Origin of the sequence: Amycolatopsis tolypomycina (assembly GCF_900105945.1) — a bacterium.
GTDB lineage: Bacteria > Actinomycetota > Actinomycetes > Mycobacteriales > Pseudonocardiaceae > Amycolatopsis > Amycolatopsis tolypomycina.
Map to the genome: position 1 here is coordinate 396472 of NZ_FNSO01000004.1, position 55955 is coordinate 452426.

At 71.7% G+C, this 55955-nt stretch carries 57 protein-coding genes and 1 riboswitch (2 of these 58 only partly in view); of the genes, 38 read left to right on the forward strand and 19 right to left on the reverse strand.

Going from position 1 to position 55955, the window contains the following annotated elements:
- The 4 genes from mutM to BLW76_RS12480 all read left to right on the forward strand — a co-directional run.
- Positions 1-376, forward strand: the 3' end of a protein-coding gene (gene mutM, locus BLW76_RS12465) for a bifunctional DNA-formamidopyrimidine glycosylase/DNA-(apurinic or apyrimidinic site) lyase (protein ID WP_091306438.1). The gene continues 518 nt to the left of window position 1, outside the view; the window shows 376 of its 894 coding nt (coding positions 519-894); its start codon lies beyond the left edge, outside the window; its stop codon occupies positions 374-376.
- A 32-nt stretch (positions 377-408) separates the two neighbouring features.
- Positions 409-840 carry a helix-turn-helix domain-containing protein gene (locus BLW76_RS12470; RefSeq protein WP_091306441.1) on the forward strand — a complete coding sequence of 144 codons (432 nt, stop codon included), beginning with the start codon at positions 409-411 and terminating at the stop codon, positions 838-840.
- Positions 841-1108: 268 nt separating this feature from the next.
- Complete coding sequence (locus tag BLW76_RS12475) at positions 1109-1678, forward strand: hypothetical protein (protein WP_208613279.1); 570 nt, start codon at positions 1109-1111, stop codon at positions 1676-1678.
- Positions 1675-2844: an MAB_1171c family putative transporter gene (locus BLW76_RS12480; protein ID WP_091306442.1), complete on the forward strand. Its 1170-nt coding sequence runs from the start codon at positions 1675-1677 to the stop codon at positions 2842-2844. The genes BLW76_RS12475 and BLW76_RS12480 overlap by 4 nt, the downstream gene beginning before the upstream one ends.
- 28 nt (positions 2845-2872) lie before the next feature.
- Here the strand turns inward: BLW76_RS12480 and BLW76_RS12485 are convergent, their stop codons facing one another.
- A complete protein-coding gene (locus BLW76_RS12485) occupies positions 2873-3775 on the reverse strand; it encodes an SMP-30/gluconolactonase/LRE family protein (RefSeq protein ID WP_091306445.1) in 903 nt (300 codons plus the stop codon).
- Positions 3776-3836: 61 nt separating this feature from the next.
- Here BLW76_RS12485 and BLW76_RS12490 point away from each other — a divergent pair, with 61 nt between their 5' ends.
- The 4 genes from BLW76_RS12490 (at position 3837) to BLW76_RS12505 (ending at position 6965) form a co-directional block, all read left to right on the forward strand.
- A complete protein-coding gene (locus tag BLW76_RS12490) occupies positions 3837-4283 on the forward strand; it encodes an Lrp/AsnC family transcriptional regulator (RefSeq protein ID WP_091306448.1) in 447 nt (148 codons plus the stop codon).
- Positions 4284-4368: 85 nt separating this feature from the next.
- Complete coding sequence (locus tag BLW76_RS12495) at positions 4369-4692, forward strand: PadR family transcriptional regulator (RefSeq protein WP_086843254.1); 324 nt, start codon at positions 4369-4371, stop codon at positions 4690-4692.
- Positions 4689-5918: a DUF1700 domain-containing protein gene (locus tag BLW76_RS12500; RefSeq protein ID WP_091306450.1), complete on the forward strand. Its 1230-nt coding sequence runs from the start codon at positions 4689-4691 to the stop codon at positions 5916-5918. Before BLW76_RS12495 ends, BLW76_RS12500 begins: the two co-directional genes overlap by 4 nt.
- 165 nt (positions 5919-6083) lie before the next feature.
- Positions 6084-6965: an alpha/beta fold hydrolase gene (locus BLW76_RS12505; protein WP_244170650.1), complete on the forward strand. Its 882-nt coding sequence runs from the start codon at positions 6084-6086 to the stop codon at positions 6963-6965.
- Between the two features lie 612 nt (positions 6966-7577).
- On the opposite strand, the gene BLW76_RS12510 is transcribed toward BLW76_RS12505, so the two are convergent.
- Complete coding sequence (locus BLW76_RS12510) at positions 7578-8102, reverse strand: YflT domain-containing protein (protein WP_091306456.1); 525 nt, start codon at positions 8100-8102, stop codon at positions 7578-7580.
- Between the two features lie 211 nt (positions 8103-8313).
- Here BLW76_RS12510 and BLW76_RS12515 point away from each other — a divergent pair, with 211 nt between their 5' ends.
- From BLW76_RS12515 to BLW76_RS12535, 5 genes are read left to right on the forward strand one after another with little or no spacing between them, the layout of a single operon-like run.
- The gene (locus BLW76_RS12515; protein WP_208613280.1) at positions 8314-9678 is read left to right on the forward strand and encodes a glutamine synthetase family protein; all 1365 of its coding nucleotides are present in this window, start codon (positions 8314-8316) and stop codon (positions 9676-9678) included.
- Positions 9659-10369, forward strand: coding sequence for a gamma-glutamyl-gamma-aminobutyrate hydrolase family protein (locus BLW76_RS12520; protein WP_091306460.1), 711 nt, complete (start codon positions 9659-9661; stop codon positions 10367-10369). The genes BLW76_RS12515 and BLW76_RS12520 overlap by 20 nt, the downstream gene beginning before the upstream one ends.
- Positions 10366-11733, forward strand: coding sequence for an aldehyde dehydrogenase family protein (locus tag BLW76_RS12525; protein WP_091306462.1), 1368 nt, complete (start codon positions 10366-10368; stop codon positions 11731-11733). Before BLW76_RS12520 ends, BLW76_RS12525 begins: the two co-directional genes overlap by 4 nt.
- Positions 11733-12500, forward strand: coding sequence for a 3-oxoacyl-ACP reductase (locus BLW76_RS12530; RefSeq protein ID WP_091306464.1), 768 nt, complete (start codon positions 11733-11735; stop codon positions 12498-12500). Before BLW76_RS12525 ends, BLW76_RS12530 begins: the two co-directional genes overlap by 1 nt.
- A gap of 12 nt (positions 12501-12512) precedes the next feature.
- Positions 12513-13463: a cyclase family protein gene (locus BLW76_RS12535; RefSeq protein WP_091306467.1), complete on the forward strand. Its 951-nt coding sequence runs from the start codon at positions 12513-12515 to the stop codon at positions 13461-13463.
- Here BLW76_RS12535 and BLW76_RS12540 read toward each other — a convergent pair.
- Positions 13460-13657 (reverse strand): hypothetical protein, encoded by a 198-nt coding sequence (locus BLW76_RS12540; RefSeq protein ID WP_091306469.1) that lies wholly within the window; start codon positions 13655-13657, stop codon positions 13460-13462. The two genes, BLW76_RS12535 and BLW76_RS12540, sit on opposite strands and share 4 nt — an antisense overlap.
- Positions 13658-13729: 72 nt before the next feature.
- Between BLW76_RS12540 and BLW76_RS12545 the strand changes: the two genes are divergently transcribed.
- The 7 genes from BLW76_RS12545 (at position 13730) to BLW76_RS12575 (ending at position 23386) form a co-directional block, all read left to right on the forward strand.
- Positions 13730-15022, forward strand: coding sequence for a helix-turn-helix domain-containing protein (locus tag BLW76_RS12545; protein ID WP_091306471.1), 1293 nt, complete (start codon positions 13730-13732; stop codon positions 15020-15022).
- Between the two features lie 160 nt (positions 15023-15182).
- Positions 15183-15276: riboswitch (glycine riboswitch) on the forward strand.
- 139 nt (positions 15277-15415) lie between these two features.
- Complete coding sequence (gcvP, locus tag BLW76_RS12550; RefSeq protein WP_091319328.1) at positions 15416-18247, forward strand: aminomethyl-transferring glycine dehydrogenase; 2832 nt, start codon at positions 15416-15418, stop codon at positions 18245-18247.
- A 1-nt stretch (position 18248) separates the two neighbouring features.
- On the forward strand, positions 18249-19340 hold the full coding sequence (gene gcvT / locus BLW76_RS12555) for a glycine cleavage system aminomethyltransferase GcvT (RefSeq protein WP_091306474.1): 1092 nt from the start codon (positions 18249-18251) through the stop codon (positions 19338-19340).
- A gap of 13 nt (positions 19341-19353) precedes the next feature.
- Entirely contained in the window at positions 19354-19731 is a 378-nt protein-coding gene (gcvH, locus tag BLW76_RS12560; protein WP_091306476.1) for a glycine cleavage system protein GcvH, read from the forward strand.
- Positions 19731-21005 (forward strand): serine hydroxymethyltransferase, encoded by a 1275-nt coding sequence (glyA, locus tag BLW76_RS12565; RefSeq protein WP_091306478.1) that lies wholly within the window; start codon positions 19731-19733, stop codon positions 21003-21005. The genes gcvH and glyA overlap by 1 nt, the downstream gene beginning before the upstream one ends.
- On the forward strand, positions 21002-22003 hold the full coding sequence (gene lipA, locus BLW76_RS12570; RefSeq protein ID WP_091306481.1) for a lipoyl synthase: 1002 nt from the start codon (positions 21002-21004) through the stop codon (positions 22001-22003). Before glyA ends, lipA begins: the two co-directional genes overlap by 4 nt.
- A gap of 15 nt (positions 22004-22018) precedes the next feature.
- Complete coding sequence (locus BLW76_RS12575; protein WP_091306482.1) at positions 22019-23386, forward strand: L-serine ammonia-lyase; 1368 nt, start codon at positions 22019-22021, stop codon at positions 23384-23386.
- A 21-nt stretch (positions 23387-23407) separates the two neighbouring features.
- On the opposite strand, the gene BLW76_RS12580 is transcribed toward BLW76_RS12575, so the two are convergent.
- The gene (locus BLW76_RS12580; protein ID WP_091306485.1) at positions 23408-23665 is read right to left on the reverse strand and encodes a hypothetical protein; all 258 of its coding nucleotides are present in this window, start codon (positions 23663-23665) and stop codon (positions 23408-23410) included.
- A 114-nt stretch (positions 23666-23779) separates the two neighbouring features.
- Between BLW76_RS12580 and BLW76_RS12585 the strand changes: the two genes are divergently transcribed.
- Positions 23780-24499: a FadR/GntR family transcriptional regulator gene (locus BLW76_RS12585; RefSeq protein WP_167384586.1), complete on the forward strand. Its 720-nt coding sequence runs from the start codon at positions 23780-23782 to the stop codon at positions 24497-24499.
- A 7-nt stretch (positions 24500-24506) separates the two neighbouring features.
- Here the strand turns inward: BLW76_RS12585 and BLW76_RS12590 are convergent, their stop codons facing one another.
- On the reverse strand, positions 24507-24791 hold the full coding sequence (locus tag BLW76_RS12590; protein WP_341866485.1) for a winged helix-turn-helix transcriptional regulator: 285 nt from the start codon (positions 24789-24791) through the stop codon (positions 24507-24509).
- Positions 24792-24824: 33 nt separating this feature from the next.
- On the opposite strand from BLW76_RS12590, the gene BLW76_RS12600 reads away from it, so the two are divergent.
- A complete protein-coding gene (locus tag BLW76_RS12600) occupies positions 24825-27446 on the forward strand; it encodes an SDR family NAD(P)-dependent oxidoreductase (protein ID WP_425266004.1) in 2622 nt (873 codons plus the stop codon).
- Between the two features lie 7 nt (positions 27447-27453).
- Here the strand turns inward: BLW76_RS12600 and BLW76_RS12605 are convergent, their stop codons facing one another.
- Positions 27454-28110, reverse strand: a complete 657-nt coding sequence (locus BLW76_RS12605) for an O-methyltransferase (protein ID WP_091306487.1) — start codon at positions 28108-28110, stop codon at positions 27454-27456.
- A 71-nt stretch (positions 28111-28181) separates the two neighbouring features.
- Between BLW76_RS12605 and BLW76_RS12610 the strand changes: the two genes are divergently transcribed.
- Positions 28182-29504 carry an aminotransferase-like domain-containing protein gene (locus BLW76_RS12610; RefSeq protein WP_091306490.1) on the forward strand — a complete coding sequence of 441 codons (1323 nt, stop codon included), beginning with the start codon at positions 28182-28184 and terminating at the stop codon, positions 29502-29504.
- A gap of 96 nt (positions 29505-29600) precedes the next feature.
- Positions 29601-30746 carry an FAD-dependent oxidoreductase gene (locus BLW76_RS12615; RefSeq protein WP_091306492.1) on the forward strand — a complete coding sequence of 382 codons (1146 nt, stop codon included), beginning with the start codon at positions 29601-29603 and terminating at the stop codon, positions 30744-30746.
- Here BLW76_RS12615 and BLW76_RS12620 read toward each other — a convergent pair.
- The 3 genes from BLW76_RS12620 to BLW76_RS12630 form a co-directional block, all read right to left on the reverse strand.
- Complete coding sequence (locus BLW76_RS12620) at positions 30743-32521, reverse strand: hypothetical protein (RefSeq protein ID WP_091306494.1); 1779 nt, start codon at positions 32519-32521, stop codon at positions 30743-30745. The two genes, BLW76_RS12615 and BLW76_RS12620, sit on opposite strands and share 4 nt — an antisense overlap.
- 379 nt (positions 32522-32900) lie before the next feature.
- On the reverse strand, positions 32901-34880 hold the full coding sequence (locus BLW76_RS12625; RefSeq protein WP_091306497.1) for an SDR family oxidoreductase: 1980 nt from the start codon (positions 34878-34880) through the stop codon (positions 32901-32903).
- A gap of 58 nt (positions 34881-34938) precedes the next feature.
- On the reverse strand, positions 34939-35139 hold the full coding sequence (locus tag BLW76_RS12630; protein ID WP_091306499.1) for a hypothetical protein: 201 nt from the start codon (positions 35137-35139) through the stop codon (positions 34939-34941).
- A gap of 207 nt (positions 35140-35346) precedes the next feature.
- On the opposite strand from BLW76_RS12630, the gene BLW76_RS12635 reads away from it, so the two are divergent.
- Positions 35347-36570 (forward strand): NAD(P)/FAD-dependent oxidoreductase, encoded by a 1224-nt coding sequence (locus BLW76_RS12635; protein ID WP_091306502.1) that lies wholly within the window; start codon positions 35347-35349, stop codon positions 36568-36570.
- Here the strand turns inward: BLW76_RS12635 and BLW76_RS12640 are convergent.
- A complete protein-coding gene (locus tag BLW76_RS12640) occupies positions 36563-37282 on the reverse strand; it encodes a MerR family transcriptional regulator (protein WP_091306504.1) in 720 nt (239 codons plus the stop codon). The two genes, BLW76_RS12635 and BLW76_RS12640, sit on opposite strands and share 8 nt — an antisense overlap.
- 54 nt (positions 37283-37336) lie before the next feature.
- On the opposite strand from BLW76_RS12640, the gene BLW76_RS12645 reads away from it, so the two are divergent.
- The gene (locus tag BLW76_RS12645) at positions 37337-37591 is read left to right on the forward strand and encodes a hypothetical protein (protein WP_091306506.1); all 255 of its coding nucleotides are present in this window, start codon (positions 37337-37339) and stop codon (positions 37589-37591) included.
- Between the two features lie 46 nt (positions 37592-37637).
- Here BLW76_RS12645 and BLW76_RS12650 read toward each other — a convergent pair whose 3' ends face one another.
- On the reverse strand, positions 37638-38507 hold the full coding sequence (locus BLW76_RS12650; protein ID WP_091306508.1) for a phosphotransferase family protein: 870 nt from the start codon (positions 38505-38507) through the stop codon (positions 37638-37640).
- The gene (locus BLW76_RS12655; protein WP_244170147.1) at positions 38507-39034 is read right to left on the reverse strand and encodes a glycine-rich domain-containing protein; all 528 of its coding nucleotides are present in this window, start codon (positions 39032-39034) and stop codon (positions 38507-38509) included. The genes BLW76_RS12650 and BLW76_RS12655 overlap by 1 nt, the downstream gene beginning before the upstream one ends.
- A 140-nt stretch (positions 39035-39174) precedes the next feature.
- Here BLW76_RS12655 and BLW76_RS12660 point away from each other — a divergent pair, with 140 nt between their 5' ends.
- Together BLW76_RS12660 and BLW76_RS12665 are read left to right on the forward strand one after the other, a co-directional pair.
- On the forward strand, positions 39175-40500 hold the full coding sequence (locus BLW76_RS12660) for an NsdA family TPR-like regulatory protein (protein ID WP_208613281.1): 1326 nt from the start codon (positions 39175-39177) through the stop codon (positions 40498-40500).
- A 13-nt stretch (positions 40501-40513) separates the two neighbouring features.
- Positions 40514-41401 (forward strand): phosphotransferase enzyme family protein, encoded by an 888-nt coding sequence (locus BLW76_RS12665; protein WP_091306512.1) that lies wholly within the window; start codon positions 40514-40516, stop codon positions 41399-41401.
- Here BLW76_RS12665 and BLW76_RS12670 read toward each other — a convergent pair.
- The gene (locus BLW76_RS12670) at positions 41398-42609 is read right to left on the reverse strand and encodes a multidrug effflux MFS transporter (RefSeq protein ID WP_091306515.1); all 1212 of its coding nucleotides are present in this window, start codon (positions 42607-42609) and stop codon (positions 41398-41400) included. The genes BLW76_RS12665 and BLW76_RS12670 overlap by 4 nt on opposite strands.
- Before the next feature lie 207 nt (positions 42610-42816).
- On the opposite strand from BLW76_RS12670, the gene BLW76_RS12675 reads away from it, so the two are divergent.
- Genes BLW76_RS12675 through BLW76_RS12700 form a run of 6 tightly spaced genes read left to right on the forward strand, consistent with a single transcriptional unit; the run spans position 42817 to position 49306 of the window.
- Positions 42817-43668 carry a fumarylacetoacetate hydrolase family protein gene (locus BLW76_RS12675; RefSeq protein ID WP_091306517.1) on the forward strand — a complete coding sequence of 284 codons (852 nt, stop codon included), beginning with the start codon at positions 42817-42819 and terminating at the stop codon, positions 43666-43668.
- A gap of 2 nt (positions 43669-43670) precedes the next feature.
- Complete coding sequence (locus BLW76_RS12680) at positions 43671-44975, forward strand: enolase C-terminal domain-like protein (RefSeq protein WP_091306519.1); 1305 nt, start codon at positions 43671-43673, stop codon at positions 44973-44975.
- Entirely contained in the window at positions 44968-45714 is a 747-nt protein-coding gene (locus tag BLW76_RS12685) for an SDR family NAD(P)-dependent oxidoreductase (RefSeq protein ID WP_091306521.1), read from the forward strand. The genes BLW76_RS12680 and BLW76_RS12685 overlap by 8 nt, the downstream gene beginning before the upstream one ends.
- A gap of 33 nt (positions 45715-45747) precedes the next feature.
- Positions 45748-46788, forward strand: coding sequence for a sugar ABC transporter substrate-binding protein (locus BLW76_RS12690; RefSeq protein WP_167384587.1), 1041 nt, complete (start codon positions 45748-45750; stop codon positions 46786-46788).
- A complete protein-coding gene (locus BLW76_RS12695; protein ID WP_091306524.1) occupies positions 46785-48296 on the forward strand; it encodes a sugar ABC transporter ATP-binding protein in 1512 nt (503 codons plus the stop codon). The genes BLW76_RS12690 and BLW76_RS12695 overlap by 4 nt, the downstream gene beginning before the upstream one ends.
- Entirely contained in the window at positions 48293-49306 is a 1014-nt protein-coding gene (locus BLW76_RS12700; RefSeq protein WP_091306527.1) for an ABC transporter permease, read from the forward strand. The genes BLW76_RS12695 and BLW76_RS12700 overlap by 4 nt, the downstream gene beginning before the upstream one ends.
- Positions 49307-49349: 43 nt before the next feature.
- Here the strand turns inward: BLW76_RS12700 and BLW76_RS12705 are convergent, their stop codons facing one another.
- A complete protein-coding gene (locus tag BLW76_RS12705) occupies positions 49350-50081 on the reverse strand; it encodes a FadR/GntR family transcriptional regulator (RefSeq protein WP_091306530.1) in 732 nt (243 codons plus the stop codon).
- Between the two features lie 206 nt (positions 50082-50287).
- On the opposite strand from BLW76_RS12705, the gene BLW76_RS12710 reads away from it, so the two are divergent.
- Both BLW76_RS12710 and BLW76_RS12715 read left to right on the forward strand, forming a co-directional pair.
- A complete protein-coding gene (locus BLW76_RS12710; RefSeq protein ID WP_091306533.1) occupies positions 50288-51256 on the forward strand; it encodes an aldo/keto reductase in 969 nt (322 codons plus the stop codon).
- Positions 51253-52104, forward strand: coding sequence for an amidohydrolase family protein (locus tag BLW76_RS12715; protein WP_091306536.1), 852 nt, complete (start codon positions 51253-51255; stop codon positions 52102-52104). The genes BLW76_RS12710 and BLW76_RS12715 overlap by 4 nt, the downstream gene beginning before the upstream one ends.
- Before the next feature lie 35 nt (positions 52105-52139).
- On the opposite strand, the gene shbA is transcribed toward BLW76_RS12715, so the two are convergent.
- The 4 genes from shbA to BLW76_RS12735 form a co-directional block, all read right to left on the reverse strand.
- Positions 52140-52727, reverse strand: a complete 588-nt coding sequence (gene shbA / locus BLW76_RS12720; RefSeq protein WP_091306537.1) for an RNA polymerase sigma factor ShbA — start codon at positions 52725-52727, stop codon at positions 52140-52142.
- A 322-nt stretch (positions 52728-53049) separates the two neighbouring features.
- Complete coding sequence (locus BLW76_RS12725) at positions 53050-53346, reverse strand: DUF202 domain-containing protein (RefSeq protein WP_091306540.1); 297 nt, start codon at positions 53344-53346, stop codon at positions 53050-53052.
- A 171-nt stretch (positions 53347-53517) separates the two neighbouring features.
- Positions 53518-53886, reverse strand: a complete 369-nt coding sequence (locus BLW76_RS12730; protein ID WP_091306541.1) for a YidH family protein — start codon at positions 53884-53886, stop codon at positions 53518-53520.
- 11 nt (positions 53887-53897) lie between these two features.
- Positions 53898-54377: a GtrA family protein gene (locus tag BLW76_RS12735; RefSeq protein ID WP_091306544.1), complete on the reverse strand. Its 480-nt coding sequence runs from the start codon at positions 54375-54377 to the stop codon at positions 53898-53900.
- 141 nt (positions 54378-54518) lie between these two features.
- Here BLW76_RS12735 and BLW76_RS12740 point away from each other — a divergent pair, with 141 nt between their 5' ends.
- Together BLW76_RS12740 and BLW76_RS12745 are read left to right on the forward strand one after the other, a co-directional pair.
- Positions 54519-54929 carry a hypothetical protein gene (locus BLW76_RS12740; RefSeq protein ID WP_091306546.1) on the forward strand — a complete coding sequence of 137 codons (411 nt, stop codon included), beginning with the start codon at positions 54519-54521 and terminating at the stop codon, positions 54927-54929.
- Positions 54930-55007: 78 nt separating this feature from the next.
- Positions 55008-55301, forward strand: a complete 294-nt coding sequence (locus tag BLW76_RS12745; RefSeq protein WP_003070074.1) for an iron-sulfur cluster biosynthesis family protein — start codon at positions 55008-55010, stop codon at positions 55299-55301.
- Between the two features lie 172 nt (positions 55302-55473).
- Here the strand turns inward: BLW76_RS12745 and BLW76_RS12750 are convergent, their stop codons facing one another.
- A protein-coding gene (locus tag BLW76_RS12750; protein WP_091306549.1) for a glycerate kinase crosses the window boundary here: on the reverse strand, positions 55474-55955 show its 3' portion. It continues 637 nt past the right edge of the window; only the last 482 of its 1119 coding nucleotides appear in the window; the start codon falls outside the window, past its right edge; the stop codon is at positions 55474-55476.

Below are 55955 nucleotides of genomic sequence, written 5' to 3' on the forward strand. Positions count from 1 at the left end.
GACGCTCGTGTCGGGCATCGGCAACATCTACGCGGACGAGGCGTTGTGGCGCGCCCGCCTGCACGGCACCCGGCCGACGGAAAAGCTCACCATGGCCAAGGGTCGCGAGCTGCTGTCGGCGGCGTCCGACGTGATGAACGCGGCGCTGGCGGCGGGCGGCACGTCGTTCGACGCGCTGTACGTGAACGTCAACGGGCAGTCGGGCTACTTCGACCGGTCGCTCGACGCGTACGGCCAGGAGGGCATGCCGTGCCACCGGTGCGGCACGGCGATCCGGCGGGAGCCGTTCATGAACCGGTCGTCGTTCTCGTGCCCGCGGTGCCAGCCGCGGCCGAGGCGAACTCGGGTTGATATTGGGGGTGCGCCTTTCAGCTAGGATGAATGTGCCTGGTAGCTGAGGAGTGCATCGTGGTCAAGGAGCCCGGAAAGTCGACGCTGGCCGACAAGATCGACCGGCTGTTCCACGTGGTGCGCCGGCCCGATCGGGAGCCGTACAGCAACGAAGAGGTCGCCAAGGCCTGCCGCGAAGCGACGGGCGAGAGCTTTTCGACGACGTACCTGTGGCAGCTGCGCACGGGCCGCCGCGACAACCCGACCAAGCGCCACCTCGAAGCACTCGCGCAGTTCTTCGGCGTCCCGCCGGCGTACTTCTTCGACGACGAGCAGAGCCGGAAGATCGCGGAGGAGCTGGCCCTGCTGGGCGCCCTGCGCGACGCGGGGGTGCGGGACCTGGCGCTGCGCGCGGTCACGTTGTCCTCCGACGGCCTCGACACGATCAGCGACATGATCGACGCGATCGCCCGGCGCGAGGCCGGCCGCGGCCCGAAGAAGGAGGGCTGAGCGGGGGCGGGTTTCCCGCGCCTCGTTTCGTTGCCGGTCACTGCCTACCGGGTGGTGTCGCGAGTCGCTGCCGAGGCTCCACCTCCACGCGTCGGCGCTCGGGCTTGTCGGTATCGTCGCGGGGCGCCGGTCCGGCTTCGGACCGCCTGTGGGGGAACCACTTCCCGGATCCGCGCGTCGGATTTTCCCCGGCCGCGCAACCACGGGCGCTCTGCCGCGTTGATCCGGCTGGAGGGGTTCGGCCGCGGCGTGGGGAAGGAGGGCCGAAGTGGCGCGACCATCGTGGCGGCGGCAGCCGGCCCGCTCGCTCTGGCAGCGGGCGCGTCAGGTCGCCGATGCCGTCAGCCTGCCCGAACCGTTCGACGCGGAAGCGTTCGTCGCGCGGCTGGCCGCCGAGCGGGGCCGTCCCATCGAGCTGATGCCCGTCAGCGTTCCCGCCGAGGGCGCGCCGTGCGGGTTGCTGATGAGCACCGAACGCGCCGACTACATCCTCTACCCGACCGGCACGACGGCCCTGCACCGGCGGCACATCCTGCTGCACGAGGTCGGGCACCTGCTGTGCGGCCACGTCGGGTCGGACGCCGGCGCCGACGGAGTGGCCATCGACGCCGCCGGGCGGCAGCTGATGCCGAACCTCTCGCCCGAGCTCGTCCGGCGCGTGCTCGGGCGCACCACCTACTCCGCGGTCGAGGAGCGCGAAGCCGAGCTCGTCGCGAGCCTGCTCGCGCAGCGCGTCGTCCGGACGGCGGAACCGCGCGAACCCGCGCCCGGCGTCCCGGAGGGCGTGCGGCGCTTCGATTCGGTGTTCGGCGGCCGGCCCCGGCGCCGCACGCCGTGACCGAAACCCTCGCCTACTACCTCTGCCTCGCGGGCTTCGCCGGGTTCGGGTACAAGCTGATCGAGGCGCGCCGCAGCCAGCCGGCGCGCACGATGTGGTTCCTCGCCGGCTTCGGCATCTGCATCGCCGCCGGCATCGTCGTGCTGACGCCGGCGATGTCGGCCCTCGCCGGCCCGGGCCCGGTGGCCGAGTGGGTGCTGAGCCTGGCCGGCGACGAGCTGAAGCTGGGCGCGATCGGGTTCGCCGTCGCCTTCACGCAGTCGGTGTGGCGCGGCGAAGGGGCACGGCTGGCGCCGCACGCCCTGTTCACCGGCGCGACGATGGTGCTCCTCGCGGTGTTCTTCGTGCTGTCCGAGCCGCGGCGCGTCGGCGACGAGACGGTGTTTTCGGACGCGGCCCTGCCGTACGCGCTGGCCGACAAGCTGGTGTTCCTGTTCTACAGCCTGATCAGCCTCGGCCTGCTGTTCGCGGTGTTCGTCCGCAGCGCGTGGCAGGCGGAGCCGGGGCCGCTGCGAGCCGGGCTGTGGCTGCTGGTCGTCGGGGTGGGCGCGGCGACCGCGTGGACGTTCTGGGACGTCGACGACGTCGTGCGGCTCGCCCGCACGGCGCGGATCGGCGCCCGCGAGGACCTGCCGTCGTCGGTACTGGCGGCGGTGACGGTCGGGTGCGTGGCGGCGGGCGCGACGCTCAGCGCGTGGTCGCCGGCGGTGGCGTCCCTGATCGGCCGCGTCCGCGCGTACCGGGCGTACCGCCGCATCGAGCCACTGTGGACGGCGTTGCGCACGGCGGTCCCGGGCATCGCGCTCGACCCGGGCCGCGAACTGGCGGGCGGCGCAGAGTTCGCGCTGTACCGCAGGGTGATCGAAATCCGCGACGGCCACCTGGCCCTCCGAGCCCACTTCGACCCGGACCTCCCACCCCGAGCAGAGGCGGCGGCCCGCCGAGCAGGAGTCCCCGAAGCCCACCTGGCGGCCACGGTGGAGGCGGTGACCCTGGCGGCAGCGATCGAGGCGGGCCGCACGGGACGCCGGTTCGAGCGCGCCCCCGAGCGGGAAGCCGAGCAGGACAAGGACGCGGACGTAACGGCCGAGGCGGCCTGGCTGGTCGAGGTGAGCCGGGCATGGCGCCACCGCGACGCGCTGGTGGAGCGGGTACAGGCGGGCTGAAGGGCACCTTCGTCTCATCTGGTGCCCTTCAGCGTGGGTAGCGGGCTCCGTTCACCGTCACCCTCAGCGTGTACAGCGAGCTCGAAGCCGTGATGAACAGCTCGTTGCCCCGTGCGCCGCCGAAGGTGAAGTTCGAACAGATCTCCGGGATGCGTAGCTTGCCGATGCGGGTTCCGTCCGGGGCGAAGCAGTGCAGGCCGTCGTGAGCCGCCGCCCAGACCTGGCCTTCGCCGTCCACCCGTACTCCGTCGAAGCCGCCGCTGTCGCTCGTTGCGAAGATCTCGCCGCCCGTCAGCCCGCCGTTCTCGCCGACGGAGAACACCCTGATGTGGCTCGGGTTCTGACGCGTGTCCGCGATGTACAGCCGCGATTCGTCCGCCGAGAACGCCAGGCCGTTCGGGCGGCTGAAGTCGTCGGCGGCGATCGTCACCGAGCCGTCCGGGGCTGCGCGGTACACGTGGCATGCGCCGATCTCGCTCTCCGCGCGGTACCCCTCGTAGTCACTGTCGATGCCGTAACTCGGGTCGGTGAACCAGATTGACCCGTCCGAGTGCTCGACGACGTCGTTCGGGCTGTTCAGCCGCTTGCCCCGGTACTCCGACGCCAGCACCGTGACCGACCCGTCGTGCTCGGTGCGCGTCACCCGACGCAGGCCCTGCTCGCAGCTGACGAGCCGCCCCCGGCGGTCGACCGTGTGGCCGTTCGCGTAGTTCGACGGCTGCCGGAAGACGCCGACGTGCCCGGTCGTCTCGTCCCAGCGGAGCGTGCGGTCGTTCGGGATGTCGCTGAACACCAGGTAGCGGCCGGCCGGGAAGTAGGCGGGCCCTTCGGTCCAGCGGCAGCCCGTGTGCAGGCGCTGCATCCACTCGTCGCCGTTGACGCGGGCGAACCGCTCGTCGAGCAGCTGGAAGTCGGTCTTGACCAGATCCATCTCTCACCCCTAATGAAGTTCTGTCAGAAGCATGGAACACCGAACCTGATATGGTCAAGTCGTGGACGAAGTAGATCGAATCCTGTTGAACGAACTGCAGCGCGACGCGACGCAGGCGTATGCCGCCCTCGGCAGGGCCGTTGGGCTCTCCGCGGGCGCGGCCCACGAACGGGTGCGCAAGCTGCGGGAGCAGGACGTGATCCGGCGGACCACAGTGGACGTCGACCCGGCCGCCGTCGGCCGGGGGGTCGCGGCCTTCGTGCTCGTCGAAGCGAACGCCTGGATGGGCGACCACCCGGTGCGCGAAGCCCTCGAGGCGCTGCCGGAAGTCGTCGAGGCGCACGTCATCGCCGGTCCCGCGTCGCTGCTGGTCAAGGTGCGCACGGCGACGACCGAAGACCTCCAGGCGTCGCTGCGCCGCCTCTTCGCGATCGACGGCGTCACCGGCACACAGACGATCGTGGTCCTCGAATCCTTCTTCGAGCGGCCGGTGGACACCCGGGGCTGAACCCGCCGCCACTCCGATGGCCCTCCGCCGTGCGCACTACTGTGCAATGCGTGGTACCTTCTCAAGCGTAAGACTGGAGGGTGCAGTGGAGATCAGTCAGCTGCTCAAGGGCGTGCTCGACCTCGCCGTCCTCGCGGTGCTCCGCGAAGAAGACGGCTACGGGTACGACGTCCTGAGAAGACTCCGGGCCGCCGGCTTGGACGAGGTGGGGGACGCGTCGGTGTACGGAACGCTCCGCAGGCTCTACAAGGCCGGCCTGCTGACTTCGTACGTGGTGCCCAGCGAAGAGGGGCCCCACCGCAAGTACTACAGCCTGAACGAGCCGGGCCGGGCGCGCCTCGCGGAGTCGGGCAAGACGTGGCAGAGCTTCGCATCGACGATGAACGTGCTTTTGGGAGAGGCAGCATGAGCGAGAAGCCGACCGCCGTGCGGGTGTATCTGGCGCGGGTCCGGACCGCGCTCGCCGACCTGCCCGCGAGCGAGATCGAAGAGATCCTCGAGGACGTCCGCCCGCACCTGGCGGAACTGGAGGCCGAGCTGGGGGAGGGTGCCCGCGTCGAGGCCCTCATCGAACGGCTCGGCTCGCCGGAGAGCTACGCCGCCGAGCTGCGCGCGTCCGGTGGGTACCCGGCGCCGGGGGAGGGCACCACGCAGGTGCTCGCCACCCCGGCCGCGCCCAGCCTGGTGAAGCCGCGGATCGCGTTGTGGGGCCTGGTGTTCAGCTCGCTGGCGTTCGCGCTGCTGGCGTTCGGCGCGGCCGTCTCCCGCGACCCCGACGTGTTCCTCGGCGTGCTGTTGTTCGGGCCGGTGTTCCTCGTCAGCCTGGCGCTGCTCCTGCGCGGCGGGGTCGAGCCGGTGCTGGCCCTGCCGGAAGCCGGGTGGCTGCGCGCCACCATGGCGAAGGCCCGCGGGCAGGAGGACGCCGGCAAGCTCCTGCGCTACCTCGGTTCGCTCAAGCCGGCGTGGTGGGTGCTGTGCGCGGTCGTGCTGATCGCGTTCGGGCTGCTGTTCATGCTGCAGCGCCGGAGCGGGGTGCTGCTGCTGCCGTTCCTGATCCTCGCGGCGGTGGGGGCGCTGTGGGCCGGCCCGCGGGTGCGTTCCGACCGCCGGCTGCTGTGGGTGGCCGTGCCGATCTCGGCCTTCGTCATCGGCGGTGCGCTCGGCGGGTTCGGCGCGGCGATCGACCTGTTCGCCCGCGGGCACTCCTACTCGGGCCCGTCGTCGTACTACCCGTCGTCGTCCGACAACTACGGCAACGACCAGCTGACCTACGGCGGCCGCGGCATCGAGAACGTCTACGCCTTCGACGCCGAGGGCAAGCCGCTGACCGAGATCTACCTCTACGACGAAGAGGGCAGGCCGATCACCGTGACCCGCTACGGCTGCGAGCGCTCGAGCGGCAGCAAGCAGAAGATCGGCGAGGACAACCGGTTCCCGCGGCCGAAGATCGAGCAGGGCGTCACCGACGACCAGGGCAACTACAACGGCTACAACGGTTACCGCGGTGCCTGCCGGGAGCTGGCGGGCGTGCCGTTCAGCGCCGCGATCCCGAAGGTGACGGTGCCGCCCACGACCACGGCCGCCACCACACCGCCGTCTTCGTCCACGCCGGCCTCGCCGACGCCGACGAAGTAGGGGGAACGAACGCCGGGAGCGGGGTCGGGGCCGCTCCCGGCGTTCACCCGATCCGAACACGCCGGAAACGTCCCGCCAACGCGGGCGTGCTGAGCTGGGCGGGTGCTGCCGGAAGCCTTCGCGCCGCGGACCAGAACGGTCCACGGGTACGAGCGCGCCTACCGGATGGCCGGGCGCGGGCCCGCGGTGCTGTTCCTGCACGGCATCGGCGACGACTCGTCGACGTGGCTGGAGCTGCTGACGTCCCTGGCGGACGACTTCACGGTCATCGCGCCCGACCTGCTCGGCCACGGCTTTTCGGCGAAACCGCGTGCGGACTACTCGGTCGCCGCCTACGCGTGCGGCATGCGCGACCTGCTGACCACGCTCGACGTCGACCGGGTGACGGTGGTCGGGCACTCCCTCGGCGGCGGGGTCGCGATGCAGTTCGCCTACCAGTTCCCGGAACGCTGCGAACGCCTGGTCCTGGTGGGCTCGGGCGGGGTCGGCGCGAGCGTCCACCCGCTGCTGCGGCTGGCGGCGGCGCCGGGCGCGGGACTGCTGCTGCCGCTGCTGGGAGCCCGGCCGGCGTTGCCGGTGCTGCGCGGACTGGCCGGGCTGCTGCGGATTTCCGACGACCTCGACTACGTGGTCGCCCGCTACCTGCGGCTGGTCGAGCCGGGCACGCGGTCGGCGTTCCTGCGGACGCTGCGCTCGGTCGTCGACTGGCGCGGGCAGGTGGTGAACATGGTGGACCGGTGCTACCTGACCGAGGGCATCCCGACGTTGCTGGTGTGGGGGACGGAGGACAGCGTGGTCCCGAGCGGCCACGCGCTGCGCGCGCACCGGGCGATGCCGGGCAGCAGGCTGGTGCTGTTCGAGGGGGCCGGCCACTTCCCCCACCGCTCGGACCCGCGGCGGTTCGCGGAGATCCTGCGCGAGTTCCTGTCTTCGACCCCACCGGCGAGCTACGACCGCGCCCGGTGGGGCGAGCTCCTGCGTGCGGGCCGCCCGGAGGAGATGGCCGACCCGGCCGGCGACGCTCCTGTGGTGTCTTCGGGCACCTGAGCAGCCCCCGGTTTCCACGCTACCGGCGGGCACCGACGGTTCCGGGCCATCGGCGGGGCCGGTGTGGACTACCAGGGCTGTGGCTCGGAGTTGTGGACAACCCGGGCCGCCTCGGGCCGGGACTGACGAAACTGTCGGACCTTCCCGGTAGCGTGGAAAACGGGGGCTGCTCGGTCGCGGTGGCTCGGACTCACGGCCTGGGACCGGGTGACTGGACCCGGGCTCGGGCCGGGTGGCTCGGACCCGAGGCTCGGTCCTGGTGGCTCGGAGGTGGGGGTTCGGTCGCGGTGGCTCGGACCCGAGGCTCGGTCCTGGTGACTTGGAGCCGGGGCTCGGGCCGGGTGGCTGTGGCTCGGTCCCGTGGCTTGGACCCGGTGGCTGTGGCTCGGTCCCGGTGGTTCGGACCGGGGCAGGCGAACCAGGGAGGCGGACCGGGAGCTCGGACACGAGGGCACCCGAGAACACGGGCACCCGAGAACACGGGCACCCCAGGACACGGGGGCACCCGAGAACACGGGCACCCCAGGACACACGGGCACCCGAGAACACAGGCACCCGAGGACACGGCAAAGGCCGCCTCCCGGGGGAGGCGGCCTTCACTCTTCCGATGGGTCAGTGGCCGAACGCGCTGCGCGCCGCGAGGTCTGCCAGCAGGGCGCGGCCCTTCTCGGCGTTGCGTGGCTGGGACAGGACGTCGTAGCGGCGGGCCACCAGCTGGCTCTGCGAGATGAACCCGCGCTTGTTGCGGTTCACCGCGTAGCCCAGCGCGCCGAAGAGCAGGTTGAACCCGAGACCGGCGACGAGGCCGATCACGATGGGGACCAGGCCGGCGCCGGGGTTCAGCAGGCTGAGCATCAGGCCGAGGAACAAACCGAACAGCGCGCCGGACGTTGCTGCGCTGCTCAGCACGCGACCCCAGGACATCTTGCCCGCGACCCGCTCGACGAGCATCGGTTCCACGCCCACGATCGTGACGTCGGTGACGGGGAAGTCCGCGCCCGCGAGGTGGTCGACCGCCCGCTGTGCCTGCTCGTAGGACTCGTACGAACCGATCGGCCAGCCGGTGGGCAGGGTCGGCAGCTGGGGCCGGGCCTGCGGCTGTCCGATCGTGGTCTGCTGCGTGAATGCTGTGGTCATCGATCTCACCTCTCTTGTCCCGTTCAACGTGCGGGGACCCCGGTTTTCCTCCCGGACGGGCGAATTCACAGACTCTTCTCAGCCGGGCAACCCGGGCAAACCAGCCATCGCCGCAATGGATCAAAAAGATACCTTTGTTCCGGTTGACCCGGCGAGGCTGACCGGGTAGGAAGGACCGGCAAAGGATTCATACCAAACCTTTGGGGCGACGATGGCACGCAGGCGAGGCATGCTCACGCTCGACGAACTCCGGGCGCGCGTGGACGCGGGCACGATCGACACCGTGCTCGTCGCGCTCACGGACATGCAGGGCAGGCTCCAGGGCAAGCGCTGCTCGGCCGAGTACTTCCTGGACGAGGTCGTCGGCCACGCCACCGAGGCCTGCAACTACCTCCTCGCCGTCGACGTCGACATGAACACCGTCGACGGCTACGCGCTCTCCTCCTGGGACAGCGGCTACGGCGACTTCGTGCTGCGCCCCGACTTCGACACCCTGCGGGAGATCCCCTGGCAGGAGGGCACCGCGCTGGTGCTGGCCGACGTCGAGCGCGTGCAGGGCGGCGCAGTCAGCGTGTCGCCTCGCCAGATCCTGCGCCGCCAGCTCGACCGGCTCGCCGAGCGCGGGCTCGCCGCCTACGTCGGCACCGAGCTCGAGTTCATCGTCTTCGACGACACCTACGAAGCAGCCTGGGACAAGCGCTACCACGGCCTCAAGCCCGCCAACCAGTACAACGTCGACTACTCGATGCTCGGCACCGCGCGGCTGGAACCGCTGCTGCGCCGCATCCGCAACGACATGGCCGGCGCCGGGCTCTACCCCGAGTCCGCCAAGGGCGAGTGCAACCCCGGCCAGCAGGAGATCGCCTTCCGCTACACCGACGCGCTCGCGACCTGCGACAACCACAGCGTCTACAAGAACGGCGCCAAGGAGATCGCCGCGCAGGAGGGCAAGAGCCTCACCTTCATGGCGAAGTACAACGAGCGCGAGGGCAACTCCTGCCACATCCACATCAGCCTGCGCTCCACCGAGGGCCGGGCCGTCCTGGCCGGTGACGGCGAGCACGGCTTCTCGAAGCTGATGGAGCACTTCCTCGCCGGCCAGCTCGCCGGGCTGCACGAGCTGACGTACTTCTTCGCGCCGAACATCAACTCCTACAAGCGGTTCGTGCCCGGCAGCTTCGCGCCGACGGCGATCGCCTGGGGCACCGACAACCGCACCTGCGCGCTGCGCGTCGTCGGGCACGGCGAGTCGCTGCGCGTCGAAAACCGCGTGCCGGGTGGCGACGTCAACCCGTACCTCGCCGTCGCCGCGCTCATCGCCGCCGGGCTGCACGGCATCGAAAACGAGCTGGAGCTCGAAGAGCCCTTCGCCGGCAACGCCTACAACTCCGACCGTGGCACCGTGCCGACCACCCTGCCCGAGGCCGCCGCGGCCCTCGCGGGCAGCGACCTGGCGCGCGGGGCGTTCGGCGACGACGTCGTCGACCACTACCTGAACGCGGCGAAGATCGAGATCGACGCCTACAACGCCGCCGTCACCGACTGGGAGCTGATCCGTGGCTTCGAACGACTCTAGGCCGGTGATCGGGCTCTCCAGCTACCTGGAACCCGCGAAGTTCCTGGTCTGGGACACCGAGGCGGTGCTGCTGCACCGCGTCTACGTCGACTGCGTCGTCGCGGCGGGTGGCATCCCGGTGCTGCTGCCGCCGGTCTCCGACGCGTACGAGAAGCTGGTGTCCACTGTGGACGGGCTGGTGCTCACCGGCGGCGCCGACGTCGAGCCCGCGCGCTACGGCCACGAGCCGCACCCGGCCACCTACGTCCGGCCGGAGCGGGACGCCTTCGAGTTCGGCCTGTTCGAAGCGGCCCGGCGCGCACGCAAGCCGGTGCTCGGCGTGTGCCGCGGCCTGCAGGTGATGAGCGTCGCCCTCGGCGGCACGCTCACCCAGCACCTGCCCGAGAGCGCGAACACGACCGACCACCAGCCCGCGCCCGCGACGTTCGGCCGGGGCACGGTCACCCTCGCCGAAGGCAGCCGGGCGGCGGCGATCCTCGGCCCCGAAACCAAGACCCTCTGCTACCACCACCAGGCGATCGACCGGCTCGGCACCGGCCTCGAAGCCGTCGGCTGGGCGGAAGACGGCACCATCGAGGCCGCTGAACTACCTGGTGAGTTCACCCTCGGCGTCCAGTGGCACCCGGAGCAGGACACCGACGACGTCCGGCTGTTCCAGGCTCTCGTCGAAGCGAGCAAGGAGAACCGATGACCACGAGTTTCGACGTCCTCAACCCGGCCACGGAGGAGGTGGTGCGGAGCGTCCCGGAAACCAGCGTCGAAGAGACGGATGCGGCGATCGCCCGTGCCCACAAGGCGTTCCCGGCCTGGCGCGACGTCGCCCCCGGCGACCGCGCGCGGCTGCTGCGCCGCTTCGCCGACGCCGTCGAGGCCGACATCGAGCACCTCGCCCGGCTCGAGGTCGAGAACTCCGGGCACACCATCGGCAACGCCCGCTGGGAAGCCGGCAACGTCCGCGACGTCCTCAACTACTACTCCGCCGCCCCGGAACGCCTGATCGGCAAGCAGATCCCGGTGCCGGGCGGCATCAACGTCACCTTCCAGGAGCCACTGGGCGTCGTCGGCGTGATCGTGCCGTGGAACTTCCCGATGCCGATCGCCGGCTGGGGCTTCGCGCCCGCGCTCGCCGCCGGCAACACCGTCGTCCTCAAGCCCGCCGAGCTGACGCCGCTGACCGCCCTCCGGCTGGCCGAGCTGGCGCGCGAAGCAGGCATCCCCGAGGACGTCTTCCAGGTCCTGCCCGGCAAGGGGTCGGTGGTCGGACAGCGGTTCGTCGACCACCCGGCCGTGCGGAAGGTCGTCTTCACCGGCTCCACCGAGGTCGGCAAGCAGATCATGGCCGGCTGCGCGGCCCAGGTGAAGCGCGTGACGCTGGAGCTCGGCGGCAAGAACGCCAACATCGTCTTCGCCGACTCCGACCTGGAGAAGGCCGCGGCGACCGCGCCCTACGGCGTCTTCGACAACGCCGGCCAGGACTGCTGCGCCCGGTCGCTGATCCTCGTGCAGGCCAGCGCGTACGACCGGTTCATGGAGCTCCTGGAGCCCGCGGTGCACGGCGTCGTCGTCGGCGACCCCGGCGACGAGAAGACCGAGATGGGCCCGCTGATCTCGGCCGCGCACCGGGACAAGGTCGCCTCCTACGTCCCGGACGATGCGCCCGTCGCGTTCCGCGGCACCGCGCCCGCCGGGCCCGGCTTCTGGTTCCCGCCGACCGTCGTCACCCCGCCCGACCTGCGCCACCCGCTCGCCGCGGAAGAGGTGTTCGGCCCGGTCGTCGCCGTCGTGCCCTTCGCGGAAGAGGCCGACGCGATCCGGATGGCCAACGCGACCGAGTACGGCCTGTCCGGCTCGATCTGGACCCGCGACGCCGGCCGCGCGTTCCGAGTTGCGCGCGGCGTCGAATCCGGCAACCTCTCGGTGAACTCGCACTCGTCGGTGCGCTACTGGACGCCGTTCGGCGGCTTCAAGCAGTCCGGCCTCGGCCGCGAGCTCGGCCCGGACGCCGCCGCGGCGTTCACCGAAACCAAGAACGTCTTTCTGAGCACGGAGGAGTAATGGTCCAGCGTTTCGAAGGCCGCGTCGCGGTCATCACCGGCGGCGCCAGCGGCATCGGGCTCGCCTCGGCCCGGCGCCTGGCGAGCGAAGGCGCGAAGGTCGTCATCGCGGACCTCTCGCCCGCCGAAGGCAAAGCCGCCGCCGACGAGATCGGCGGCGCGTTCATCCAGACCGACGTCACCGACGCCGAGCAGGTCGAGAACCTGTTCCACAGCACGGTGGAGCAGTTCGGCTCGGTCGACGTCGCCTTCAACAACGCCGGCATCTCGCCGCCGGAGGACGACTCGATCCTCACCACCGGCATCGAGGCGTGGGACCGCGTGCAGCGGGTCAACCTGACGTCGGTGTACCACTGCTGCAAGGCCGTCCTGCCGCACATGCAGCGCCAGGGCAAGGGCTCCATCATCAACACGGCCTCGTTCGTGGCGGTGATGGGTGCGGCGACGTCGCAGATCTCCTACACCGCCTCCAAGGGCGGCGTGCTCGCGATGAGCCGCGAGCTCGGCGTGCAGTTCGCGCGGGAGAACATCCGCGTCAACGCGCTGTGCCCGGGCCCGGTGAACACCCCGCTGCTCAAGGAGCTGTTCGCCAAGGACCCGGAACGCGCGGCGCGGCGGCTGGTCCACGTGCCGGTCGGCCGGTTCGCCGAGCCGGCGGAGATCGCGGCCGCGGTCGCCTTCCTGGCCAGCGACGACGCCAGCTTCATCACGGCGTCGCAGTTCCTGGTCGACGGCGGCATCTCCGGGGCGTACGTCACGCCGATCTGACAAGCTGGCGCGGTGACGGGACCGAGGCCCAGCCAGGACGACGTGCTCGGCTACTTCGAAACGCTGTCGAACTGGGGGCGGTGGGGCGAAGACGACGAGCTCGGCACGCTGAACCACATCACCGACGACGTCCGGCTGGCGGCGGCGCGAGCCGTGCGCCACGGGCGGAGCGTGTCGTGCGCGTGGGAGGTGGCCGTCCCGGAGGAGATGGAGCGCTCGACGACGGCGTGCCCGTGCTTCGCCGACACGCCGGGTGCCGGGGCCATGCCGATCCCCGGGTTCCGCAACGACCGGCACTGGGGCTACTCGAACGAGCGGCTCGGCATCCTGTTCCACGGCAACACGGTCACCCACGTCGACTCGCCGTGCCATATCTTCTGGGACGGCCGGATGTACAACGGGCGGCCGCACTCGCTGGTCGACGCCGAGACGGGCGCGGCGTGGGGAGCCGTCACGGCGGCGGCGAACGGCATCGTCACGCGGGGAGTCCTGCTGGACATCGCGGAGGTCCGCGGGGTGCCGTCGCTGGAACCGGGCGACGGGGTGTTCCCCGCCGACCTCGAGGAGGCCGAGCGTCGCCAGGGCGTCCGGGTGCGCTCCGGCGACGCGGTGCTCCTGCGGACCGGCTACGGCCGCGTCCGGCACGAGGCCGGCCCGTCCGGTGGGGTCACGCAGGCCGGCTGGCACGCGTCCTGCCTGCCGTGGCTGCACGAACGCGGAGTGGCGCTGATCGGCGCCGACACGCCCACGGACGTCCAGCCGTCGGGCTACGACGACCTGGCGATGCCGGTGCACACCGTGGGCCTGGTGGCGATGGGCCTGTGGCTGCTCGACAACTGCGACCTCGAGGCGTGTGCGGTGACGGCCGCCGAGCTGGGCCAGTGGGACTTCCAGCTCGCGATCGCGCCGGTCCGCTTCGCCGGGACGTCCGGCAGCCCGGTCAACCCGATCGCCACGTTCTAACGCTTGGTCTGCTTCTTGACGTCGTAGACCTCCCGCAGGTGGCGCCAGGCGGCGTTGAGCTTCTTGCGCTCTTCGGAGATCTCCTTCTCCCGGCGGCGCAGGATCCGGGTGGCGATCTCGGAGGCGAGGAACGCGCCGGCGGCGAAGGTCAGCGCGCCGACGATCAGGGTGAGGGCGATCACGGTGGTGGTCATGCCGACCAGCGTCGGCCGCGCGTGGGCGTTTTGTCCCTGCGCAAAGCTAGCGGGTTTCGTTAGCTTTGTGAGGTGACGCACTGGCGCGCCGACGAGTGGGCGGAAGCGGTCCGGGCCGGCATCCGCGCCCGGGGCCTTTCGCTGGACGAGGCGGCCCGCCGCATCGGTGTTCCGACGTCGACGCTGCGCAGCTGGATCGAACACCGGCACGCGCCGAAGGTGACGGTGTTCGACCACTGGGCCGAGCTCGCCGAGGTCACCGGGATCGGGGAGGCCGAGCTGCTGCGGGTCGCCGGTGTCCTGCCCGACAGCCTCGCGAGCCCGGTGCACGTGGCGCAGGCGGCGAAGGCGCTGCGGGAGGGCATCGACCGGGCCGGGCAGTTCCTCCGGCAGGCCACGGCGCTCGTCTACTCCTCGCCGGGCACCCAGGTGGCGAACGCGATCGCCGCGTCGCCGGTCGACTGGGAGATGCGGATCCGCTCGGCCACCCGCGGCGACGAGGTCCGCGTCACCTACCACCACTACGTCGGGATCGTGCCGCCGCGGGACTTCCCCTACGACGACGCCGAGGTCCGCCGCATCATCGAGCACGACGTCCTCGGCGAGCTGTGGCGGCCGCTGGGGCTGTACTGGCGGGTCGCGGAGGTGCACGACTGGCACGAGCCGCCCCGGCTGGTCATCCAGGTGCCCGAGCAGGAGGCGACGCGGCCGCCCGCGCCGTCGCCGGTCGTCGCCGCGCCGCCGGTGGTCGTGCTGTCGCCGATCTGGGGGTACGGCGAGCTGCTGGCGTCGCTGGTCGCCGACGGCCTCGGCTTCGGCAACGTCGACTTCCGCTACTTCGGCCTCCCGGACGCGATGGCCGACCGCGTCCGGATCACCGCCCGCGAGCTGGCCGACCCGGCACCGCGCCTGGTGCACTCGGTGCCGCCGATCATGCTGCTGCACGGCCTCGCCGTGCCCGACCTGACCGGACGGCTCCCGGTCGTGGTCCGCTACGGGCCGCGGATGCGCGCGCGGGCGGCCCGGATCTACCGGTCGGCGCTGCTCGAAGCCGGGTTCGCCGACCCCCTCGACGGCGCTCGCGCGATCGAGGAGGCGATCTCGCCGCCGCCGGGCAGCCCCCACTTCGAGGTGACGCTCGCCGACGAGGACATCTTCGACGGCGAGCGGCCGTCGCTGGACCGCCTCAACGACTCGGTGGCGTGGCACGCCGAGCAGATCGTGGAGCAGGTCCTGCTGGGCGCGGGCCTGCCGCCGGTGCCGGTGGGCGGCCCCCTCAAACGCCTGGTCCTGCCCTCCGGCCGGGTCCGCCGCCCGCCCGCGCTGGCCGGGAGCGTGGTCCGCCGGGTCACCGGAACGTCATGAAAGAGTCGTTCATGACATCAGACGTCATGAACGACTCTTTCATGACATCTGGGGGAGCGGTCGAGGCCGGATCGAGGACCGATGTGGTGTTGGCCGGGTGAAGTAGACGCCCGCGGGAAGCGCCGGGTACCGTTACCGCCACAACTGCAGATCGGGCCGTAGAGCCGAGGCGGGAGAGCCCTCACGAAGTCGGTGGGGCACCGAAGGAGCAAACTCCCCGGAATCTCTCAGGTACCTGCTACCGCTTCGCGCGAGGCCACTCTGGAAAGCAGGCGCACCCGCGCCTCACCCAAGGTGAAAGCCGCTGCACAGGCGGTGAAACTCTCAGGTGCCATGACAGAGGGGGAGTTCCAGCGCACCGTTCTGTCCGGTGCCCGGCCCAAGGAGCTCCCGATCACTTCCACGCAGTTCGACGCCCGCCACATCGGCCCGTCCGAGGCCGAACGCGCGAAGATGCTGGCCGAGTGCGGCTACGGCAGTCTCGACGCCCTCGTCGGCGCCGCCGTCCCGAGCGCCATCCGCGCGACGAAGGAACTCGCCCTCCCGCCCGCCGCGTCCGAAGAGGACGCCACCGCGGAGCTGCGGGCCCTCGCCGCGCGCAACCGGCCGATGACGCAGATGATCGGCCTCGGCTACTCCGACACCGTGACGCCGGGCGTGATCCGCCGCAACGTCCTGGAGAACCCGGCCTGGTACACCGCGTACACGCCCTACCAGCCGGAAATCTCGCAGGGCCGCCTCGAAGCCCTCCTCAACTTCCAGACGATGGTCGCCGACCTGACCGGCCTGGCCACCGCGAACGCCTCGCTGCTGGACGAGTCGACCGCCGTCGCCGAGGCCGTCACGCTCATGCGGCGCGCGTCGAAGTCCAAGTCGAACAAGGTCGTCCTCGACGCCGAGTGCCTGCCGCAGACCATCGCCGTCGTGCGCACCCGCGTCGAAGCCCTGGGCATCGAGGTCGAGGTCCGCGACCTGCTCACCGGCCTGCCCGACGACTTCTTCGGCGTCGTCGTCCAGTACCCGGGCGCGTCCGGCGTGCTGCGCGGCCGCGGCTTCTACCACGCGATCTCCGAGTCGGCGAAGGCCGCGGGCGCGCTGTTCACCGTCGCCGCCGACCTCCTCGCGCTGACCCTGATCACCGCGCCCGGCGAGTTCGGCGCCGACGTCGCCGCCGGGTCGACCCAGCGCTTCGGCGTCCCGCTCGGCTACGGCGGCCCGCACGCCGGGTACATGTCCGTCCGTGCCGGCCTCGAGCGGTCGCTGCCGGGGCGCCTGGTCGGTGTCTCGGTCGACGCCGACGGCAACTCCGCCTACCGCCTCGCGCTCCAGACGCGGGAGCAGCACATCCGCCGCGAGAAGGCGACGTCGAACATCTGCACCGCGCAGGTCCTCCCGGCCGTGCTGGCCGCGATGTACGCGGTCTACCACGGTCCCGACGGCCTGAAGAAGATCGCCCAGCGCGTCCACGGCCTCGCCGCGGGCTTCGCCGGCGCCCTGCGCCGGACCGGCGTCGAGGTCGTGCACGAGTCCTTCTTCGACACCGTCGTCGCGCGCGTCCCGGGCCAGGCCGCCGAGGTCCACGCGGCCGCCCGCGAGGCCGGGATCAACCTCGGCCACGTCGACGCCGACCACGTCCGCGTCGCCTTCGACGAGGTCAGCACGCCCGCCATCGCCGCGGAGGTCCTTCGCGCCTTCGGGGTCGAAGAGGCCATCGAAGACGGCGTCGCGCTGCCGAACGGCCTCGCCCGCGAGAGCGGCTTCATGGGCCACGAAGTCTTCGGCACCCACCGCTCGGAGACGGCGATGCTGCGCTACCTGCGCAAGCTGTCCGACCTGGACTACGCGCTCGACCGCGGCATGATCCCGCTCGGCTCCTGCACGATGAAGCTCAACGCCACCACGGAGATGGAGCCGATCAGCTGGCGCGAGTTCGCGGGCATCCACCCGTTCGCCCCGGCCGAGGACGCGGCCGGGTACCACGAGCTGGTGTCGCAGCTGGCCGACTGGCTGGCCGAGGTCACCGGCTACGACAAGGTTTCGCTGCAGCCGAACGCGGGCAGCCAGGGCGAACTCGCCGGGCTCCTCGCGATCCGCGCCTACCACCGCGCGAACGGCGACGAAGCCCGTGACGTCTGCCTGATCCCGTCGAGCGCGCACGGCACCAACGCCGCGTCCGCGGTGCTGGCCGGGATGCGCGTGGTCGTCGTGAAGTGCACCGACGAAGGCAACGTCGACCTCGCCGACCTGCGGTCCAAGGTGGACACCCACCGCGACACCCTGGCCGCGATCATGGTGACGTACCCGTCCACGCACGGCGTGTACGAGCACGACATCGACACCCTCGCCAAGATCGTCCACGACGGCGGCGGCCAGGTGTACGTCGACGGCGCGAACCTCAACGCCCTGCTCGGCCTGGCCAAGCCGGGCGAGTTCGGCGGCGACGTCTCGCACCTCAACCTGCACAAGACGTTCTGCATCCCGCACGGCGGTGGCGGCCCGGGTGTCGGCCCGGTCGCGGTGCGCGCGCACCTCGCGCCCTACCTGCCGAACCACCCGCTGCTCGACGCGGCCGGCCCGGAGACCGGCGTCGGCCCGATCAGCGGCGCGCCCTACGGCTCGGCGTCGATCCTGCCGATCTCCTGGGCCTACGTCCGGATGATGGGCGCGCCGGGCCTGACCGTGGCCACCAAGGTCGCCGTGCTCGCCGCGAACTACGTCGCTTCGCGCTTGGCGCCGCACTACCCGGTGCTCTACACGGGCCAGGACGGCCTGGTCGCGCACGAGTGCATCCTCGACCTGCGCCAGATCACCAAGGAGACCGGCGTGACGGTCGACGACGTCGCCAAGCGGCTCATCGACTACGGCTTCCACGCGCCGACCATGTCGTTCCCGGTCGCGGGCACGCTGATGGTCGAGCCGACCGAGTCCGAGGACCTGGGCGAGATCGACCGGTTCTGCGCCGCGATGATCGCCATCCGCGCGGAGATCGACGAGGTCGCGAACGGCAAGTGGAGCGCCGGGGAGTCGCCGCTGCGCGGCGCCCCGCACACCGCCGAGACGCTGGTCGGGGACTGGGACAAGCCCTACAGCCGTGAGCTGGCGGTGTATCCGGCGGGTGTTTCGCGCAAGAACAAGTACTGGCCCCCGGTGCGTCGCATCGACGGCGCCCGCGGCGACCGTAACCTCGTGTGCTCCTGCCCGCCCCTCAACGCTTACGAAGGCTGACGTGTCCAAGGAAACCTCCCTGCACGGAGTCCACAAGGGACTCGGTGCGCTGTTCACCGACTTCGCCGGCTGGTCCATGCCGGTCCGCTACGCCAGCGAGCTGGCCGAGCACAAGGCCGTCCGCGAGGCGGCCGGGCTGTTCGACCTCTCGCACATGGCCGAGATCCACGTCACCGGCGAGCAGGCGGCCGACGTCCTGGACTTCGCGCTGGTCGGCAACCTGACCGGGGTCAAGCCGGGCCGGGCGCGGTACACGATGATCTGCAACCCCGAAGGCGGTGTGCTGGACGACCTGGTCGTCTACCGGCTGGCCGACGAGCACTACCTGGTCGTCGCCAACGCGGGCAACGCGAAGGTCGTCGCGGACGCCCTGGCCGAGCGGGTCGCGGGCTTCGACGCGGTGGTCGACGACCGGTCCGAGACGACCGCGCTGATCGCCGTCCAGGGCCCGAAGGCCGTCGAGATCCTGGCCGCGGTCACCGACGCCGACCTGGACGCGCTCAAGTACTACGCCAGCGTCCCGGCCTCGGTGAAGGGCCACGACGTCCTGCTCGCCCGCACCGGCTACACCGGCGAAGACGGCTTCGAGCTGTTCGTCGACGCCGACGAGGCGCCGGCGCTGTGGCGCCTGCTGCTGGAAGCCGGCGAACCGCACGGCCTCGTCCCGGCGGGGCTCGCCTGCCGCGACACGCTGCGCCTGGAAGCCGGGATGCCGTTGTACGGCAACGAACTCACCGTCGAGCAGAGCCCGTTCGAGGCCGGGCTCGGGCGCGTGGTCAAGTTCGAGAAGCCGGGCGACTTCGTCGGCCGCGCCGCTCTCGAGGAGCGGTCCAAGCAGGACGTCCCGCGGGTGCGGGTGGGGCTCAAAGGCGCCGGCCGCCGCGCCCCGCGGCACGGCTACAAGCTGCTGGTAGACGGTACCGAGATCGGCGAGGTCACCAGCGGCGCCCTGTCGCCCACGCTGGGTTACCCGATCGCCATGGCGTACGTCGATCGGGCGTACGCCGAGCCCGGCACCGAGCTCTCCGTCGACATCCGGGGCAGGATCGAGCCCGTCGAGGTCGTCGCCCTGCCCTTCTACTCCCGCGCGTAAGGACTCCTGAACCGTGAGCATCCCCGAGAACCTGCAGTACACCAAGGAACACGAGTGGCTGAAGGTCGACGACGGCATCGCCACCGTCGGCATCACCGCCTTCGCCGCCGAATCGCTCGGTGACATCGTGTTCGTCCAGCTGCCCGACGCGGGCTCGACGATCACCGCCGGCGAGGTGTTCGGCGAGGTCGAGTCGACCAAGTCGGTCAGCGAGCTGTACGCGCCGGTCTCCGGCGAGGTCGTCGAGGTGAACGGCACCACATCGGACACCCCCGAGGTCATCAACTCCGACCCCTACACCGAAGGATGGCTCCTGAAGGTGCGTCTGACCGGGGACGTGCCGGACCTGCTCGACGCCGCCGCCTACGCCGCGCACACCCAGGAGAACTGATGACGACTTTCGACGCCCCCCTCGCCGACGTCGACCCCGAGGTCGCCGCGGCCGTCGCCGACGAGCTGACCCGCCAGCAGTCGACCCTGGAAATGATCGCCTCCGAGAACTTCGCCCCGGTCGGCGTGCTCGAGGCGCAGGGCTCGGTGCTGACCAACAAGTACGCCGAGGGCTACCCCGGCCGCCGCTACTACGGCGGCTGCGAGCACGTCGACGTCGTCGAGCAGCTCGCCATCGACCGCGCGAAGGCCCTCTTCGGCGCCGAGCACGCCAACGTCCAGCCGCACTCGGGCGCGCAGGCCAACGCGGCCGCGATGTTCGCCGTGCTCAAGCCGGGCGACACGATCCTCGGCCTCGACCTGGCGCACGGCGGTCACCTGACGCACGGGATGAAGATCAACTTCTCGGGCAAGCTCTACAACGTCGTCGCCTACCACGTCGACAAGGAGACCGGCATCGTCGACCTCGCCGAGATCGAGCGGCTGGCCGTTGAGCACGAGCCGAAGCTGATCATCGCCGGCTGGTCCGCCTACCCGCGCCAGCTCGACTTCGCCGAGTTCCGCCGGATCGCGGACAAGGTCGGCGCTCGCCTGATGGTGGACATGGCGCACTTCGCCGGGCTGGTCGCGGCCGGGCTGCACCCGTCGCCGGTGCCGCACGCCGACATCGTCACCACGACCACGCACAAGACCCTCGGCGGCCCGCGCGGCGGCCTGATCCTGTGCCGCGAGGAGCTGGCGAAGAAGATCAACTCGGCGGTGTTCCCGGGACAGCAGGGCGGGCCCCTCGAACACGTCATCGCGGCCAAGGCCGTCGCGCTGAAGATCGCCGCGAGCGAGGAGTTCAAGGAGCGCCAGGAGCGCACCCTCGAAGGCTCGCGGATCCTGGCTTCGCGGCTGTCGCAGGAAGACTGCGCGGCGGCGGGTGTCCGGGTGCTGACCGGCGGCACGGACGTCCACCTGGTGCTGGTCGACCTGGTTCAGTCTTCTTTGGACGGTCAGCAGGCCGAGGACCGGCTGCACGAGGTCGGCATCACGGTCAACCGCAACGCCGTCCCGTTCGACCCGCGGCCGCCGATGATCACGTCGGGCCTGCGGATCGGCACGCCGGCGCTGGCGACCCGCGGGTTCGGGGCCGAGGACTTCGCCGAGGTCGCCGACGTCATCGCCGAGGCGCTGAAGCCGGACTTCGACGACGCCGTGCGGGCCAAGCTCCGCGACCGCGTCGAGACCCTGGCCAAGAAGCACCCGCTGTACGCGGACCTTTCGCGATGAGCGCCCAGCCCGAGGGCCGGAAGCTGCTGCGTCTCGAGGTTCGCAACAGTGAGACGCCGATCGAGAAGAAGCCGTCGTGGATCAAGACGCGGGTGCGGATGGGGCCGGAGTTCACCGAGCTCAAGGGTCTGGTTCGTCGCGAGGGTCTGCACACGGTCTGTGAAGAGGCTGGTTGTCCCAACATCTACGAGTGCTGGGAAGACCGTGAGGCCACGTTCCTGATCGGTGGGGACCAGTGCACGCGCCGGTGTGACTTCTGCCAGATCGACACGGGGAAGCCGGCGGCGTTGGACACGTCGGAGCCGCGGAAGGTCGCGGAGTCCGTGCAGGCCATGGGGCTGCGCTATTCGACGGTGACCGGTGTTGCGCGGGATGACCTTCCCGATGGTGGCGCGTGGCTGTACGCGGAAACTGTGCGGCAGATCCACGCGTTGAACCCCGGTACGGGCGTCGAATTGCTGATTCCGGATTTCAATGCGGATCCTGCGCAGCTGGCGGAGGTTTTCGGGTCGCGGCCTGAGGTTCTTGCGCACAACGTGGAAACAGTTCCGCGGATTTTCAAGCGCATCCGCCCGGGATTCCGCTACGCTCGATCGCTGGAAGTCATCACGGCCGCGCGTGAGGCCGGTCTGGTGACGAAGTCCAATCTGATCCTCGGGATGGGCGAAACCCCGGACGAGGTGGCGCCGGCGATGCAGGACCTGGTGGATGCCGGGTGCGAGATCCTGACGATCACGCAGTACCTGCGTCCGTCTCCGCGGCACCACCCGGTGGACCGCTGGGTCAAGCCGGAGGAGTTCGTCGAGCACTCTCAGGCTGCGGAGGCGATGGGCTTCGCGGGTGTGATGGCCGGGCCGCTGGTGCGCTCGTCGTACCGCGCGGGACGGCTGTACGCCCAGACCAAGCGTTACCGTGGAGAAGAGCTGCCGGAGAACCTGGCCCACCTCGCCGACCAGGGCCCGGCTTCGCAAGAGGCCAGCTCGCTGCTGGCCCGTTAAGGAAGGGGCGGATCAATGGCGATCAGCGTCTTCGACCTGTTTTCCATCGGCATCGGCCCGTCGAGCTCCCACACCGTCGGGCCGATGCGGGCGGCACTGACCTTTGTGGATGGACTCGGCGGCGAACTCGGCTCGGTGGCCCGCGTGCAGGCCGAGCTGTTCGGCTCGCTCGGCGCGACCGGGTTCGGCCACGGCAGCGACAAAGCCGTCCTGCTCGGACTGTCCGGTGAGCGTCCCGAAGAGATCGACACGGACACCGTGCCGGGCCGCATCGCGGACATCCGCGGCGCCGGGCGGCTGCTGCTGGGCGGCACGCACGAGATCGCGTTCGACGAGGACACCGACCTCACCATGCACCGCCGCAAGTCGCTGCCCGCGCACCCGAACGGCATGGTGTTCCGCGCGTTCGACGCGTCGGGCGCGCTGCTGCGCGAGCGGACGTACTACTCGGTGGGCGGCGGCTTCGTCCGCGACGAGTCGTACGAGACGGACACGGTGTTCGTCGAGGACTCGACCCCGGTGCCGTACCCGTTCCGCACCGGCGCGGACCTCCTGGCGCACTGCGCGTCGACCGGCCTGCCGATCAGCGAGATCATGCTGGCGAACGAGCTTTCCTGGCGCACCGCCGAGGAAGTGCGCTCGGGCCTGCTGGACATCTGGGCGGTCATGGCGGAGTGCGTCCGCAACGGCTGCACGCACGAAGGCGTCCTGCCCGGCGGCCTGAAGGTGCCGCGGCGGGCCCGCGCGCTGCACGAAAAGCTCCTGGCCGAGGACGGCGCGGACGACCCGCTGTACGCGATGGACTGGGTGAGCCTGTACGCCCTCGCGGTCAACGAGGAGAACGCGGCGGGCGGCCGCGTGGTGACGGCCCCGACCAACGGCGCGGCGGGCATCATCCCGGCGGTGCTGCACTACTACCAGCGGTTCATCCGGCACTCGTCGGACGACGGCATCGTCACGTTCCTGCTCACCGCGGGCGCGATCGGCTCGATCCTCAAGCAGACGGGCTCGATCTCGGGCGCCGAGGTCGGCTGCCAGGGCGAGGTCGGGTCGGCGTCGGCGATGGCGGCGGCGGGCCTGACGGAGGTGCTGGGCGGCACCCCGGCCCAGGTGGAGAACGCGGCGGAGATCGGCGTGGAACACCACCTCGGCCTGACCTGCGACCCGGTCGGCGGCCTGGTCCAGATCCCGTGCATCGAGCGCAACGCGGTGGGCGCGTCCAAGGCGATCCACGCGGCCCGCATGGCCATGCGCGGCGACGGCAGTCACGTGGTGACGCTGGACAAGGCGATCAAGACCATGCGCGAGACGGGCGCGGACATGAGCGTGAAGTACAAGGAGACCGCCCGCGGCGGCCTGGCGGTGAACGTCATCGAGTGCTGACCGGCCCGCCACGGGGCACTTTCACGTGAAAGTGCCCCTCTTGGGGGCGAGCGGTGGGTCAGGGTCCGGGGCCACCGCCAGCTTCAACCCCACCTCGACGAGCGTCCACCCGAGCTGTTGCCTCTTCGTCCCCGTGCGGCGGCGAGGCGTCGCCCGGCCGGGTGGGCGGTTGCGCACGCCGCGGCGCAACTCGCCTTCGCGCTCGTGTACCAGATCCTCGGCCATCAGGAAATGCACCGGATCGCCCCCTGCGTCGATGTTCGGTGTCGGTGACTCCATCGTTGCGAACCGTGCCCGTTGCTTCCACCGGTTTTTCTGCGCGCGAAAGCCAGTGTCACCGACAGCGACCGGGGTTGGCCACTCCGAAGGTGCCCCGCGGCCTAGACTCGCGGGATGGACTCGACCTCGGTGGTGAATGCCGGCGAAGCGCTGTTCCGGCCGGTCCGCACCGGCAACGCCTTCGAGGAGACCGTCGAGCGGCTGCTGCAGGCGATCCGGCTGGGCGTCGTCGGCGCGGGGGAGCGGCTTCCCTCCGAGCGCGAGCTCGCCGAACGGCTCGGCGTCAGCCGCGTCACGCTGCGCGAGGCCATCCGGGCGCTCTCCGACGCCGGTTACGTCGAGTCACGGCGAGGCCGCTACGGCGGCACGTTCGTGCACGACACCCTGCCCGCCCCGCCCGAGCCCGGCGGCAACGTCGACACCGTCGCGCTCGAAGACGCGTTGAGCCTCCGGTACGTCCTCGAGACCGGCGCCGCCGAGATGGCCGCCGCGCGGTCGCTGAGCCCGGCCGACCGGCAGCACCTCACCGGCACGCTCGCCGAGGCCGCCGGCGCCGACCTCGACGACTACCGCCGCAAGGACTCCCGGCTGCACCTGGCCATCGCCGAGGTGACCGCGTCCGGCTCCCTGACCACGGCGATGGCCGACGCCCGCACCCGCGTCAACCAGCTCCTCGACCGCATCCCGCTGCTCCCGCCCAACCTCGAGCACTCGAACGCCCAGCACGAGGCGATCGTCGACGCGATACTGGCCGGCGACGCGCCCGCCGCGCGCCGGGCGATGGCCGAGCACATCGAGGGCACGGCGTCGCTGCTGCGCGCGTTCCTGGCTTGAGCTTCCGTCAGCCGTCGTAGCTGCGGCGGTGGGCCATGATCCGCCGCCGGTGCGTGGTGGCCCAGTCGGCGAGGCCGGTCACCGAGTCCAGCAGCGTGGCACCGAGTTCGGTCAGGGTGTACTCGACGCGCGGCGGGACGCTGGGGTGGACGGTGCGGGTGAGCAGGCCGTCGCGTTCGAGCTGCCGCAGCGTCCGCGTGAGCATGCGCTGGGAGATCCCGGTGACAGCGCGGTGGAGCTCGCCGAAGCGCAGGGTCCGGTCGCGGAGCTGCCCGATGACCAGGAGGTCCACTTGTCACCGACGAGCGAGCAGGAGGGATGCCGGATGAGCAAGACGCTGGTCGTCGTCGGTGCCGGGCCCGGACTGGGGATGGGCGTGGCGCGCGCGTTCGGGCGCCGCGGATTCCGGGTCGGGTTGGTCGCCCGCACCCCGGACCGGCTGGCCGCCCTCGTCGCGGACCTGGCCGGGCTGGGTGTCGAAGCCGCGGCGTTCCCCGCGGACATCCGGGATCGCGCCGCGCTGGCCACCGCGCTGGCGGCGGCCAAGGACGCACTCGGGCCGATCGACGTCCTGGAATACAGCCCCAGCCCGTCCGGGCCCATCACCACGGCCGTGCGGACCACGGCCGAGTCGGTGACCGCGCAGCTCGACCTGCACCTGCTGGGTGCGGTGACCGCGGTCGGCCAGGTCCTGCCGGACATGCGCGCCCGGGGCGCGGGCACGCTGCTGCTGACCACCGGGGTGTCCTCGACGATCCCCGCGCCGTTCCTGGCCAACGTCGGGGCCGCCATGGCCGGCCTGCGCAACTGGGCCCACACGCTGCACGCCGAACTGAAGCCCGAAGGCATCCACGCGGCCACGGTGACGATCGCCTCGGGGGTCGTGCCCGGGGGCGGCGAGGCCGATCCCGACGCCATCGGCGAGCGCTACCACCGCCTGTACCAGCAGGCTGACCGCGTCGAGGAGGTCATCGGGGACCTGGACGCGTTCCGCGCGCTCGTCACCCGGGGCGCGCTGAGGTCCGCGATCTTCATCGGATTCGAACAATTCGACGCAGAACCTTTTCCCCCGTCCGGCCGTCACCCTTTCGTGACCTTGTCGACGGACGACCCCGACGAACCCGCAGCCAAGCCCGACATCCGGGGGTGGCGCCGCGTCCGGCGGATCGCCGGCCGGACGGCCGGCGTCCTGGTCGGCGGCCCGCTGATCGCCTTCTGGGTCGCCTACCTCGTGCTCGACGTCCGCAGCCCGCAGGAAGTACTGGCCGGGCTCGAAAAGACCGTCGTCCTGCGGTACGCGGACGGGTCCGAGCTGCTCAAGGTGGTCCCGGACGACGGCGACCGGATGTTCGTCCCCTACGGGCAGGTGCCCGCGAAGCTGCGGGACGCCATCATCGCCACCGAGGACCCGACCTTCTGGGACAACCAGGGCTTCGACCCCACCGGCATCGGCCGCGCGTTCCTCACCGGGGTCGGCGGCGGCTCCGGGATCACCCAGCAGTACATCAAGAAGTCCACCGGCGACGAAGAAGCGACGCTCGGGCGCAAGTTCGCCGAGCTCGTGCTGGCCACGAAGATCACCCAGGAGCAGAGCAAGGAGGAGATCTTCGAAAGCTACGTCAACATCATCTCCTTCGGCCGCGGCACGTTCGGGCCCGCCGCGGCGATGAACGCCTACTTCGGCAAGAAGCTCGACGACTCCATCACCTGGAGCGAAGCCGCTTTCCTCGCCGGGATGATCCAGTCGCCGTCGGTGCACGACCCGGCCGCCTCCGGCGACGCCCACGCCGCCCGGCGCTGGCAGTACGTGCGCGACAAGCTCGTCGGCCGCGGGTACGTCGGGAACGACGAGCCGATGGCCTATCCCGGCGGCGAGATCCAGCCGCCGTCGGAGACCCGCGCCGGCCGCGTCACCTACGACGAGTTCCACATCAAGCAGCAGGTCCTCGCCGAGCTGGAACAGGACGGCTTCCCGCTGAGCCGGCTCCAGCAGGCGAACCTGACGGTCGAGACGACGCTGGACCGCGGCCGGCAGGACGCCGCGAAGAAAGCCTTGCGGGACAGGCTGGACGGCGAGCCGGCGGTGTTCCGCGGGGCCGTCGTCGCGATCGACCCGTCGACCGGGGCCGTGCGCGCCTACAACGGCGGCGACCAGGGCGTCCGCGACTACGCGGGCACCCCGCACGCGCTCGGCACGGCGTTCCACCCGTTCACGTTCACCGCGGCGCTGCTCCACGGCTTCGGCCCGGACCAGCCGATCCCGGCGTTCTCGAAGGTCGAGTTCCTCGGCGAGGACTTCCAGTACCCGGAAGCCTGCGGCAAGAAGTGCACCCCGCGCCGGGCCTTGGAAACGCACGCCGCCGGCACCCTCGTCGCGCTGGCGAAGAAGCTCGGCCCGGAGGCGGTGAGCGAGGCCGCCCGGCAGGCCGGCATCCCGGACGCCGTCGACGGCGTCCCGACCCTGCGCGAGAAGGACGGCTTCCTCATCGGGCCGGGCATCGCCATCGGCCGGTACCCGCTGCGGCCGCTGGACGTCGCCGGTGCCTACGGGACCTTCGCCGCCGAAGGCCGGCGCGCCACCCCGCACCTCGTCGCGAAGGTGCGCGACGAAAGCGGCTCGGTCGTCTGGGAGCACCAGGACACCGCGGCCCCGGCGTTCGGCGACGAAGCCGCGAGCCGCCGGGTGGCCACCGCGGTCACCGACGCGCTGGGCACGACGCTGCCCGACGGCCGTCCGGCCGCGCTGCGCACCGGCGAGGCCGAGCACGGCAACAGCCCGGACAACCAGGACGCCTGGGCGGTCGGCTACACCCCCCAGCTGGTGACGGCGGTCTGGATCGGCTCCGACGACGAGCGGCGCCTGAAGGACGCGGCCGGCCGCAAGCTGACCGGAGACGCCGCCGCGGCCGACGTCTGGCGCACGTTCATGACGGCCGCGCGGCCGTAGCGGTGGGTCAGCGGACCAGGGCCAGCACGAACCCGTCGTAACCCTTGCCGCCCACCGTCTGGATCGCCGTCGCGTCGAGGCGGTCCTCGGCGGCCAGGAGGGCGAACATCTCGCGGGCGCCGCGGACGTTCACGTCGTCGCTGTCCGGGTCGGCCACCCGGCCCTGCCGCACGACGTTGTCGACGACGATCGTCGTGCCCGGGCGGGACAGGGCCAGCGAGGCGCGCACGTAGTTCGCGAGGTTGGCCTTGTCGGCGTCGATGAACACGAAGTCGAACGGCCCGGTCAGCGTCGGCAGCGTGTCGAGCGCCGCGCCGACCCGGATCTCGGCGACGTCCTCGCCGAAGCCCGCGCGCGCCAGGTTGGCCTTCGCCACTTCGGCGTGCTTCGGCTCGTACTCGCAGGTCACCAGCTTGCCGCCGGCGGGCAGCGCGCGGGCGAGCCAGATGGTGCTGTACCCGCCGAGGGTGCCGATCTCGAGGATCGTCCGCGCCCCCGCCATCCTGGCCAGCAGGTTGAGCAGCTTGCCCTGGTTGGGGGCGACGGCGATGTGCGGCAGCCCGGCGGCGTCGGCGTCGGCCAACGCCGTGTCGAGCACCGGGTCGGGGGCGAGCAGGGCGCCGGCGAGGTAGTCGTCGACGGCGGTCCAGGTCTGGTCGGTCATGGCACCTCCACCGTCAATCTAACCCGGATGGGATCATGCTCGCCGGAAGCGTTTCCGGCGGAAGGGCAGGCATGGACGACTACCGCGTCGTCGCGGACGCCCTCGCCGCCGACATCGAGGCCGGCCGGCTCCGGCCCGGCGACCGGCTCCCGCCGCAGCGCCGCTTCGCGCGGCAGCGCGGCATCGCCGGCTCCACCGCCGCCCGCGTCTACGGCGAGCTCGTCCGGCGCGGCCTGGCCGTCGGCGAGGTCGGCCGCGGCACGTTCGTCCGCGCGGCCAAGCCGCCGCCCGAACCCGCGCTCGCCGAGCCCGGCGGCGCCCGCGTCGACCTCGAACTCAACTTCGCCGTCCTGCCCGAGGAGTCCGCGCGGCTGGCCCGCGCGCTGGAACCGCTGCTGCGCGAGGACGTCCTGACCGCCGCCCTGCACCCGATCGGGACCGCGGGCACGCGCGCGGCCCGCGAGGCGGCGGCCGGCCTGCTCGCCCGCGGCGACTGGCGCCCGGACCCGGCGAACGTGCTGTTCACCGGCAACGGCAGGCAGGCGCTGGCGGCCTCGATCGCCGCGTTCGTGCCGGTCGGGGAGCGGCTCGCGGTGGAATCGCTGACCTACCCGGTGGTGAAGGCCCTCGCCGCGCGGCTCGGCGTCGAGCTCGTGCCGATCGAGACCGACGAGTCCGGGCTGGTCCCGGAGGCCCTGGCGGCGGCCGGTCCGGTGCGCGCGCTCTACGTCCAGCCGACCCTGCACAACCCGCTCGGCACCACGATGCCGCCGCCGCGGCGGGCCGCGCTGGCGGAGGTCACGGCCCGGCTCGACCTGCCGGTGATCGAGGACGGCATCTACACGTTCCTGCGCGACGACGTCCGCCCCTTCGCCGCGTACGCGCCGGAGCGCACGGTGTTCGTCGACAGCCTGTCCAAGCGGGTCGCGCCGGGCCTGACGGCGGGCTTCCTCGTGTCGCCGCCGTCCTGGACGGCGCGGCTGGCGTCGTCGGTGCGCTCGGGTGCCTGGGCCGCCTCGCGGTTCGCCGTCGAAGCGGCGACGCAGTGGATCGTGACGGGCACCCTGGGCGACATCGAGGCCGCCAAACGCCGGGACGCGGCCGCCCGGGCCTCCGTGGTGGCCGAAAAGCTGCCCGGCCTGCGCGGCGACCCCGCTTCGTACCACCGCTGGTGGGAGCTGCCGGAACATTGGCGGGCGGACACGTTCGTCGCCGCGGCGGCCCGTCGCGGGATCGCCCTGTCCCCGGCGGCCGCGTTCGCGGTGCTGCCGGGCCACGCGCCGAACGCCGTGCGGATCGCGGTGTCGGCCCCGCCGGTGGAAACCCTCTCCGCGGCGCTCGACGTCCTGGCCGGCCTGGCGAGCGGCAGCCCGGACGACCTGCTGGCCGACTGACAGCGGCTGACAGGGGCGTGCCAGCCACGTGTGCGGCCGCCGCCAGTGATCACCGCCAGCCTTCGGGAGTCACACCGAAACCCCGAAGGAGCACCCATGCACGTCACGATCATCGGCGCCGGTCTCGGCGGCCTCACCCTCGCCCGCGTCCTGCACGTCCACGGCATCCCGGCCACGGTGTACGAGGCCGAGGCCTCGCCGACGGCCCGGACGCAGGGCGGGATGCTCGACATCCACGACTACAACGGGCAACTCGCCGTCGAGGCGGCCGGGCTGACGGCCGGGTTCCGCGACCTGATCCTCGAAGGCAGGCAGGCGATGCGGGTCCTCGACCGGCACGGGACCGTGCTGGCCGAGAAGACCGACGACGGCACGGGCGGCCGCCCGGAAGTGCAGCGCGCCGCACTGCGGGAGATGCTGCTCGACGCGCTGCCGGCCGGCACTGTCCACTGGGGACACAAAGTGTCCGCGGCGCGCGCCATCGGCGACGGCCGCCACGAGGTCGTCTTCGCCGACGGCCGCACCGTCACCACCGATCTCCTGGTCGGCGCGGACGGCGCCTGGTCGAGGGTCCGGCCGCTGCTCACCGGCGCCGTGCCCGAGTACGTCGGCGAAGCCTTCGTCGAGATCTACCTGTACGACGCCGACACCCGGCACCCCGCCGCCGCGAAGGCGGTGGGCGGCGGCTCGCTGATGGTGCCGTCGATCGGCAAGGGCATCCACGCCCACCGGGAAAGCGGCGACACGCTGCACACCTACGTGTCGCTCACCCGGCCGCTCGACTGGTTCGACGCGATCGACTTCACCGATCCCGCCGCGGCCACCGCGCGGGTCGCGGCCGAGTTCGAGGGCTGGGCACCGGAACTCACCGCGCTCATCACCGACGGCGACACCCCGCCGGTCCTGCGTCCCCACTACACCCTGCCGGTGGGGCACCGGTGGGCGCGGGTGCCCGGGGTGACACTGGTCGGCGACGCGGCCCACCTCATGCCGGCCAACGGCGAAGGCGCCAACCTCGCCATGCTCGACGGTGCCGAGCTCGCCCTCGCCCTCGCCGCGCACCCCGGCGACGCCGAAACCGCGCTCGCGGAGTACGAGGAAGCCATGTTCCCGCGCGCCGCCAAGGTCGGCGCCGAAGGGATGAAGTTCGACGAGCTCCTCGCCGGGGTCGGGGAGGACGACGTCCCGCGGGTGCTGCTCGAGGTGTTCGAGGAGTTCACCGGCGCCGTGCGGGAGTCCTAGGGGGCGTATTTCCCGACGAAGCTGCCGCACGTCACGGTGCGGCCCGTGAGCCGGGCCTGGATCGCCTTTTCCAGGCCGAGGTAGTCGAACACCGGCGTGTCGGCCGGGATCGACTCCGGCACCGGGCCGCCCGTGGCGAGCTCCCGGAACGCGTCCGTCTCGAACAGGACCAGGTAGCCGCCTTCGCGGCTCAGCGCGTCCGCCGTCGCGAGCATGCGCTCGGGCGCGTCGCCGACGATCTCCAGCGGCAGCGGCCATTCGAGGGGGAACGGGTTGCGCAGGCCGAACGCGGGGTAGGCGAACGGGCTGTCCGGCAGGATCGCCGTCCGCGCGGCCGGGAAGCGGTCGAGGCAGTCGCGGATCTGCCGGACGAACGTGTACGTGGACGGGTTCGTGCGGATACCCGACATCGCCGGGGTCACCGTCCCGAGGTCCTCGGTCAGCCGGTCGTGCCCGAGGTCGAGGTAGGCGGCCTGGTCGTGGCGCGCGACGACGACCCAGCCGCACACCGCCACCGCCGTGAGGCCGGCCGTCGCCGTCACCCAGCGCCGGACCGGCCGCGGCCCGGGCGGGACCAGCTCGCCCAGCAGCAGCAACGCCGTCAGGGCCAGGGTGCCGCTGAGCAGGGTCGGCGTGTCGTTGCCCCAGGACAGGCTGGTCATGAACCCGGTGGCGAGCACGAGCAGCCCCGCCCACGGCACCTTCCGCCGCACGGTCGCGTTCACCGCCACGCCGACCGCGACGATCCACCACAGGACGTCCGCCCAGCGCGTGGAGCCGGTGAACCGGCCGTCGACGACGGTCCAGACCACGGCGGCGGCACCGGCGAGCACGAGCACCCACGACGCCACCCGCCGGACCACGCCCAGCCTGTCACCGGGCAGCCGGACGGCCAGCAGCACCACGGCGATCGCGGCGAAGAAGACCAGCTCGCGCACCGGCGGCCTGGTCAGCACCTCCGGGTCGTCGAGCCACAGCCCGAGCAGCCGCTCGCCGTACGCGGGCGCGCCGCCGGTGAGCTGCTCGACCATCGTGCCGAAGCCGCCGCCGAGGCTCACCCACGTCACGTAGGCCAGCCCGGGCGCGCCGAGCGCGAGCAGGTCGAGGACCAGCCGGACCACCCGGCGCGTGCCCGCCCGCGTCGCCGGGTGCAGCAGCAGCCAGAACAGGCCGATCACCGGGGCGAGCACGAAGCTCTGCTTGACGAGCACCGCGCAGCCGAGCAGCAGCAGCCCACCGCGGCGGGCGAGGGCGCGCTCGCCGCGCAGGCCCGCGTCCAGTGCCCAGGCACCGCACGCGGTGAGCGCGATGCCGTCCACGGTGTGCCAGGCCATCAGCGGGAAGGCGTTGAGGTTGATCAGCGCCGCGGCCGCGACCAGTGCCGTCATCCCCGGTCCCCAGTCGAGCACCCGGCGCCGGGTGACCAGCGCGGCGAAGGCGATGGTGGCCACGGTGATCTCGATCATGGCCAGGAAGCTGGAGCCGAAGAACAGCGGCATCGGCAGCGCGAAGTCGGCGACGTGCAGCACCGCGGACCCCAGCGGGCGCGCGGAGATGATGTCGGCGTGCGGGACTTCGCCGTGCAGCACGCGCCACGCCTGGGCGAGGATGAAGCCCTGGTCGGAGGGGTGGAAGCCGAAGCGGCCGACGCGGAGTTCGGTGGCCAGCGCGAGCACCAGCACCCAGCCCACGTGGATGCCAAGGCGCAGCAACGGCCGGGACTTTTTCGCGGGAGCCGGTGTCGCGGCGACGCGCGCAGGACTCGCCACGTCCACGCCGCGCCCGCCTTCCGCTCCCGATCACACCCGGGATCGATGGTAGCGGCCGGGGTGTGCTCCGGCGTGCACGCCACCACCGGGACCGGCCGCGGGAGACCCCGGAAACCGGGGCCGGACCCGGCCCGGCCCCGGCCGGACGTCACCGGCGGGTGCGCCTCGCCGTCCCGATCGCGGCTGTCTGGTCGCTCACGGCGCGGCTGTGCGCAGTGCTGTTTTCCGGCATTCCGAACTCCCCAGTTGGTTCCCCAGTGGCGTCCCGTACGGGTGTACGGGACTCGCGCGAGGGTAGAAGTACCGTCGCGCACGTGCCACCGTTTCGCCGGAATTCGCGGGAATGAGGCACGGCGGCGCCGGATGGGGCGGGTCGCCGGGGGGTTCAGGCCCGGCGGCGCCAGACGAGCCGGGTCACCGCCGCCGCGATCGACGCCGGTGCTGATCGCCGGGGCAGCTCGCGGGCCTCGGGTGCGGACTCCGGCATCGCGCGGTAGGCCAGGTGCGCGGCGAAACGGGCGAGCTTCGGCGCGGTGAGCGTCGCCAGCTCGGCGGCGCGGCCTTCGGGGAGGCTCAGGATCTCCGGCCGCTCCTCGCACGCCTTCACCACCAGCGCCGCGGCGCGTTCCGGGCTGCTGGACGGGATTCCGCGGTAGCCGGTCGGGGCGATCATCGGCGTCCGCACCAGTGGCATCCGCACCGACGTGAACGTGACGCCGTCCGAGAGCGTCTCCCGCCCGGCCGTCAGCCCGAACTCCTCCAAGGCCGCCTTCGACGCCAGGTACGCCGAGAAGCGCGGGGTGTCGGTCTGCAGGCCCTGGGTGGTCACGTTGACGACGTGGCCGAACCGCCGTGCGGCCATCGACGGCAGGAAGCCGAGGATCAGCCGCACCGGGCCGAAGTAGTTGATCGCCATCGTGCGCTCGAAGTCGTGGAACCGCTGCGTGGACAGCGAAACCGAGCGCCGGATCGACCGGCCGGCGTTGTTCACCAGCACGTCCACCGCGCCGTGGTCGCCGAGCACGTCCTTGACCAGTGCGTCGACGGCGTCGCCGTCGGTGAGGTCGCACGGGTACGCCGCGGCCGTGCCGCCCGCCGCGGCGATCTCCGCGCGCACCTCTTCGAGCTCGGCAGCCCGGCGAGCCACGAGGATCACCTTCGCGCCCTTGCGCGCCACCGCGAGCGCCGAGGCCCGGCCGATCCCGGACGACGCGCCGGTGATCAGCACCGTCCGCCCGGCCAGGCCGTGGGTGCGGCGGGCGCGGTCCGGGTCGAGGTGTGCCCGCCAGTACCGGTGGAGCGGCGCGGCGTAGTCCCGCAGTTCGGGGAGCTCGATACCGCTGCCGAACAACGCCGTCGTGGTGCGGGCGGTGTCGAACTCGACGTCCATGGTCAGGTGCGGCAGCACGGCCAGGGGGATGCCGAGCTCCTCGAGGACGGCCGCGCGGGCGCCCCGGCCGCCGGGCACGCGGTCGATCCCCGCCGCGGCCGCGTGCGCGAGCCGGGTGCCCGCGCGCCGGACGACGCCGGACGGCTTGGCCGGCAGCACCGCCCGGATCGTCGGCCCGCCCGCGGCCCGCGCGAAGGCGTTGTAGACGGAGTTCAGCGACTGCGGGCGCGCGGCGGCGAGGTGGTAGGTCGTCCCCGAGGGCGCGTCCCGGTGCATGAGGTACGCGAGAGCCTCGACGACGTAGTCGACCGGCACCAGGTTCGTCGCGCCCAGGTCGGGCGCGGCCAGCGGGAGGCGCCGGGGCAGCGCCGCCAGCCGCGAGATCGCGGGCAGGAAGTAGTAGGGCCCGTCGACCTTGTCCATCTCGCCGGTGCGCGAGTCGCCGACGACGGCCGAGGGCCGGTAGACGCGGAAGGGCAGCGACTGCTCGCGCACGAGCTTCTCGGCCTGGAACTTCGTCGCGTGGTACGGCGAGCCGAAGCGCTGGCCGAGGTCGAAGTCGGTTTCGGTGAACCGCCCGGCGTGGTCGCCGGCCACGGCGATCGACGACACGTGGTGCACCAGCCCGGCCCGCGCCGCGGCGGCGAAGGCCAGCAGGTGCCGGGTGCCTTCGACGTTGGCGCGCCGGTTGGCGTCCTCGTCGGCGGTCAGGTCGTAGATCGCGCCCAGGTGGACGACGTGGTCGAGGTGGGGGAGCTCGGCGGGGTCGGCGCCGAGCCGCGGTTCGGCGAGGTCGCCGACCACCGGGTGCAGCTTGTCCGAGCCCGGCCAGTCACGCGCCAGGCCGGCCAGGCGCTCGCGGGACGTCTCCCGCACCAGCGCGTACACCGCGGACGTCTCCGGCCGCTCCAGCAGCCGCGCGACCAGGCGTTTTCCGATGAAGCCCGTTGCGCCCGTCACGAAGTAGGTCGTCATGGCCGGTCCCTTCCGTCGGGCCCGACTCTAACCTACTGAAAAGTAGGAACGGTAGTTGTCAGTGTTCTTCTTCGTCCGCCGTCGCCACGACGGCGTCCCGCAGGGCGGCCCGCAGCCGTCCGACGTCGAGCGGCCCGAGCACCGCCGCTTCGCCCGGCGGCGCGACCAGCACCACCTTGTCGTTGCTGACGAACACCGTCACGTCCCTGCGCCTGCCTGCCAGATCCCGGCAGCCGATCGACCACTCGCCCCGACTCATGGTCGCCGCCCTCGCTTCCTTGTCGTGGTCGTGCTCCGTGCGAGGGTGGGAGCGGACCCCGGCAAAGCTATGACGCGGGTTCACCCGATCTGCCTACTCGCGGGTTTTGTCTTGCGCTTTCCGGGTTTTCGGCGTAATTGCCGGGTCGTGCCGGGGCCGGTTCTCCAGTAGCGTCCGGATCAGCAGCCGTCTTGTGGGAGGTATGGGATGTCGGAACCGCGGAAGATCGTCATCGTCGGTGCGGGCCTCGGTGGGGCATCCGCGGCGGCCGCGGTGCGAGAACGCGGTTACAGCGGCGAAATCCTGTTGCTGGGGTCGGATCCGCACCGCCCGTACGAGCTGCCGCCGCTGTCGAAGGGCGTGTTGCTGGGCAACGCCGACGAGCCCGACTGGGTGCACGAAGAGAAGTTCTACGCCGAGAAGGACATCAGCTTCGCCTCCGGCGTCACGGCGACCCGGATCGAGCTCGGCGCCCGGCAGGTCCTCGACGACGCCGGCGGCGAGCACCCGTACGACCGGCTGGTGCTGGCGACCGGCTCGAGCCCGCGCCGGCTCCCGGTGCCCGGCGGCGACCTGCCCGGGCTGTACACGCTGCGCACCCTCGACGACGCGCTCAAGCTGCGTTCGGCGTTCGCGGCGGCGGAGCGCGTGCTGATCGTCGGCGCGGGCTGGATCGGCTGCGAAGCGGCCGCGGCGGCCCGGACGCACAACGCGGAGGTGACGGTCGTCGACCCGGTACCGGTGCCCCTGGCGAACGTGGTCGGCGAAACGGTCGGCGGCGTGTTCCGCGACCTGCACGTTTCGAACGGGGTGAACTACCGCCTGGGCGAGCAGGTCGCGGAGATCACGGGCGGCCCGGACGGCGTCCGCGGCGTGCGTCTCGGCAACGGCGACGAGATCACCGCGGACGTGGTGCTGATCGCGGTCGGCGCGGCCCCGCGGGTGGAGCTGGCCCACGCGGCGGGCCTGGAGCTCGCCGACGACGGCGGGGTGGCCGTGGACGCGGGCCTCCGCACGGCGGCCCCGGACGTCTACGCGGTGGGCGACATCGCGGCCCACTTCCACCCGAAGTACGGCCGCCGCATCCGCGTCGAGCACTGGGCGAACGCGAAGGACCAGGGCGCGCACGTGGCGCGGAACCTGCTGGGGGAGAACGAGCCCTTCCTGGCCTCGCCGTACTTCTTCACCGACCAGTACGACCTCGGCTGCGAGTACCGCGGCCTCGCGGACCCGGCGACGGACGAACTGGTGGTCCGCGGCGACCTGGCCGCCCGCGAGTTCACGGCGTTCTGGCTCCGCGACGGCGAAGTGGCGGCCGCGATGAACGTGAACATGTGGGACGACGGGGACGCGCTGGGCGCACTGGTCGACGGCCGCGCGAAGGTGACGGCGGACCAGCTCAGGACGGCGGACCTGGCGTCGCTCACCTGAGGCGTTCGCGGAGCAGGGTGTCGAGCCGCCGCCAGGCTGGGGACGACGCGTTCACCGCACCCTGCACCAGCGCCGGGATCGCCGAGCCCTCCTCGTACGCGGGCAGCTCTTCGCCGTAGCGCGCGCGAGTTGCCGAGACGAGCGTTCCGGCCAGCGCGTCGACGCGCGGATCGTGCGGGTCGAGGTCGTGCACCCGGTCGTACTCGAGGACCACGGCGAGCAGCGCCGGGTTGTCGAGCATGGCCGCCTGGTCGTGGAAGTTCCGGTGCGCGGTTTCGGGGTGGGTGGCGAACACGAGGAGCCACAGGTCGTTCTGCAGCGTCACCCAGCGTTCGCTGAACCCGAGCCCCGGCAGCCGGTCGAGGTACGCGACCACCTCGTCCGGCAGGGGCGACAACCGGCCGGACGCCAGCTGCCGCAGCCGGGACCGGGTGGCCTGCAGGCCGGCGATCCGCGCGGCGAGGTCGTCGTCGATCTGCCGGAGCGCGTCGGCGAGCCCGTTGCCGGAACGCAGTTCGCGGATCCGGGCCAAGGGGACGCCGGCCTCGGCGAGCGTGCGGATCTTGATCAGCTCGACGGCGTCGGCGGCACGGTAGCGGCGGTAGCCGGAACTGTCCCGCTCCGGCTCGGGGAGCAGGCCCTTCGCGTGGTAGACGCGGATCGTCTTGGTCGTCACGCCGGCGTACCCCGCGAGCTGTCCGATGGTGAGCACCCGGCCATCGTCGCACTTGACCTTGCCCCAGGGGCAAGGTTGCATGCTGGCCCCATGACCGACCACGAGACCCTGCGCGCGCTGGCCGACGAGGGCAACGAAACCGCGCTCGACCGGCTCGCCGACCTCGCCGACGCCCGCGGAGACGTCGAGGAGCTGAGCGAGCTGCTGGACGAAGGCAGCGACCGGGCCGGGCAGCTGCTCACCCGGCGCGCGGTCGCCGCGAAGGACCTTCTGGAGCTGCAACGCATCGCCGACGCCGGCCACGATCCGGCGGGCGACGAGCTGGAGCGCCTGCTCAGGAGGTAGGGGGTTCGGGCGGCGGAGCCCCTGGCTCGGGGCGAGGCCCCAGATGTCACTGAGTGACTTCGCCGAGCCGGTACCGAGCGTAGGACCGGGCCGCTTCGCCGAGGCGCGTCGCGCCGGGGAAGGGGGCGGTAGCGGCCCGGTAACTCCACAGTCCGGCCACATAGCACGCGAACGCGGTGACAGCACTGTCCGACCGGGCCGGCCAGCCCGCCACGGTCTCCGCCCACGCCTCGGCCGCCGGCGGTTCGTGCCCGGCGGCGATCAACCGGACGACCAGGAAGGCGGTGTCCACCCAGCGTGCACCGGAGGCCGGTCGTCCCCAGTCGAGCACCCGGACCGATCCGGCGTCGTCGATCACGAGCTGGTGCTCGTGCAGGTCGGTGTGGAGCAGCGAGCCGCCGTGGACCAGGTCGGCTGCGGCGCCGGACCACTCGGTCAGCAGGTCGACGTCCCAGCCGGTAGCCGGGGCCAGGGCTGCCCAGCGGAGCCACCAGTCCGACACGCCCCAGCGTTCGCCGAGCGAGGGCGCGACTCCGCCGGGGAGTTCCCCTAATCCGGTGACGGTCGCCGCGACGACCTCCAGGTCCGCGGAGCCGGGTGACAGATCGGCCGGCCTGCCGTGAACGTACTCGAACCCGGCGACGAACCACCGGTCGTCCGCGTCCACATCCGCGCAGAACCGGACCTCCGGAGCGAAACCGGGTGCCAAGCCACTGGCAGCGACCTCGTTGCGAAGCCACCGCATCTGGGGGCTCACCCCTCGAACGCCCTTCACGAAGACGTCGTCCTGGAACACAAGTGCCGTCGAGCAGTTCTGACCTTGCTCGACGTCGCGGACGGCGGTGACCGGGCCGATGTGGCGCTGAACGGCGTCGCGGACCGCGTCCGGCAGGGCTGTCCAGGCGTATCGCTCCATCACGGCCGGACCGTAGCAGCGTCGACGAGCTGGTGGCAGCCGGTGTCGCCACTGGAGTGCGTGCACCCTTGAGTGCACTGGTGGCAGTCCGCCGGCACGGTCCACAGTGGAAGATCCACCGCGAACCCGGCGAGCCGGACGGCGATGATCGTTCGGCTCGCGGCCTCCCGGGGCGTTCGGGAGGCCGGTACGAGCCCGGTATCGGCCGGTTCGTGGTGGATGAAACGTCCTGCAACCCGCTCGCAGAAGCCCGCGTACTCGCGGGTGTACAGCAGGAACGTGTGCCAGCCGATGTCCACGACGTCGCTGGGGGCGAGCGGTTCGGTCGAGTGGGCGCAGGTGCCCAGGAACGCGAGTGCCTGGTCCATGATCCGCGCGGCGTACTCCCAGCCGACCTGGTGTTCCCGGGAGATCCGGTCGACGAGCCGCTCGAAGAGCTCATCCGGAACGAGGTCTTGCCCATTGCGTTCGTTCACGGTGCTCGCGACGTTCTTTCCGCTGTCGATTACGTCGAGTTTCGTGGTCACGCCTTGAGCGTCGATCACTGCCTGGATTTCCCACAGGGCATTCTGGAGGGCACAGACCGGCTTTCCCGGGGCAATCTACGTCGGTGTCACCTTTGGTCACAGCGCGTACACTCCACGTGATACGTGAGGGGGGCATCGGGGTGGTCACGCCGAACACAAAGCTTCGCGCTGCGCGCGAAGCGAAGCCGTCACGCGCGAATCCGGGTGAAGGTACGACTCGCGCGGAGCTTGCCGACGCCGTGAACCTGTACCTCTGGGATACCAGGAAGACCCACTACCACCTCGACGCGGACACGATCAAGCGCTACGAAAGCGGCAGGGTTGGCTGGCCGGGTGAGGCGTACCGGGAGGGACTGCGGGCGGTCCTCGATGCGGCAACGGACGCCGACCTCCCTTTCCGCCCGACGAGGCGGGGCCGCGTTCCGGCCCCTCGGGCCGTGGCAGCGCTTCCGGCCGCCGCGCCGGATCGTCCCGGCCTCGTCGAGCTCGGCTCCACTCCGGCCGGCTACCTGGCGTTGACGTCGGTCGAGACGCCGGTCCCGAAGCGGATCGGCTGGACCGATGTCGAGCACGTCCGGGCGATCACCTGCGCGGCCGCGATGTCGGAGAACCGCTTCGGCGGCGGCTTGTCCTGCGAGGCTGCCATGCAGCACCTCAGGTGGGCCGCCCGGCTCATCGATGCGCGGGCCGCCGCCGACGTGCGCGACGCCGTGTTCGAGGCAGTCGGCAACCTCAGTGGTGTGGTCGCCTTCTCCGCGTTCGACATCGCCAACCACGACGCGGCCGATCGGTGTTTCCGGTTCGCCCTGTGGTGCGCCGATCAAGGGAAGTCGTGGCCACTGCGGGCGAACACGCTCGCGGAGATGTCCCGTATGGCCGCATACCTGGGCGAAGCCGACGACGCACTGTCGCTGATCGAGTTCGCGCAGGTGCGATCGGATCGAGTGTCCGCCACGGCCCGGGCGATGTTGTGGACGATCCGCGCTCGTCTGCTCGCTTCGACCGGCCGCACGGACGAGGCGATCGCGGAGGTGGATCGTGCGGACGAGCACTTCGACGCCCGCGATCCGTCGGCTGACCCGCCGTGGCTCTGCTACTACGACGAGGCCGAACACCAGGGAAGCACGGGAAAGGCGCTCGTCCCGGTTGCACAGGCCCGGCAGGAGCCGGAGCCGGAGCCGGCGGCGCTACGTCTCGAAGCCGCCGTTCGCCTGCAGGGCGTGGACTACCCACGATCGAGGACTTTTTCGCGCATCAGGCTCGCGGCGCTGATGATGTCGACGGGTGATCCCCGCCAAGCAGCGTCTGTCGGACGGCAGGCCGTCCTCGACGCCGAGCCGCTGCGCTCTCGGCGGATCTTGAAGGAGCTCGACAACCTGGCGTCGGTCTCCGAGCGCCACTCTCGCATCGAAGACGTCGCCGCACTGCGGTGGGACATCGCCTCATTGACCCGGCACGACACCTGAGACGATCGATCACGTGAACCCGAATGCGACCACCGCCGGATCGGTGCTGGCCGGAGCGGCGCGGATCGCCGGCTTCGGCGCCGCGGGGGCTGAGCTGATCCGAGACGGATCGAACGTGATGTACCGCCTGCCGTCCGGCGTCGTAGCCCGGATCGGGCGCCCGGGTACCGGAGACACGGCTCGGCGCGAGGTTCTCGTTTCCCGGTGGCTCGACGAGGCCGGTCTGCCTGCCGTCCGGGCGTTGGCGGACGCACCGCAGCCCGTCATGATCGGCGATCGGCCGGTCACCTGGTGGGTGGCACTTCCGGCGCACCGGCCGGCAACTCCTGCCGAACTCGGCGCGGTCCTCGGCCGGTTTCACTCGCTTCCCGCGCCGCGGATTCCCGGCCTGCCCCGGCACGACCCGTTCATCGACCTCGACCGCCGGATCGGCCTGGCCACCGCACTGGATCCGGGCGACCGGACGTGGCTCGAACGCCACCTCGGGGAATTGGAACGGCGTTACCAGGACTTCGCTGACGCCGGGCCGACCGGTGTGATCCACGGAGACGCCTGGCAAGGCAACGTGGCCGTCCCGGAGACCGGCCGGCCCATCCTGCTCGACCTGGAGATGGTGTCTTTCGGTCGTTATGACTGGGATCTGGTCCAGGTCGCCGTGGATCACACCGATTTCGCGCGGATCACCACGAGTGAGTACGAGTCGTTCGTCGCCGGATATGGTGGGTACGACGTGACCAGAACGCCTGGCTATCGCACACTTGCCGACATCCAGGAACTCCGTTGGGTCGCCTTCGCCTTGAGCAAAGTCGGTACCCGGCCGGAGGCCGCAGCGCAGGCGCGGCATCGGATCGCTTGCCTCCGCGGTGACGTGTCCCGTCCTTGGTCGTGGTCTGCGCTCTAACGCGCTTCGACGGCGTTGCGGGCCAGCGCCAGGTAGGCCACCAGGGCCAGCACCGCGAATCCCGCCATGGTCGCGGCCATCGGCACCGCCGTTCCCGGCCCGCCGAGCCCGACCAGCGGTGTCGCCACCGCGCCCACCACGAACTGCAGCACCCCGAGCAACGCCGAAGCCGCCCCGGCCGAGCGGGCGTGCGACGCCAGCGCCAGCGAACTCGCGTTCGGCATCACCAGGCCGATGCTCGACACCAGCAGGAACAGCGGCACCAGCAGCAGCACCAGCGGAGCCCGCAAGAGCGCCGAAACCAGCACGAAAGCCCCGCCGAGAACCCCGAGCAGCAGCCCGGACAACAGCAGGACGCGCTCGCGGACCCGGCCCACCAGGCGGCCGTTGAGCTGACCCGCCAGCACGATCCCGACGCCGTTCACCCCGAACACCACGCTGTAGGCCTGCGGGCTGAGCCCGTACACGCCCTGCAGCGCGAACGACGACGCCGAGATGTAGGCGAACATCGACGCGAACAGCAGCCCCGACGCCAGCGCGTACCCGGCGAACGACCGGTCCAGCACCAGCCGCCCGTAGGTGCGCATCACCCGGCCGAGCCGCAGCGGCGACCGCGCGGGCGACGGCTCCGGCAGGAAGAACACCACCACGGCCAGCAGCAGCGCGCCGAACGCCGTCAGCACGACGAACACCCCGCGCCACGACGTCCAGTTCAGCAGCTGCCCGCCGATCAGCGGGGCCAGGATCGGGGCCAGGCCGCTGACCAGCATCAACGTCGAGAAGAACTTCGTCATCGCGGTCCCGGAGAACAGGTCGCGGACCGTGGCGCGCGCGATCACGATGCCCGCCGCCGCGCCGAGTGACTGCACGAACCGGGCCGCGATCAGCAGCCACGCGTCCGGGCTCAGCGCGCACAGCACCGAGCCCACGACGTACAGCACCAGCCCGGCGAGCAGCGGGCCGCGGCGGCCCAGCGCGTCCGACAGCGGCCCGAGCACCAGCTGGCCCAGCGCCAGCCCCACGATGAACGCGCTCAGCGTCAGCTGCACCGTGCTGTCCGGCGCGTGCAGGTCGGCGGCCATCCGCGGCAGCGCCGGCAGGTACATGTCGATCGACAGCGGCCCGAACGCGGTCAGGCCGCCCAGGACGAGGACGAACTTCAGCTGCGTGCGCCGGCTCGGCGCGGTACGTTCCGCCGTGATGGTCATGCCCGTCCCTTCGTGCCCTCACCCGGGACCAGCGGGGAGCGCCCCGGCGCTATTCCGGCTGTGATCGGTGACACGCCGTGATCACCCGGCCCACGAGCCGATACTGATCCGATCAATTTTGCAGCCGATTCGGCGATGACTCTGGATCGGCGGTCACTCGTGCGATATACATCGGATGTCTGGTGGTGTCGTTGAAGGGAAACATCCGTGCAGCTTGTGCGTCTCGGAGAGCCGGGGAGTGAGCGTCCGTTCGTGCGGGCCGACGACGGCACGACCTACGAACTGGGCGGCCTCACCGCCGACATCGACGGCGGCTTCCTCGCCGCGGACGGGATCGCGAGGGTCGCCGCCGCGCTCGCCGCGGGAGAGCTGCCGAAGGCTGCGGAGACCGGCCTGCGGGTCGGCGCGCCGATCGCCCAGCCCGGCAAGGTCGTCTGCATCGGCATGAACTACCGCCGGCACGCCGAGGAGACCGGCGCGACCCCGCCCACCGAGCCCGTCGTCTTCATGAAGGCGCCGGACGTCGTGGTCGGCCCGTCCGACGACGTCCTCATCCCGCGCGGCTCCACGAGCACCGACTGGGAGGTCGAGCTCGGCGTGGTCATCGGCAAGACGGCCCGCTACCTCGAGAGCGTCGACGAAGCTCTCGAGTACGTCGCCGGCTACGTCGTCTCCAACGACGTCTCCGAGCGCGCGCTGCAGTTCCGCACCGCCCAGTGGGACAAGGGCAAGTCGTGCGAGAACTTCAACCCGCTCGGCCCCGCGCTGGTCCCCGCGAGCGAAGTGCCCGACCCCCAGGACCTCGGCCTGCGCCTGTGGGTCAACGGCGAGAAGAAGCAGGACTCGTCCACCAAGGACATGATCTTCAGCGTCGCCGAGATCGTCCACCACCTCAGCCAGGTGATGGTGCTGCGCCCCGGCGACCTGATCAACACCGGCACCCCCGAAGGCGTCGCGCTCGGCCGGCCCGACCCGAAACCGTACCTGCGCGACGGCGACGTCATCGAGCTCGAAATCGACGGGCTCGGGCGGCAGCGCCAGACCGCGAGGCAGGCCTGACCATGGCGAAGATCATCGGCATGGAGGTCCTCGACGTCCGGTTCCCGACGTCGAAGGAGCTCGACGGCTCGGACGCGATGAACCCCGACCCGGACTACTCCGCCGCCTACGTCGTGCTGCACGCCGACGGCGGCCCGGACGGCTACGGCCTCGCGTTCACCATCGGCCGCGGCAACGACGTCCAGGCCGCCGCGATCCGCGCGCTCGCCCCGCACGTCGTCGGCCGGGACGTCCCCGAAGACGCGGCCGCCCTCGGCGACCTGTCCCGCACGCTCGTCGGCGACTCGCAGTTCCGCTGGCTGGGCCCGGAAAAGGGCGTCGCGCACATGGCCGTCGGCGCGATCGTCAACGCCGCGTGGGACCTCGCCGCGCGCCGCGCCGGCCTGCCGGTCTGGCAGTTCGCGGCGCGGATGACGCCCGAAGAGCTCGTCTCCCTGGTCGACTTCCGCTACCTGACCGACGCGCTCACCGAAGCCGAGGCCCTGGACATCCTGCGCCGCGCCGAACCCGGCCGGGCCGAACGCGCCGCCCAGCTGGAAAAGCACGGCTACCGCGCCTACAGCACGTCACCCGGCTGGCTCGGGTACGCGGACGCGAAACTCGTGCGGCTGGCCGAGCAGGCCGTCGCCGACGGCTTCGAGATGATCAAGCTCAAGGTCGGCGGCAACCTCGAGGACGACGTCCGCCGCATGAAACTGGCGCGGGAGACCGTCGGCCCGGACATCCGGATCGCCGTCGACGCCAACCAGCGCTGGGACGTCTCCGCCGCGGTCACCTGGATGACCGCGCTCGCGCCCTACGACCCGTACTGGATCGAGGAACCGACGTCCCCGGACGACGTCCTCGGGCACGCGGCCATCGCGCAGGCCCTCGCGCCCATCAAGATCGCCACCGGCGAGCACGTCCAGAACCGCGTGATCTTCAAGCAGCTGCTGCAGGCGAACGCCATTTCGGTGCTGCAGCTGGACGCCGCCCGCGTCGGCGGGTTCAACGAGAACCTGGCGATCCTGCTGCTGGCCGCCAAGTTCGGCATCCCGGTGTGCCCGCACGCCGGCGGCGTCGGCCTCTGCGAGCTCGTGCGGCACCTGTCGATGTTCGACTTCGTGGCGGTGTCCGGCACCGACGCGGACCGTTCGATCGAGTGGGTCGACCACCTGCACGAGCACTTCACCGACCCGGCCGTCGTCGAGCGCGGCCGGTACCTCGCCCCGACCGCACCCGGGTTCTCCGCGCGCATGCACGACGCCACGCTGCGCCGCTTCCGGTTCCCGGACGGTCCCGAGTGGACGGAGACCGCCAGTGAGTGAATTCGAAGGCCTGGTGGCCGCCGTCACCGGAGGCGCCTCGGGCATCGGCAAGGCGGCCGCGGACCTGCTGGCCGAGCGCGGCGCGCAGGTGGCGGTCCTCGACCTGAAACCGGGCGACGACGGCTTCCGCTGCGACGTCGGCTCCGATCAGGAAGTCCGCGAAGCGATCGATGCCGTCGTCGAGCGCTTCGGACGCCTCGACATCCTGGTCAACAACGCGGGCATCGGCGCGCAGGGCGACGTCAGCGCCAACGACGACGACGAATGGCACCGCGTGTTCGACGTCAACGTCGTCGGCATGGTCCGGCTCGCCCGCGCTGCGCTGCCGCACCTGAAGAACTCGCCGTCCGCGGCGATCGTCAACACCTGCTCCATCGCGGCCTGGGCCGGCCTGCCCAACCGCGCGCTCTACTCGGCCACCAAGGGTGCGGTGCTCTCGCTGACCCTGGCCATGGCGACCGACCACCTGCCCGACCGGATCCGCGTCAACTGCGTGTGCCCGGGCACGGCGGACACCCCGTGGGTGGGCCGGCTCCTCGACGCCGCCGAAGACCCGGCGGCCGAACGCGCGGCCCTCGCCGCCCGCCAGCCGATGGGCAGGCTGGTGACCGCGGACGAGGTCGCCAACGCGATCGCCTACCTGGCGAGCCCCCGCTCCGCCTCGACCACCGGCACCGCCCTCGCGGTCGACGGCGGCATGTACGGCCTGCGTCCTCGCGGCCCGGTTTCCCACCAGTAGAACTTGATTCCCGCCGTCATCAAGGAGGATGCTGTGCGTACGAAGGTGATCAAGGTGGCCGCCGTCGCCGCCTGCGGTCTGGTATTGGCCGCCTGTGGGTCCACGAAGGACAACGCGTCGGCACCCGCGGCGGGTGGCGGCGCCGGCGGCAAGGTCGGCGCGACCCTGCCCCTGCTGACCTCGCCGTTCTGGCAGGCCTACAACAACTACGTGCCCAAGATGGCGAAGGAAGAAGGCGTCGACGTCCTCCCGACGGTCAACGCCGACAGCGACCCCGCGAAGCTGATCACCGACATCGGCACCTTCCTCAACCAGGGCGTCAAGGGCCTGGTCGTGACGCCGCTGGACTCGGCGGCCATCGTCGCCGGGCTCAAGCAGGCCGAGAACAAGGGCGTGCCGGTGGTCGCGGTCGACGTCGCCCCCGAAGGCGGCAAGGTCGCCATGGTGGTGCGGGCCGACAACAAGGCCTACGGCACCAAGGCCTGCGAAGCGATCGGCGAGAAGGTCAAGTCCGGCAAGGTCGTGCAGATCATGGGCGACCTGGCTTCGGTCAACGGCCGCGACCGCTCGGAAGCCTTCCGCGACTGCATGAAGGCCAAGTACCCCGGCATCCAGGTGCTGGAGATCCCGGCCGAGTGGAAGGCCGACAAGGCGTCCGCCGGCCTGGACAGCATGCTGACCGCCAACCCGGACATCAAGGGCGTCTACATGCAGGCCGGCGGCGTCTACCTGGCCCCGACCGAGCAGGCGCTCAAGCGCAAGAACCTGTTCTTCCCGGTGGGCGACCCGAAGCACATCGTGCTCGTCTCCAACGACGGCATCCCGCAGGAACTGGCCGCGATCCGTGCGGGTGAGCTCGACGCGACCGTGTCCCAGCCGGCCGACGCCTACGCGAAGTACGGCCTGTACTGGCTGAAGAAGGCCATGGCGGGCGAGACGTTCAAGGCCGGGCCGACCGACCACGGCAGCACCATCGTCGAGATCAGCCCCGGCATCCTCGAGGACCAGCTGCCCGCGCCCGTCATCACCAAGGACAACGTGGACGACAAGGCCCTCTGGGGGAACAACCTGTGACAGTGCCGTCCGCCAGCGGGGTGGTCAGCGCCCGCGGCGTCGGGAAGCGCTACGGCCCGACCGTGGCGCTGCACGACGTCAGCCTCACCGTGCACCCCGGCGAGTCGCACGCGCTCGTCGGGCGCAACGGGGCAGGCAAGTCGACGCTCGTCTCCATCCTCACCGGCCTGTCCGCCACGGACACCGGGCACGTCGAGTTCGGCGGCGAGCCGGCCCCACCGCTGTCCAAACAGGACGACTGGAAGGCGCGCGTCGCCTGCGTGTACCAGCACGCGATGGTCGTCCCGCAGCTCACCGTCGCCGAGAACCTGTTCCTCAACCGGCAGGCGGGCGGCGGGTTCTCGATCGGCTGGAAGTCGCTGCGGCGCAAGGCCCGCGAGCTGCTGGACTCGTGGGACGTGCACGTCGACGTCGACACCCCGGCCGGGGACCTCTCGGTCGAGGACCGGCAGTTCGTCGAGATCGCCCGCGCGCTGTCCTACGGCGCCCGGTTCATCGTCCTCGACGAGCCGACCGCGCAGCTCGACAGCCAGGCCATCGAGCGGCTCTTCGAGCGGATGCGCCAGATGCAGGCGGGCGGGGTGACGTTCCTGTTCATCTCGCACCACCTGCACGAGGTCTACGAGGTCTGCCAGGCGGTGACCGTGCTGCGCGACGCGAAGCACGTGCTCACCGCGCCGGTGGCCGAGGTCGGGAAGGCGCAGCTGGTCGACGCGATGACCGGCGAGCCGGGCGGCCTGTCGGTCCGGGACGCCGCTTCCCGGGAGTCCCTGGCAGCGGATGCCGCGGAGATCCTTGCGGTGGCCGGGCTGTCCGGCGACGGCTTCCACGACGTCTCCTTCCGGCTGCGCCGCGGCGAGGTCGTCGGGCTCGCGGGCAGCAACGCCAGCGGCAAGCACCAGGTCGCCGAGACGGTCTACGGCCTGCGGACGCCGTCGGCGGGCACGATCCGCGTCGACGGCAAGCCGCTGCGGCCGGGTGACATCCCGGCGGCCCTGCGGGCCGGGATCGGGTGCGTGCCCCGCGACCGGCACCACGAAGGCCTGGTCCTCGAGCACTCGATCGCGGACAACGCGACGATGTCCATTTTGGACAAGCTGGGCCGCGGCGGGATCGCGTCCCCGTCGACGCGGTACGCGAAGGCGGCCCAGGCGCTGAAGGACTACGACATCGTGGCCGCAGGTGCCGACCAGCCGGTGTCGGACCTCTCCGGCGGCAACCAGCAGAAAGTCGTGCTGGCGCGCGCGTTGCTGAGCGACCCGCGGGTGGTCGTGCTGATCAACCCGACCGCGGGCGTGGACGTGAAGTCGAAGGAGGCGCTGCTCGCGGTCGTCGACCGGGTGCGCGCCGAGGGCAAGGCGGTGCTGATCGTCAGCGACGAGCTGGACGACCTGCGCCTGAGCGACCGCGTCCTGGTGCTGCGCGCCGGGGCCGTCGTCGCCGAACACCAGGCCGGGTGGTCCGACGGCGACCTCGTGGCCGACATCGAAGGAGTCGAGCTTTCGTGACCGACGTGATGACCTCGCCCCAGACTTCGCTGCCGGCGCCACCCCGGCGTCGCAAGGCCGTCTGGCTGCGTGAACTCGCCCTGCTGCCCGCCCTGGTCGTCGTGTTCGTGATCGGCGGCCTGGTCGACGACACGTTCGTCGGCTGGAGCAACATCGTCAGCATCCTGACCGCGTCGGCCGCGCTGTCGCTGGTCGTGCTCGGCGAGTCGCTGGTGCTGATCACCGGCAAGTTCGACCTGTCGCTGGAATCGACGATGGGCCTGGCGCCGGCGCTCGGCGCGATGGTCGTGCTCCCGGCGGCTTCGGCGGGCTTCGGCATGGAGCTGCCCGCCGCGGCCGGCCTGCTGGTGATCCCGCTGTGCGGCGCGCTCGTCGGGTTCGTCAACGGCTTCCTGATCGTGAAGCTGAAGCTGAACGCCTTCATCGTCACCCTCGCCATGCTCACCGTGCTGCGCGGGGTGCAGGTCGGCTCGACCAAGGGCAAGACGCTGTTCAACCTGCCGGACTCGTTCACCAACCTGGCGACGACGACGTTCCTCGGCCTGCCGATGTCGGTGTGGCTGGCGGCTCTGCTGTTCGCCGTGGCCGGCTGGGTGCTGCGCTACCACCGCGTCGGCCGCGCGCTGTACGCGATCGGCGGCAACCGCGAAGCCGCGCGGGCGGCGGGTGTGCGCGTCGACCGGATCGCGTGGGCGGTGTTCGTCGTCGCCGGGATCCTGGCGGCGATCGGCGGGCTCGCGTACACGGGCTATGTCGGCGCGCTGGGCGCGAACCAGGGCTCCGGGATGATCCTGCAGGTGTTCGCGGCGGCGGTGATCGGCGGCGTCTCCCTCGACGGCGGCAAGGGCACCCTGGTCGGCGCGCTGACCGGCGTCCTGCTGCTGTCGTCGGTGTCCAGCCTGCTCAACTACGCGCACGTCACGGCGGAGTGGCAGGGGGCGATCTACGGCGCCATCATCCTGGTCGCGCTGATCATCGCCCGGTACGCCGGTGGGAAGCCACAGACCTGACACTCGCCGCGTGAAGATCCGACGTGTTCCGGAGGTAGGCGTGCTACGAGGCTTCCGCGGCCGGCTCGGCGTCTGCGTCCGGCACCGTCGGGTCGTCCGCGGTGCCCAGGGCGTTGCGCAGCCACTGCTCGACGCCAGCGACGTGCACGGTCGCCCACGAGCGGGCCAGTTCCGGCTCGCGGGCGGCGATGGCCTCGTAGATCGCCGTGTGCTGTTCGCGGGTCTTCGCGACCGCGCCCTCCTGGGTGAGGCCGCGCCAGATCCGGGCGCGCGCGGTCGGCCCGGAGAGGCTGTCGAGCAGCGAGCACAGCACCGGGTTGCCCGAGCCGTCGGCGATCTTGCGGTGGAACTGCAGGTCGTTGGCGACCAGCGCCTCCACGGTCGGCGCGTCCTCCAGCTCGTGGAGCAGCGCGCCCAGCTCCGCGATGTCCGCGTCGCTCATGTGCAGCGCGGCCAGCGCGGTCGCGGCGGGCTCCAGGATCCGGCGCACGGCCAGGAAGTCGAGGACGGTGTCGTCGCGGTGGAAGTCGACCACGAACGTCATGGCGTCGAGCAGCAGGTTCGGCTCGAGGCTGGTGACGTAGGTGCCGTCGCCCTGGCGGACGTCGAGGACCCTGATCAGGCACAACGCCTTGACGGCCTCGCGCAGGGAGCTGCGCGAGAGCCCGAGCCGCTGGGCCAGCTCGGCCTCCTTCGGCAGCCGGTCGCCTGGCGCCAGCTCGCCGGAGATGATCATGTCCTTGATCTTGTCGATCGCGACATCGGTGACGGGCATCGTGTCGGCCTTCCCCTGCAGCAGACCTCGGATGTTTCGGTGTTCCTCCCCAGCGTGCCATGTCCCGGCGCGGGAGGGGCGCCGACCCACCAGCGCCCACCGCAACGTGTCGCCCGGCCGGAGCCGGGGCGTAACGGACCCGGCCTCCGCCACGTCCTCGAAGTCGACGACTGCACGGCGATGCCGCCGGTGAAGGAGTGACCGCGTTGGAACTCTCCCTGTCCCCGCTGGGGCTCGGCTGCGCGCAGCTGGGCAACCTCTACCACGCGATCAGCGACGAGACGGCGTTCGCGACCGTCCGGCGCGCGTGGGACGAGGGCGTCCGCTACTTCGACACCGCGCCGCACTACGGCCTCGGCCTCTCGGAGATCCGGCTCGGCGCCGCGCTGCGCGAGTACCCGCGGGCCGAGTACGTGCTCTCGACGAAGGTCGGCCGCGTGCTGGAGCCGAACCCGGCGGGCGCCGGCGCCCGCGACGACCAGGGCTTCGCCGTCCCGGCCGCCTACAAGCGCCGCTGGGACTTCAGCCGCGACGGCGTCCTGCGGTCCCTCGACGACAGCCTGACGCGGCTCGGGCTCGACCGCGTCGACATCGTCTACGTCCACGACCCTGACGACCACTTCGAGGAGGCGCTGTCGGGGGCGTTCCCGGCGTTGCGCGAGCTGCGGGAGCAGGGCGTGATCCGCGCGTTCGGGGCCGGCATGAACCAAGCACCGATGCTCGCCGAGTTCGTCCGCCGCACCGACCTCGACGTCCTGCTGGTGGCCGGCCGCTACACGCTGCTCGACCAGCCCGCGCTGGACGAGCTGTTCCCGCTCTGCGCCGAGCGGGACGTCCGCGTGGTGGCCGGGGGCGCGTTCAACGGCGGCATCCTGGCCACGGCGCAACCCGGCCGCGTCTACGACTACGCCGAAGCGCCGGCGGAGCTGGTCGAGCGGGCCGGGCGGATCGCGGCGATCTGCGCGCGCCACGGCGTCGAGCTGCCGGAAGCGGCGCTGGCGCTGCCGATGGCGCACCCGGTGGTCGAGTCCGTGGTCGTCGGCGCGCACGATCCGGACCAGGTCACCGTGAACGCGCGGCGGGCGCGGGCGGTCGTGCCGCCTGCGCTGTGGACCGACCTGGTCGACGCCGGCCTGCTGCGCGCCGACGTCGTCATCGCCGAAGGAGTCTCATGATCGACGCGCACCACCACCTGTGGGACCCCGCGCGGCGCGAGTACCCGTGGCTGGCGGGCACGGCCATGGACCCGATCCGCCGCCCGTACACGGTCGACGACCTGCGCGCGGTGACGAAGGCGGCGGGCGTGCACGCGACCGTCCTGGTCCAGACGGTCTCCTCGGCCGAGGAGACGGCGGAGTTCCTGGCGACGGCGGCCGCGGAACCGGTCATCGCGGGCGTGGTCGGCTGGGTCGACCTCACCGCCGGGGACGTCGCCGACCGGCTGGCCGCGCTCGACGGCCCGCTCGTCGGCGTCCGCCACCAGGTCGAGAACGAGCCGGACGACGACTGGCTGCTGCGGCCCGAGGTGCTGGCGGGGCTGAGCGCGGTGGCGGCCGCGGGCCTGGCGTTCGACCTGCTGGTCCGGCCCGCGCAGCTGCCCGCGGCGACCGAAGTGGCGTTGCGCCTGCCCCAGCTGCGCCTGGTCCTCGACCACGCGGCGAAGCCCCCGATCGCGGCGGGGGAGTGGGAACCGTGGGCGTCCGGCGTGGCCGCGCTGGCGGCGCGCGAGAACGTCGTGTGCAAGCTGTCCGGCCTGGTCACCGAGGCGGACTGGACGGGCTGGGAGGTCGGGCACCTGCGCCGGTACGTCGACCACGTCCTCGACGTGTTCGGTCCGGAGCGCCTGCTGTTCGGCTCGGACTGGCCGGTCTGCGAGCTGGCGGCGTCCTACGAAGTGGTCCTCGACGCGGCGATCGCGTGCACGGGCTCGCTGTCGGACGCCGAGCGACTGGCCGTCTTCGAGCACAACGCCCGGACGGCGTACGGGCTGGACGCGGGCGGGGACACCTCCTCCAGGGGGTAAAAAAGGTCTCCCCGCCCGCCCGCGATGTGGTCTCCTCAGAACTCTTCGTCGCGGATCATGCCGCGCAGCCGGGTCAGGGCGCGGTGCTGCGTCACGCGGACGTTGCCGGGGGAGATCCCCAGCGCTTCGGCGGTTTCGGTCGCCGAGAAGCCGACGGCGATGCGCAGGGTCAGGATCTCCTGCTGCACCCGGGGGAGGGAGGCGAGCAGCCGGCCGAGGCGCGCACCGAGGTCGAGGTGCAGCGCGTGCGACTCGGGCTCGTTGCCGGAGACCAGCGGGCGCTCCGGGAGCTCGGGGACGGGCTCGGAGCGGTCGCGGGCGACGGCGCGGTAGGCGTCGGCGACCTTGTTGGCCGCGATCGCGTGGACCAGGTAGAGGAAGGAACCGCCGCGGTCCTGGTAGTCCGGCAGCGCCTTGAGCACCGCGAGGCAGACTTCCTGGGCGACGTCGTCGGCCGACAGGTAGGAGAGGTCGCGGCCGCCCATGCGCGCGCGGCAGTAGCGGACCACCACCGGCTCGATCATCTGCAGCAGCGAGTGGATCGCCGCCGGGTTGCCCTCGCCCGCGTCCTTGACGAGGGGGTCGAGGTCCTCCTTGGTGAGCCGTCCGCCCGGGCGGGGCATGGACTCGGGGGTGCGATAATCGCGAAGGCTGGAAGCGGATTCTTCGGTGGTCCTCGGCGGTGCTGTCATGGTCGTCTCCCCGGCCGACCCTCGACCGTCGCTGCCGGGGGTTCAACACTCCGTAACTGATCCATCGCAGATGCTCCGGTGGATCGGGGCGGATCTGCGGTCCGTGCGACGCAGGGTAATCGTAAGCACCTCCAGGCGGGTCAATCCAGATTTCAACGACCAATACCCCGTTAGCAGTATCGACCGTGATGTTCCCGCGACCCGCCCCCGCACATTGCGATTAATCGGTTTCAGGATGTGCCGAGTTCACTCGTCAGTGGAAGATGAGCACGGAAGCGGCCGTCGCGGTCACGGCGAGCGACACGATGGCGGGCAGTACGCGGCTCGGCGGACCCGGTTCGGCGGCGCGCAAGGCCCGTTCGCGGTGCATTCCGATGCCTGCGAGCAGGGCAGATGTCCCCGCGGCGAGCAAGGCGGGGACCACCGTGCCACCCCAATGGCGCTGGGCGGCGGCGTGCAGGAGCAGTACCGTGCAGGCAGCCGACGCCAGTGCGGTGCGCCGCCAGGCGAGCCCGGTGCGCTCGGCCTGGGCGCCGTCCGGGGTGGTCACGACCCGTCCCGCGGCGGCCTGACGGTATTTCTGCCGTCACGATAATCGCGAACCGGCGGTATTCGCGCCGGGAGGTGCCGGAGGTGCCGGTCGTCGGTGGCGCTCCGGGCACTTCGCCGGGAATGAGCGGCGGTTTTCCCGGTCGTCACCGTCCGCTGCCTTCCGTGTCACTCACGAGACCACCAGGAGGACAGCGGCGGCGACGGTGAGCGCGAGCAGCCCGCCGGTGAGCACGAGGATCATCCAGCTGCGCGGCAGCGGTTCGCCGGCCCGCATGGCGATCTGCACCCGCCGCCACCGCGGGTACGCGGTCGCGGCGAGGACCGCGGCGAGCACGACGCACAGCCCGGCGAGCACCGCGCTCGCCGCGGCCGGCGAGGGCACCAGCTGGTGCACGGCCACGCCGCCGGCCAGGAGGCCGAGCGCGGTGCGGAGCCAGGCCAGGAAGGTGCGTTCGTTGGCCAGCGTGAAGCGGTAGTCCGGTTCGGCGCCGCCCGAGTGGGGCTTGACGTCGTCCGGCTCGAGGTCGTTCGGGGCCACGTCCGCAGACGCTAGCCGGTGTGGGCGGCCACGACCGGTTCGGTGCGGTGCGCGAAAACCCACCAGCGCAGCACCGCGAACCGCACGATCCCGCCGACCAGGCTGGCCAGCAGCAGCGCGCCGGTTTCCTCCCACGACGTCGGCCGCTCGACGAAGGCGTCGAGGAGGGCCAGCACGGCCGAGCCGTACAGCGCGTAGAAGACGAAGGTGAGCAGATCCTGCAGGTGCCGCTTCCCGGCGTTGCTGGGCCGCCCGGAGAAGGTGACGCGCCGGTGGAACTCGGTGTTGCCGACCGTGGTGACCGCGATCGCGACCAGGTTCGCCACCTGGGCGCCGAGTTCGTCGCGCAGCAGCAGGAACAGGACGGCCTGGAGACCCGTTGTCACGACGCCGGCCACGACGTACCACGCGGCGTGCGTGCCGAGTTCGTGGTGTCGGTCGGGGTCGGTGGCGAGCAGCCGGTGCTCCGGTGCCCACCTGGGGGTGGCCATGATCCCAACCTACCTTGCGTTCACAAACTTGTGAATGTGTTAAACCCTGTGATCCCTGCGACACTGCGGGGGTTTCGCGGCCCCGCCGCCCGGGGTAGGTCATCGAGGACGAGATGTTCCCCGACGTGCCCGGGAGGGCCAGTGAGTGACCGTGACTCGGCCGAACCGCAGAGCCTGAGCCCCAGCGAGGCGCTGGACGAGGACGAGCTGCGCGTGGACGCGCTCGAGGAGGGCATCGAGCCGCCCGAGCACTGGAGTGCCGCGAACCGCCACGGGACGACGCCGCGCGAAATCCGCGAGGGCGAGCCGATGGACCAGCGCCTGGCCGAAGAGGTGCCCGACGCCGAGCCGGAGCCGGTCCCGGAGCGCCCCCTCGCGGCCACACCGGCGGCGGAGCTCGACGAAACGATCGAGGACGCCCCGCCCGACTTCGAGCCGGTGGTGCCGGAGGACACGGTGCCTCGCCGCCATTCGAACCAGGGTCGCCGCGAGACGACGGACTACGCGGGCGAATCGGTGGCGGACGCCATCCGGGCGGCGCGGCAGGGCTGATCCGCTCAGACTGCACGTCCGTTCGGACGCCCCTAGCGTGGGGAAAACATCGGACCGCGACGAAGGGAAGGCCGAAAAATGCTGACCGTGACCGAAGCCGCCGCCGAGGCGATCACCGCGTTGACGAGCCAGGGCGAGGGCGAAGCCGGACTCCGCCTGGCGGTCCAGAACGCCGACGGCGAGAGCGCCCAGCTGGCCCTGTCGGTGGCCCCCGAGCCGGCGGAGGGCGACAGCGTGCTGGGGGCGGAGGAGGGACCCAAGGTGTTCCTCGAACCCCAGGCAGCGGCCCTCCTGGACGACAAGGTGCTCGACGTCCAGGAGGACGAAGCCGGCGGCGTGGCATTCGCGGTGCTGCCCCAGCACACAAGCTGACCGCGGCGGGCGGGCCTTTCGCTCATCGGGGTGCGGAAGGTCCGTTCGCTCGCGGGCGCGCTCGTCCCGGTGCACTGAAAGACTCTTTCAGTGCGTCCGACGTCATGAAAGGGTCTTTCATGACGTCGGTCCCGCCCCGGCCAGGCTCGGCGGCCGCGTTCGTCGGCGTTCGTCAGCGGGACCAGGCGCGCACCACCGCCGCCGCCCGCTCACGCAGCAGCTCCGCCGCATGGCTCCGGGCGTGGTCGAGTGACGGCGCGTGGTCGATCAGCGCGCTGCTCCCCACCACCCCCAGCCGCGCCAGGCCGGCCGCATCCAGCTGGATCCGGCCCGCCAGCGCCAGCAACGGCACCCCGCGCGGCCGCGCCCGGTCGGCGATGCCCGCCGGTGCCTTGCCGTTCAGGCTCTGCTCGTCGAGCGATCCCTCGCCCGTGATCACCAGATCCGCGCCCTCCAGCGCCGCGTCGACCCCGGTCAGTCCCGCGATCAGGTCGAAGCCGGACTCGACCGACGCACCGAGAGCGATCGCCGCCGCCGCCACACCGCCACCGGCGCCCGACCCCGGCACCTGCGCGACGTCCGGCGCGCCGCCCGCCTGCAGCGCGTGCGCCCACCGCCCCAGCGCGTCGTCGAGCAGCGCCACCTCCTCGGGGC

Coding starts and splice junctions, on each gene's coding strand:
- BLW76_RS12610 (WP_091306490.1), top strand. CDS start 28,182: ATGGACGACTACCGCGTCGTCGCGGACGCCCTCGCCGCCGACATCGAG.
- BLW76_RS12505 (WP_244170650.1), top strand. CDS start 6,084: ATGGCCGGGCGCGGGCCCGCGGTGCTGTTCCTGCACGGCATCGGCGAC.
- BLW76_RS12680 (WP_091306519.1), top strand. CDS start 43,671: ATGGCGAAGATCATCGGCATGGAGGTCCTCGACGTCCGGTTCCCGACG.
- BLW76_RS12705 (WP_091306530.1), bottom strand. CDS start 50,081: ATGCCCGTCACCGATGTCGCGATCGACAAGATCAAGGACATGATCATC.
- BLW76_RS12600 (WP_425266004.1), top strand. CDS start 24,825: ATGAGCAAGACGCTGGTCGTCGTCGGTGCCGGGCCCGGACTGGGGATG.
- BLW76_RS12485 (WP_091306445.1), bottom strand. CDS start 3,775: ATGGATCTGGTCAAGACCGACTTCCAGCTGCTCGACGAGCGGTTCGCC.
- BLW76_RS12650 (WP_091306508.1), bottom strand. CDS start 38,507: ATGGAGCGATACGCCTGGACAGCCCTGCCGGACGCGGTCCGCGACGCC.
- BLW76_RS12635 (WP_091306502.1), top strand. CDS start 35,347: ATGTCGGAACCGCGGAAGATCGTCATCGTCGGTGCGGGCCTCGGTGGG.
- BLW76_RS12510 (WP_091306456.1), bottom strand. CDS start 8,102: ATGACCACAGCATTCACGCAGCAGACCACGATCGGACAGCCGCAGGCC.
- glyA (WP_091306478.1), top strand. CDS start 19,731: ATGACGACTTTCGACGCCCCCCTCGCCGACGTCGACCCCGAGGTCGCC.
- BLW76_RS12745 (WP_003070074.1), top strand. CDS start 55,008: ATGCTGACCGTGACCGAAGCCGCCGCCGAGGCGATCACCGCGTTGACG.
- BLW76_RS12715 (WP_091306536.1), top strand. CDS start 51,253: ATGATCGACGCGCACCACCACCTGTGGGACCCCGCGCGGCGCGAGTAC.
- BLW76_RS12735 (WP_091306544.1), bottom strand. CDS start 54,377: ATGGCCACCCCCAGGTGGGCACCGGAGCACCGGCTGCTCGCCACCGAC.
- BLW76_RS12500 (WP_091306450.1), top strand. CDS start 4,689: ATGAGCGAGAAGCCGACCGCCGTGCGGGTGTATCTGGCGCGGGTCCGG.
- BLW76_RS12605 (WP_091306487.1), bottom strand. CDS start 28,110: ATGACCGACCAGACCTGGACCGCCGTCGACGACTACCTCGCCGGCGCC.
- BLW76_RS12625 (WP_091306497.1), bottom strand. CDS start 34,880: ATGACGACCTACTTCGTGACGGGCGCAACGGGCTTCATCGGAAAACGC.
- BLW76_RS12615 (WP_091306492.1), top strand. CDS start 29,601: ATGCACGTCACGATCATCGGCGCCGGTCTCGGCGGCCTCACCCTCGCC.
- BLW76_RS12515 (WP_208613280.1), top strand. CDS start 8,314: ATGGCACGCAGGCGAGGCATGCTCACGCTCGACGAACTCCGGGCGCGC.
- BLW76_RS12580 (WP_091306485.1), bottom strand. CDS start 23,665: ATGGAGTCACCGACACCGAACATCGACGCAGGGGGCGATCCGGTGCAT.
- lipA (WP_091306481.1), top strand. CDS start 21,002: ATGAGCGCCCAGCCCGAGGGCCGGAAGCTGCTGCGTCTCGAGGTTCGC.
- BLW76_RS12525 (WP_091306462.1), top strand. CDS start 10,366: ATGACCACGAGTTTCGACGTCCTCAACCCGGCCACGGAGGAGGTGGTG.
- BLW76_RS12540 (WP_091306469.1), bottom strand. CDS start 13,657: ATGACCACCACCGTGATCGCCCTCACCCTGATCGTCGGCGCGCTGACC.
- shbA (WP_091306537.1), bottom strand. CDS start 52,727: ATGCCCCGCCCGGGCGGACGGCTCACCAAGGAGGACCTCGACCCCCTC.
- BLW76_RS12575 (WP_091306482.1), top strand. CDS start 22,019: ATGGCGATCAGCGTCTTCGACCTGTTTTCCATCGGCATCGGCCCGTCG.
- BLW76_RS12585 (WP_167384586.1), top strand. CDS start 23,780: ATGGACTCGACCTCGGTGGTGAATGCCGGCGAAGCGCTGTTCCGGCCG.
- BLW76_RS12645 (WP_091306506.1), top strand. CDS start 37,337: ATGACCGACCACGAGACCCTGCGCGCGCTGGCCGACGAGGGCAACGAA.
- BLW76_RS12630 (WP_091306499.1), bottom strand. CDS start 35,139: ATGAGTCGGGGCGAGTGGTCGATCGGCTGCCGGGATCTGGCAGGCAGG.
- BLW76_RS12670 (WP_091306515.1), bottom strand. CDS start 42,609: ATGACCATCACGGCGGAACGTACCGCGCCGAGCCGGCGCACGCAGCTG.
- BLW76_RS12530 (WP_091306464.1), top strand. CDS start 11,733: ATGGTCCAGCGTTTCGAAGGCCGCGTCGCGGTCATCACCGGCGGCGCC.